Origin of the sequence: Streptomyces sp. NPDC046727 (assembly GCF_040645635.1) — a bacterium.
Classification (GTDB): Bacteria; Actinomycetota; Actinomycetes; order Streptomycetales; family Streptomycetaceae; genus Streptomyces.
The window spans coordinates 114,004-170,658 of record NZ_JBEYYR010000005.1 but is presented as its reverse complement, the minus strand read 5'-3'; the positions used below and the strand labels follow the sequence as shown (position 1 = coordinate 170,658).

The window sequence follows — 56,655 nt, the reverse complement described above, 5'->3', positions numbered from 1 at the left end:
AGCCAGGCACCGTTGCCCTCCCGGCCCGGACGGTTGGCCAGCGGTCCCAGCAGGGCGACGGCCGCGGCGTTCTGCACGATCACCGTGCCGAGCTCGTCGACAATCTGCGCGGGGGTGTCGGTGAGGGCGTCGACGATGTGCATCAGCCCGGGGTCGGCGTAGCCGTCGGCGGAGTGGTGTTGTGGGGGCTGGTAGCCGGCGACGGCGTAGAGGTGGTCGCGTTCGTCGGTGGACAGGCGCAGGGCGCGGGCGAGGGCGCCGATCAGAGCTTCGGAGGGGTTGACTCCGCGTGCCTGTTCGAGGCGCTCGTAGTAGTCGGTGGAGATGTTCGCCAGCATGGCCACTTCCTCGCGGCGCAGGCCGGGGGTGCGGCGCCGTCCGCCGGGGATGAGGCCGACGTCGGCGGGGCGCAGGGCCTCGCGGCGGGCGCGCAGGAAGCGGCCCAGCTCTCGGAGGTCGGTCATGTTCGGTGCTCCCTGGCGGTACGGCGGGCACTGCGAGCAGATCTGGGCGGGGCCGGCTTGCAGTCGCTGACATGACCAGCTTGGTACGTCCGCCTCCGGTTATCCACGTACTGCCGGACCGACGATAAACACACCGTGGATACCTCTTCGCGCCTGCAGCAGTCTGGAAGACAGCCGCTGGGAGCCTCCCTCCCGGCCCGGCGTTTTCGCACGTAGACGGCGCTTTGCAGCCGTCGAGCACTGCTGAGGAGCTTCATCCCATGACCAAATGGACCAGCGCCCGCATCCCCGACCAGAAGGGCCGGACGGCCGTCGTGACCGGGGCCAACAGCGGTCTGGGTTTCCAGACGGCCCGCGAGCTGGCCCGCCACGGCGCCCACGTGGTGATGACCGCCCGGGACCGTAGCCGCGGCACCGCCGCCATGGAGCGGCTCCTGGCCGAGCAGCCCAGGGCGAACGTCGAGCTGCGCCTGCTGGACCTGTCGGACCTGGACTCGGTGACCGCCTTCGCGCAGAAGATCCTCGACGACGGCCTGCAGGTGGACGTCCTGGTGAACAACGCGGGCGTCATGTGGCCCCCGCACCGGCTCACGCCGCAGGGCTACGAGCTGCAGTTCGCCACCAACCACCTCGGCCACTTCGCGCTCACCGGCCTGCTGCTGGGCCGTCTGGAGAAGTCCGCCGCCCAGGGCCGCGCCGCCCGTGTGGTGACGGTCAGCTCAGTCGAGCACCGCGGCGGCGCCATCTTCTTCGACGACCTGCACGGCGAACGCGGCTACGCCCCGCGCGCCTACTACTCCCAGTCCAAGCTCGCCAACACCCTGTTCGGCCTGGAACTCGACCGGCGGCTGCGCGCAGTCGGATCGACGGTGACCAGCGTCCTGGCCCATCCCGGGTACGCCAGCACCAACCTGCAGTCCAGCGGCCCGACCGGCTTCCTGCGGTTCTTCTTCTCCAAGATCGCCAATCCGCTGATGGCCCAGCCCGTCGAGAAGGGGGCCTGGAACCAGCTCTACGCGGCCACCGCACCCGGGGTGAAGGGCGGCCAGTTCATCGGCCCGGACGGCTTCGGCGAGTACCGGGGTCACCCCGCCGTCGTCCAGCCCGACAAGGCCGCCCAGGACCTGAACGTCGCCCGTCGACTGTGGTCGGTCTCCGAGCAGCTCACCCAGGTCCACTACCTCTCCCACTGACCTCGGCCCGACACCACCGTCACGTCAATCGACGAAGACATCCGGAAGGCACCACAGATGACCACGCACAAGCGCGTCCTGGGCCGCCAGGGCCTGACCACCTCCGCCCTGGGGCTGGGCACGATGGGGATGACGATGTTCTACGGCCCCAGCAACCGCGAGGAGAACATCACCACCATCCGCCACGCGTTCGACCTGGGGGTGACCCTGTTCGACACCGCCGAGGTCTACGGTGGCGGCACCGGATCGAACGAGCGGCTGCTCGGTGAGGCCGTCAAGGGCTTCCGCGACGAGGTGGTGCTGGCCACCAAGTTCGGCTACGACCTCGCCAACCCCGGCGGCCTCAACAGCCGGCCCGACAACATCCGCAAGGTCGCCGACAACAGCCTGCGCTACCTCGGCACCGATTACCTCGACGTTCTCTACCAGCACCGCGTCGACCCGGACGTGCCGATCGAGGAGGTCGCCGGGACGGTGAAGGAGCTGATCGAGGCGGGCAAGGTCCGCTACTTGGGGCTGTCCGAGGCCGGCCCCGAGACCATCCGCCGCGCCCACGCCGTGCAGCCGGTCTCGGTCCTGCAGACCGAGTACTCCGTCTTCGAGCGGCACGTCGAGGACACCGTCCTGCCGGTCGTGCGCGAGCTCGGGATCGGGTTTGTGCCTTATGCCCCGTTGGGGCGGGGGTTCCTCACCGGAGCGATGAAACCGGCCGACCAATACACCGCGGACGACTGGCGCCGCCTCGACCCGCGCTGGCAGGGCGAGAACTTCGACGCCAACGTCCAAGCCGTCGCCGCCCTCACCGAGCTGGCCGCCTCCGAGGGCATCACCACCGCCCAGCTCGCCCTTGCCTGGCTGCTCGCGCAGGGCGACGACATCGTCCCCATCCCCGGCACGCGCAGCCCCGAGCGCCTGGCGGAGAACATCAGCGCCACCAGCGTCACGCTCACCGGCCACGACCTCGCCCGGATCAAGGAGATCCTGCCGAACGGCGCCTTCGGCGACCGCTACGCGGCCCCCTTCATGCCCAAGGGCTGACACCGACCCGACCCGCCTACGGCGCGTCCGGTGGGTCATCCATGGCCCACCGGACAGCCCCTGAGCGCGGCGACGGTGACTGTGCCGTGAAAGACGAACGCTCTCTTCACGGTGCCGTCGCGCAGGGTGACGGCCACGTCCTGCTCGCAGAGGATGCCCGGGGCGGCCTCGCACGTGAGGGGATTGAAGGCGGGCAGTAGCCGAGTCAGCCGTTGCGGACGAAGGAGTCGTCGTCGCCCTCGCCCATGTCCGGCGGAATGGACGACCTCGATCTTCTCGCCGTCGAAGTCCTGGACGACGGGGTAATGGGTCGCGGCCGGGGCGGTTTCGTCATGGTGGTGCTCCTTGGCGAACCGGGATGGAGGAGGGCGAGAGGTCAGTCCGTCGGGTCCGTGGCGAGACGGCCGTCTCGCCAGACGCGGTCGACCTTGCCGATGGCGGTGATGTCATCGAGCGGATTGCCGTCCACGACCACCAGATCGGCGAGCTTTCCTGGCGTGACGGTGCCCACGCGATCGGAGATGCCGAGCAGTTCGGCGTTGACGCCCGTCGCCGCGGTGAGCGCGGTCAGAGCAGGGATGCCCTGGTCGTGCACGAGCATGACCAGCTCGTGGTACAGCTTCCAGCCGTGCAGTCCCGGGGAATGGGCGTCGGAACCGACTCCCAGCCGCACACCCGCGTCGAACGCCTGCTTCACCAGCTTGTTGCCGTAGGTCAGCGTTGTCGGGTCGACGTCCGCGCCGGCACGCTGGTGGGCGGTCATCGTGGGCACGAGGTACGTCCCGTTCGCGGCCATCTGCGAGAAGAGCTTCTCGAAGGTCCCGGAGTCGGAGAGGTCGGGTTCGCGCATCACCAGGTGCTCGATGTCGTCGACCCCGGCCAACACGGCCTTGAGCGCGTCGACGACGTTCTCCGCATGGGCGGCGACGCGCAACGCGTGCTCGTGCGCCGCCTTCACGATGGCCTCGGTGACGGCCCAGTCCATCTTCAGCTCGGGCTGCGGCGGACGCATGAACGCGTTGTCCGAGATGATGATCTTGATCAAGTCTACGCCGGCGTCCGCGAGCTCGGCGACCATGCGCGTCGCATCGGCCGGTGTCCCGGGCAGTCGAGCGCCCTCGGCGAGAGCAATCGGGTCGTTGCCCCAGACCGTTCCGTTGGGGTGCCCGCCCTCGACCTGGAAGCTGGGACCGCTGGTCACGATCCGCGCTCCGGGCAGGGCGCCCTTCTCGATGTCGTCGCGTACGGCGAGGGTGTCGGTGAGGAAGTCGCCCAGGCTGCGCTGCGTGGTGACGCCATGGCGCAGGGCATCGAGGCGGGGCCGGGCGTAGTCGTCGGTGGCCTTGCGCCCGCCGAAGGACGGCCGGACGCCGAACCCGAGTCCGCCGAGGTGCACATGGGCGTCGATCAGACCGGGCATGAGCGTCTTGCCGGTCAGGTCGACCACGTCCGCGCCGGCGGGCACGGTGACCTCGGGGCCGACGGCCGCGATGCGGTTGTCGTCCACGAGCACCGTGGCGTTCTGGATGGCACGGCCCGTGCCGTCGATGAGGAGCGCGCCGGTCAGGGCGAGAGTGTCAGTCATTGCAGGGGTTTCCTTGTGATGAGAGGGATGGGTCAGATGGTTCAGGGGGAGGGCGCGGTGCCGTCCTGGGCGCGGCGCTTCGCCTTCAGCCGCTTGATGAGGGCGTTGCCGACGGGGACGACGATCACGACGGCCATCGCGATCCCCGTGTACTGGGTGATGGCCGGACCGAGGGCGTAGCCACCGCCGATCAGGGCCGCCGCCCACAGGGCCGTGCCGAGCAGTCCCGCGGCGAGGAAGCGGGGGAAGGAGTAGCGGGCCGATCCCATCAGCAACGGCACGATCGGGCGCAACAGGGCCACCCAGCAGACGGCGACCATGGCGAGCGCGCCGCGCCGCCTCATCAGGGCTTCGCCCTTCTCCGCGCCCGCCCGGAGCTTCGAATGCGCCGGCCTGCGCTGGATCCGGCGGTGCACGGGCCGCCCGCTCCGGTAGGACAGGGAGAGGGAGAGTGCCGCGGCCGCGCAGACGACCACGAAGACCAGCGGAGCGGAGAGCTGCCCGTTGGCGGCGAGAATCCCCGCCACCGCGAGGAACAGTTCAGCGGGCAGCACCAGGCCGATGGGAAAGATGAACGTGGCGGCGCCGACGCATGCGAACACGGCGTAAGGCACCCAGCCGTCCAGGCCGTCGACGAACGAGGTGAGAGTGTCCATTTCAGGTCACCGCCCGGGAGTCGGGGGCAGGGGACAGGAGTGGCTGCATGGGGACTGACTCCTTGGCAGGAGGGGAACGAGCCGAGTCGGACGGCGCCTTCGCGCAACGAGGCCGGTGCGGGCGAGGCCGTGCTCACTCACCGGCACCACGCAGCCGTTCCTCGCGCGTGCACCACATCGCCGCGAGCCCGAGGAGGGCGATGGCGGTGGCACACACGTAGATGGTGTCGATGCCGGAAGTGATCGACTCCAGATAGCGGACGCGCAGGCTGTCGGTGAGTCCTGCGAGGTCCGACGTGCTGAGCTGGCCCGTGGCCGCACCGTGCATGCCGTTCGTGATGGCCCTGTTCAGCAGCGCACCGAAGACCGCGACGCCGAGGGATCCCCCGATGGTCCGGAACATGGTCACGGCCGCGGAGGACACGCCCAGGTCCTCGCGCCCCACACTGTTCTGCGCGACCAGCAGGGGCATCTGCATGAGGAGCCCCATGCCGCAGCCGAGCAGCGCCATGTACAGACTGCAGGTCAGCTGACTGGTGTCCGTCCCCATGGTGGACAGGCCGTACGTGGCCACCACCATCAGGCCGCATCCGACGAGCGCGCGCGATCGGTATGTCCCGGTCCTGGTGATCCGACGCCCGGCGATGGTCGACACCACCATCAGCGCGCCCATCATGGGCAGCAGCAGAAAGCCCGAGTTGGAGGCGGACACGCCGAGCACGGTCTGCTGGAAGAGCGGGAGGTAGGTGCTGGCGCCGAACATCATCGCGCCGAGCACCGCGGACAGTACCGCCGAAGTCGTCACGTTGCGCACCCGGAACAGCCGCAGCGGCAGGACGGGATCGCTCGCCCGCGTCTCCCACCACAGGAAGGCGCCGAGCGCCGCGACACCGGCGACGGCGAGGCCGACGATCTGCACGGAGCCCCAGGCGCACTTCTCTCCGCCCCACGTCGTCACCAGGGTGATCGCCGTGATCGCCACGCCGAGCAGCAACGCGCCCTGATAGTCGATGCGCACCCGCTCGGGTCGCTTGCGCGGCAGCTTCAGGCACAGCGCGCACCAGACGAAGGCGACGATGCCGATGGGCACGTTGATGTAGAAGACCCACCGCCAGCCGAGGCTGTCGGTGACGAAACCGCCGAGCAGCGGACCGCCGATGGTGCCGATCGCGACGACGGCGGCCGTCATGCTCTGGTACGTGCCGCGCTCCCTCGGCGGTACGAGATCACCGATGACGGCGAACGCGGTCACGGCCAGGCCGCCCGCTCCAATGCCCTGGACGATCCGGTAGGCGATCAGGACGGCCATGGAGTGCGCCGTGCCGGAGAGTGCCGAGCCCGCCAGGAACACCGCGATCGAGACCAGGAAGATCTGCCGGCGGCCGAGTGTGTCGCCGAGCTTGCCCCACACGGGTGTCGTGACGGCCGTGGCGAGCGTGTAGGCGGTCACCACCCATGACAGGTGGGACATGCCGCCGATCTCGCCGACGATGGTCGGCACAGCGGTGCCGACGACCGTGTTCTCGATCATCGCCAGGAGCAGCGCGAGCATCACGCCGATCATCGCGATCCGGACGGGCGGCTGCCGTGCGGCGTCCGGGGGAGCCGTACCGCCCCGGTGCGCAGAGCGCGCCCTTTCCCGAGCGGATTTCTGGGCCATGGCTTCACAACTTTCGGTTCACGGGCAGGTCAGGCAGGACGTCTGTTTCAGCGTGCCGCCCATGAGGTGATCTGTGAAATCAATGATTCCCATGGAGCCATCACCTGGAGCGATACCATGGGGCAGTGAATCGCCCCGACCTGAATCTGGTTGTCGCTCTCCACGCCCTCCTTGAGGAGCGTCACGTCACCCGTGCCGCTCAGCGCATCGGCGTGGGCCAGCCCGCCGCCAGTGCGATGCTGGCCCGCCTGCGCCGTCACTTCGACGACGAGCTGCTCACCCGTGTGGGAAACCGCTACGAGCTGACGCCGCTCGGCGCGTTCCTGCGCGACCGGGCCGCCGGTGTCCTGGAGATGAACGACCGGCTCTTCGCCATCAAGTCGCGCTTCGACCCGGCCCGCACCGAGAGGGAGTTCGTCATCGGAATCTCCGACTACGCCCTCGGCGTCCTCGGCCCGCGCCTCCTCGAACGATTCGAGGAGGAAGCCCCCGACGCGCGCCTGACGTTCCGGCTGCACGCCAGTCCTGACCACGACTCCGACGGTGACATCGCGCTCCGCTCGGTGGACGGCATGATCCTGCCGTACGGAAACCCCCACAAGCACCTGCCGCACAAGGAACTCCTGCGCGACGAGTGGGTGCTCCTCCTGGACGCGGCGAACGACCTGGCCGGAGGTGCCCCGTCCAGGGAGGTTCTGTCCGAGCTGCGCTGGGTCGTCGCGTACGGCGATCCGGCCCACCCGACGCCCGGCACCGGGCAGTTGGAGGCCGCCGGGGTGACCATGCGGCACCTCACGGTCGTGGACAGCTTTCGCATGGTGCCGCACTTCATCACTGGGAGCAGGCGCGTCGGCGTCGTGCAGCGGAGGCTCGCCGAGAGCCTGCCGGAGAATCTGGGACTGCGCGCGATTCCGGTGCCCTACCCGATGCCCGAACTCGTCCTCGCCTTCTGGTGGCATCCGATCAACACCGTTGATGCGGGCCACAGCTGGCTGCGCGAACTGCTCGGGCAGGTGGCGGCCGAGCTCGGCGCGGGGTGACCCGGTCTCCTGCAGCCCATGGAACGCGCTGCCGTGGAAGACCAACGGCGGGTGGACCGGACTGCTGTGCAGCTCTGTGCCACAGCCCCTTCCCAGCCGGGCCGCGTCACGATCCTGACGTCCGACGTCGAGACATAACCACGCTCGTCACTGATCCACGCGCGTGACCGCCGAGAAGGCTGCCACCTAAGGGCTTTCCAGTCAGGGTGAGGTTGTGGAGGCGGGCGATGCCGAGCATGGCGTGGTGGACGCCGTCGCCTTTTAGTCGGCAGTCGCGGAGGATCTTCCAGGTCTTCATGCGGGCGAAGGTGTGCTCGACTCGGGCGCGGACTTTGCGGTGGGAGGTGTTGTGGTCTTCCTTCCAGGCCGGTAGCTCGGTCTGGCCGGGGTCTCGGCGGTGCGGGATGATCAGGCCGGTGCCGCGGTAGCCGCCGTCCGCGATCACGGTAGTGTTGCCGACCGAGCTCTTGGCTCCGGACAGTTCCCATGCCTTGCAGTCGTTGCGGTTGCCGGGAACGGGCCGGCCGATGGAGACGACAAGGCGTGAGTCGGGAAGCGGCTCCGCGGCCGCAGCGCGAGCAGGGCCCGTGCTGGCTCACGATCCGGCCCGCGGCCGACTGCGAGATCCCGAACAAGGGAGCCAGCTGCCGCAAGGTCAGGTTCGTCCGCCAGTGCGCGGCAACCACCAGCACCCTGTCTTCCAGCGGCGGACTCCACGGACGGCCCCTGCGAACAAGGGGCGGGCCTCCGCGTCGCAGCACGGTGATCAGTTTCCCGAACTGCTTCGGACTCAGCCCGGAGTACAGCGCTGTCCATGACGGCTCCGACGCCGTGATCACAACCCCCATATGAAGATCATCTCAGTCGTGGGCCTGGCATCCCTGTACGGTCCAGATCCATGGGCCCTGGATCTGCCGGCCGAGGTCAGTCGAGCCAGCGGTCCAGGTGTGCCGGCCAGAAGAACCCCTCGTAGCCGTTGAAGGCCGCTGGGTCGATCTCCTTCAGTTCCTCGGCCAGCCGGTTCAGCTCGGTGAAAGCCCGCTCTTCCTCCTCAGAGACGTACTCCTCGGGGCCTTCCAGCACGCTGAGAAGCTCTGAGGCTTCGACACGACTGCCATAACATAACACCGCGGACATACAAGGAAGATGCCCAGCTCACAGCCTTGTGCAACACCCTTTAGTCACCCTGATTCCGCTCTTCGCCGATTGATGCATTCTGCCATCGATCGACCGAACGAGTGGTTAGTCGGGTGAGCCGTTCTTCCGAATGAATGCCGGGGTAGCTAGGACGTCGACCTGTCGTCCTAGATGAGGCGGAAATCATGCATGTACGGAGAGCCCTGACCATCGCGATTGCGACCCCCGTCCTGCTTGTCGCGGTCGGAATGGCTGGCGCATCCGCAGCCACCCTGCAACAGTCCACCAATCCGCAACCAATCGCCCAGTCCGAGCCGACCGGTAGCAAGGTACACAGGGATGCCGGAAAGCCCGCCGGGGACGAAATGGAGCCGGAAGAAGAGGGACTCCTCGACACGATCACGGGCCAGCTCCTGGGTGACGGTAAGTCGGGAGATGCGTCCTAGAAGGTCGTGATGTGATCCAAGCCGGCGCTCGCCTACGAGCCGAGCACGATCAAGGCCGGCTGACCGGCTGACAGCAGACATAACCACTCGACGGTCCGCCGCCCCCTCAGCGGTGGCGGACCGACCGTGCCGGTCGCACCGATCGCAAGTACCTCATGCCGTCGATTGCCGTCGATCGTGCCAGTGGTGACAGCCCGAACACCTTCGTAAAGCAACGCAACTGGCCCACCACTATGGGTCTTCTTCCAGTCACGCGGGAACCGGCTTGCCGGCCAGCGCGTACGCGACGCAGACGGTTTCAGTGAGACTGTCTTCGGCTGTGGCGGCCGAGTTCGGCGGTGCGGTCGGCATCGAACTCGGCGGTGTGGTCTGCGAGTACGGGGGCGCTGCAGGAGCAATGTGGGCGGAACCGGCGACGCTGCCGCAGGCCGACGCCGGGAGGAGGCGCCATCCGTGGTCGTCCGGGTGCCCGGGGCAAGGGGGCGCCGATCCACTTCGAGTGCGTCGTAGACCGGACCATTCCCGTCGGCGACGACGGGTCTGGGGCGCGGACGCATCGACACCGCCGCACTGCAGGCCGTCGGCCGCTCGACGGCGAGTAGCCCTTGGTCGACAACGTCTTCACCACACCGCGCGACGAAGAGCTGCTCACGGCACGGCACCGGCGCCGGATGGAGCACCTGGACGCGAGGCCGAGCGCTGGTCCCTGATCGAAACCAAGGAATGGGCCCCCTTGGGCTCAATGACCGCTCCGGCCGCTTCGGCCGCTCCCGGGCGGTGAGAGCGAGGACGAGGACCGAACGGGCCGGGAACAACGACGTGCGGTTCCGGCGCAGGAGCGACGGCGAACTCGCCTTGCTCTTCGTCACGGCTTCGGCTTCCTGGACGACCAGTACGCCTGGGACGGCATGATCTCGGCACTCACCGGCTCCGCAAGGTCTGGCGACGGCTGTGGGCGACGTTCCTGTACGGCATGGCTACCCACGCCGGGGAGCAGGACTTCTCCTGGGACGCCGAGGTGCTCGGCCGGGCGCCGGCCGTGCACTTCTGCAAGCGGCACATGTCCACCCATTGACGAGAAGGGCGCGGTCCTGCCGTAAGCGGTCCTCGTCACCATCGATCTCGCGGAGGTCTCCGTCGTCTGACCGCGTTGCCGCGCGTACTGATCGGCTGGTCGATCCGGTCACTCGGGGTCACCGACGTGCCGACGCAACGGGCACCACGTGATGCGGTGCCGCTGCGGATGCGAAACCCTGGGAGATGCGCGGCTTCCCCGGGAGGGGGACGGGCTTGCGGAGTGCAGAGAAAGGCTGCGAGGTGTCCGGGCATGGAGATCAAGGGGTCCGTCGGGGTGATGACGGGTGCCAACATGGGCATCGGGCTCGCCTTCACCCGCGCTCTCCTCGCCCAGGGCGCGGCCAAGGTGTACGCGGTCGTCCGCAGCCGCGGGGGTGACGGCGTCCGACGCGACCATCGTGATCGACAACGCCGGCATCCAGGCCGGCCCCGGCCTGCTGGAGGGATCCCTGGAGGCGCGCGCCGCGAGCTGGGGGTGAACAAGCGGTGGCCCAGCTATGCGGAGTCGAAGGCTGCCGAGTGGTCGCTGACCAATGCCCTGCGTGTGGGGGCTGCGCCAGCAGGGGACTCTGGTCGTCTGGGGTTTGTGGACACCGACGCGACTGTCGGCCTCGGAGGTGCCGGCGAAGACCCTCGGCGCGATCAGCTGCGACGAACCCGAGGTGCTGGTCGACGATGTCTCCCGGCGGGTGTGCGTGGCGTTGCCCGGCCCGTGGAACTTCTGGACCCGGCGCCGTGAACCGTGTCGGCGGAGAAGGGAGGAGAGGCGGAGATGGGCACTGACTTCGACGTCGTCGTCCTCGGGGCGGGCCCCGGCGGATACGTGGCCGCCATTCGCTCCGCGCAGCTCGGGCTTCGTACGGCCATTGTGGAGGGCCGCTTCTGGGGCGGCGTCTGTCTGAACATCGGCTGCATCCCGGCCAAGGCGCTGCTGCGCAACGCCGAGGTCGTCCAGCTGATCCTGCACGACGCGGACAAGTTCGGCGTGAAGATCAGCGGGGACGTGAGCCCGGACTACCGCAGCGCCCACGAGCGCAGCCGGACGGTGGCCGACGGCCGTGCGAAGGGCGTCGGCTATCTCATGCGCAAGAACAACATCGCCCAGTTCGAGGGCCAGGGCACCTTCATCGACCCGCACACGATGCAGGTGCGCCTGCGCGACGGCGAGACGACCCTGTCGTTCCGCTCGTGCGTCATCGCCACCGGCGCGACCGTGAAGCTGTTGCCGGGCACGAGGCTGGGCGAGCGTGTCGTGACGTTCGAGGAGCAGATCCTCTCCGACAGGCTTCCGTCGAGCATCGTCATCGCCGGAGCCGGCGCCATCGGCGTCGAGTTCGCCTACCTGCTGCGGGCCTACGGTGTCGAGGTGACGCTGGTCGAGTTCCTCGACCGGATCGCGCCTCTGGAGGACGAGGAGGTGTCGGCCGAGCTGGCGAAGCGGTTCAAGCGGCAGGGCATCGGCGTGCTGACCTCCACCCGCGTCGAGTCCATCGAGGAGGCCGCGGACCGGGTGCGTGTGGTGGTCCAGCAGGGCGACCGGCGACAGGTCCTGGAGGCCGAGAAGGTCCTGCAGGCCACGGGTTTCCAGCCGCGTACGGCCGGCTACGGGCTGGCCGCCGCCGGGGTACGGCTGACCGAACGCGGCGCGATCGATGTGGACGGCCGCTGCCGCACCAGTCAGCCGCACATCTACGCCATCGGCGATGTCACGGCGAAGCTGATGCTCGCCCATGCCGCCGAGGCGATGGGCGTGGTCGCCGCCGAGAGCATCGCCGGCGCGGAGACGATGGAGCTGGACTACCGCATGATCCCGCGCGCGACGTTCTGCCAGCCCCAGATCGCCAGTTTCGGCTGGACCGAGGCCGAGGCGCGCGGCGAAGGCTTCGACGTCCGGGTGGCGAAGTTCCCGTTCACGGCCAACGCCAAGGCACACGGGTTCGGCGACACCGCGGGTTTCGTGAAGCTGGTGAGCGACGGCCGCTACGGCGAACTGCTCGGCGCCCATCTGATCGGCCCGGACGTGACCGAACTGCTCCCCGAGCTGACCCTCGCTCAGAAGTGGGACCTCACGGTGACCGAACTCATCAGGAACGTCCACGCCCATCCCACCCTCAGCGAGGCGATCCAGGACGCCCTGCACGGCCTCGCCGGCCACATGATCAACCTCTGAGCCCGCCCCTCGCGGCAGCCGGTCCGCTCCAGGTGTGTTGTCCGGACAGGCATCAGGGCCTCGCGGGGGCGTCGTCCCAGGCCAGGGAGGACATCCTCCAGCCCGCGGGGGTGCGCAGGAACTGGGTGGTCTTGTGGCCGCGGCCCTCGAACCACTCGCCGTTGTGGAAACCGGACTTGCGGTACTCGCTGAACCGGTGGGCGATCGACCCGAAGACCTCGGTGCGCTCGGCCACCTCCCACTCGGAGAACTCCGTCAGGGTCCCGTCGGTGAGCATCTTCTGGCGTGGTGCGATGAACCCGTCGAGGTCGTAGATCACGGGTTCGTCGCCGACGTTCGCGATGATCCTCCCCTGCGGTACGAAGACGTCACGGATGACACCGAGGTCTGGCCGCCTACCGCCGGTGTTGGTGAAGGCGCCCACGAACACGCCCATCAGCCGGTCGAGTTCGGCGTGGACGGCGGCCTCGGACACGTCACCGGTGGTCGGCCACTCCTCGGCGAGGACCGACCACACCTCGATGTCGCGCCGTTCGCCCCGGTGGACGGAGTGCCGCCGCAGCACACCGTCGCGGCTCATGCCGAGCCGGCGGGCGACCGCGATGCTGCGGGCGTTGCCCGAGGCGGCCCACCATTCGACCCGGCTCATCCCGCGCTGCGCGAAGGCCCAGTCGATCAACACTCGGCAGGCCCGCGTGACCAGCCCCTGCCCCTCCCCCGCCCGCTCCAGCCAGCAGCCGACCTCGCACACCCCGGAGGCGCCGTCGAAGCGGGTGAACATGACGCCGCCGACCAGGGTGCCGTCCAGCCAGATGCCGTGGATCCGGGCGCCGTCCGTGGCCTGCCGGTCGGCGTAGCGCTGGAGGGTGGCCGTGGCGGAGGCGATGTCGGTGCTGAGGGAGGCCCAGGGTATCCACGGGTCGACGGTGGCCCGGGCCCGGTCGATGTGAGCCAGGAACTCCGGTGCCTGCCAGGGCTCCAGGGGACGGAGCTGAGCACGGTCGCCGAGCGGCAGGGTGAACATGGGGCCTCGCTCTCCAGGTGCGTAACAAGCGTTCGGTACGTAAGCTAGCAGCATGCCGCCCGCACCTGGAGACCGTGAAGCCCGCCGCAAGGACGTGTCCGAGGCGGTGTGGCGTGTCCTCGCCGACAAGGGGTTCGGCGGGCTGACCCTGCGCGCCGTCGCCACCGCGATGGGCGTCTCGACCGGGATGCTCATGCACTACTTCCCGACCAAACGGGCCCTCGTCACGCACGCCCTGGACCTGCTGGAGAAGGACACCGCGCAGCGACCCCGCAGAGCGCGCCCGGCGCCGGGGCTCGCCACGGTGCGCGCGATGCTCCTCGACATCCTGCCGCTGACCCCGGGCGATACCGCACGCAACCGCATCTGGGTCAGCTCCTGGGACCTCTCTCTCGCCGACGACGCCCTCGCCGCGGAGCAGGCCGACCGCTACACCCGGCTGCGCTCGACGATCCTCCCCCACCTGGAAGCCGCACGCGACGCAGGCGCACTCCCCGCGACCGCCGACCCGGAGCAACTCGCCGCCACCGCCGTCGCCTTCACCCACGGCCTCGTCGTCCAGGCTCTCTTCGACCCCGACCGCTTCCCCTTGGACGTGCAGACCGCGATGGTCGACTCCTTCCTCGCCTCACTCACCCGCCGCCAGGACCTGTCTGATAATTGATCTTGTGGTGGGACGTGGAGTGCTGCCGGATGCGGCGTGGGAGCGGACAGCGTCGTCACGCCCGGCAACGTCGACGACTCACCGTCCGACGTGGTCACTGCGGGCAGGGCGTATGCGTCGCGAGCCATTCGCCACCCGCTTCGACAAACTCGCCGACCGCTACAGGTCCTGGCCGGGGGTGGGGAGCCGTACCGGAGCGGTGTTGCTGACCTGCTGGAAGATGACCGACGTGCGGAATCCGGTGATCTCCCCCCGTTTGCTGAGCCGGTCGGTGAGGAAGGCGTGCAGGTGGTCGAGGTCCTGCACGGCGACGTGGAGGAGGAAGTCGTCTCCTCCGGAGAGCACGAAGACGTGGAGTACTTCGGGCAGGCCGCTGGCGAATGCTTTGAACGCGTCGATGATGCCCCGGCTCAGCGGGCGCACCTGAACCGACACTAGCGCCTGCACACCGCGGTTCAGGGCCGCCGGGTCGATGTCGGCGTGGTAGCCGCGGATGACTCCGCGCCGGGTCAGTGCCCGCACCCGCTCCAGGCAGGTGGACGGTGCGATGCCGAGCCGGCGGGCGAGTTCCCGGTTGGACTGCCGCGCATCTGACTGGAGGAGCCGGACAATCTCCGAATCAAGTTCGTCCATGGCCCAGGACCGTACCCCATCTTCAGTCAAACGTTCGGCCAGACAGCCAGCGAGCCAGACGTTCGCGCAGTATGGGCGTGTCATTCCGGACGATTGAAGGGACGGCAAGCTCATGCTCGATCACGAGCAGGTCGTGATCCGTACCGGTCGGCGTTCCCGGCTGCCGGTGATCGTGGCGGTTCACTCGACGGTGCTCGGTCCGGCGGCCGGCGGTCTGCGGCTCTGGCACTATCCCGACTGGCGGGACGGCCTCGACGACGCGTTGCGCCTGTCGGCGGCGATGACCTCCAAGTTCGCCGTGGCAGGGCTGCCCAGCGGCGGCGGGAAGGCGGTCGTGGCCCTGCCGGAGGGGATGGTGCTCGACGCGGATCGGCGCCGCGAGGTACTGCACGACGTGGCGGACGTCATCGTCGCTCTGGGCGGGACCTATGCCACCGGCCCGGATGTCGGGACCGGTCCCGACGACATGGCCTCGATCGGCGACATCACCCCTCATGTGTTCTGCCGACCGGCGCATCTGGGCGGTAGCGGCGACTCCTCCCCGCACACGGCGCAGGGCACGCTCGCCGCGCTGCGGGCCGTGAGCCGGCGGCTGTACGGCACATCGAGTCTGGCGGGCCGTACGCTCTCGGTGGTCGGTCTGGGCCGTGTCGGCGCCGCACTCGCCCGCCTGCTCGCGGCCGAGGGGGCTGCTCTGACGGTGACCGACGTCGATCCGGGCAAGCGGAAGGTCTGCGACGAGGTCGGCGCCGTCTGGCTCTCGCCCGACAAGATCCTCGCCGCAGAAGTGGACATCGTGGTCCCCGCGGCCCTCGGCTCCGTCCTGGACGAGCCGACCGTGCGGGGTCTGCGCTGCCGCGCCGTGGCCGGGCCGGCCAACAACCAGCTCGCCACGCCCGACGTAGCGGACCTGCTGCACCAGCGCGGGGTCATCTGGGTGCCGGACTATGTCGCGAGCGCGGGCGGAGTCATCCACGCCATCAGCGCCGAACTCCACCGCCTCCCGGCCGCCGAGGCCCGCGCACGCGTCGACGCCATCGAGGACACCGTCACCGACCTGCTGCGCACCGCGGAGTCCCGGGGCCAGACCCCGGCGCAGGCGGCAGACGAACTGGCCCGGCGCCGTCTGCGCGCCGCCCCCGGCCCCACGGGGCCGTGATCCCCGACACGGGTACCGCCGTCGATCTGCCGCCCGGCGGACGCGGGACGGCATCGTCCATGTCGAGAACCACCTGAACACGCGCGCACCGGGCGCCCGGGGAGCGCTGGGCGCCTGGTTCCGTGGCCGCGAACGGAACATGTCGGGCATCGGCCGGCCGCTCGAACTGACCTGCCCGTGAGGTGACCGCTCCCCCGGGCCCTCAGGAGATGTGTCTGAGTTCGCGCCAGCCTTGCGGTGACATCCCGTAGGCGGCCTTGAACGCGCGACTGAAGTGCGAAGGGGACTTGAATCCCCATCGGGGGGCCAGCGCGCTGATGGTCTCCGTGGTCGGTGGGACGCTTGCCGGCGAACACCTCGGGGTGGGCATGGGCCACGGTGTCCGGGTCGTCCGGCCAGCCGGGGGTGAGCGGGGCGAAGCCCTCCTCGGCGAAGACCGTCGTCCACCGGCCCCAGCTGCTGGGGAGCCGCCAGTGGCCGTGTACGAACACGATGGGTGTGCGGCCGCTCGCGTTGACGCGAGAGATGTGCTCGAGTTCTTCCGCTGTTGCCATGAGGGAGTCCTTCTCGGGAGGGTCGGCTCAGTGCTCGGTCAGGCTGCGCGCGGCCGGCCTGATCAGGTTGGTCACGGCGTCGGGGTGGCTGCGCAGGGGCAGGTGGGAGCTGGCGACCTCCACGGTCCGCGAGTCGGCCCGCTTCGCCTGGAACCGCTGGAGTCCGGGTGCGATGCCGCGGTCCCGTGTCGCCACGAGGTTCCAGGACGGAAGGGAGCGTCATGCGGCGGCGGAGACCTTGTCGTTGAACGCCGACGCGCTCAGCGGTCGCTGGACGGAGGCGGGCACGCGAGCCGTGGAGGCGGGCGCATCGGCGGCGAAGACACGCCGGAAGAGGTCCGTCTTGATGTAGAGGTCGAGGCCCTGGGACCCGTCCGGCGAGGTGACGCGGGCGGCCGAGCGACGCCCTTGTCGCGGCCTCGACCTCCGCGTGGCGCCGCCACTCCCGCGGGGTGAGTGCGTAGGCGGTGACGGAGACGAGCAGTGCGCGGACGAGGTCGACCGCACACATTTTGCGCCGGCTGAACGCGCTTTCGTTCGAAGGCCCGGCCTCCGCCACCGCTGAAAGCAGGAGAAGTCCGTGATAGAAACCCCGAGTTGGGTGGTGCCACACGTGCGGAGGTCTTCGTCCATGACCAGCGCTGATCGTTCGAGCCCCCGGGAATCCGGAGCACGCGTCGTCGGGCGGAGACGGTTCCTCGGGTACGTGCTGGCGGCGCCGACCCTGGTGGCCGCCGCCCAGCTCGGTACGGCGCCCGAGGCCGAAGCCGGCATTCCGTCACCGGAGCCCACCGAACTGCTCGACCTGAACGACGTGATGACCACGGCGGCGCTGCCGACCTCCAGCCTCATCACGGTCGAGGTCCACACGGACGGCGCTGTGTCGTTCGCTTTGCCGCGGGCCGAGGTCGGGCAGGGAATCACGACGTCCACGGCCATGCTGATCGCCGAGGAACTGGACGTCCCCCTGGACCGGATACGCGTGACTCTGGCCGACGCTCGGCCTGAGCTGCTGTTCAACCAGCTCACCGGCGCGTCGAACACGACCATCTCCACGTACCACCCGATCCGGGTCGCCGCCGCGGTGGCTCGGGGACGGCTGCTCCGGGCCGCCGCGGTCGAGCTGGGCGCGGCGGTCACCGACCTCACCCTGAAGGCCGGAGTCGTCACGGATCCGGTCGGCCGGAGCATCGGCATCGGCGCACTCGCCGAGAAGGCCGCGAGCATGTCGACGCGGCAGGTTCTGGTGGAGCTCAAGCCGCGTGCGGAGTTCACCGTCATCGGCACCCCGCGCGGCCGGGTCGACGCGCTGGCCGCCGTCACCGGGCGCAAGAAGTTCGCGATGGATCTCGACGTCCCGGACGCCAAGCCGACCATGGTGTGCCGGCCGCCGACCATCAACGGCAGGGTCGGCTCGGTGTCCAATCTCGCCGAGGTCCTCGCCATGCCCGGCGTCACCGACGCCGCCGTGATCTCCACCGGGGTGGCGGTGCGCGCGGAGACCTTCGGCCAGTGCATCGACGCGGTGCGCGCCCTGGACGTCGACTGGCGGCCAGGCACCGCCGAAGGGCAGTCCGACGAGACCGTGCTGAAGGAGCTGCGGGCCGCCGAGCCGCCCCTCGGGCTGCCGCCGCTCACCCCGAGCGTGGAAGGCAGGTTCACCTTTCACTTCCGCGGCAACAGCGCGCTGGAGCCCAACTGCGCGGTGGCCGACGTACGTTCCGGCCGCGCCGAGATCTGGGCGTCGCTCAAGTCACCGATCGTCGCCCAGGAGGCCATCGCCGCGAAGCTCGGGCTTCCGGTCCACGCGGTCACGGTGCACGTCACCGAAGGCGGCGGCTCCTTCGGACGCAAACTGTTCTTCGACGCCGCCCTGGAGGCCGCGGAGGCGTCCCAGAAGATGGGCAGACCCGTCAAGCTCATGTGGCACCGCGCCGACGACTGCCGCCAGGGCCGCGTCCATCCCATGGCCACGTCACGTGTGCGCATCGACTACCTCGGCAACACCGTGCTCGGCTACAAGCAGCGGCACACCAGTGTCTCCACCGATCTCAGCCACGGACTCGGCGAGATCTTCACCGCGCTGGCCGCGAAGCTGCCGGTGGGCGACCTCGGGTTCTCCCAGACCTTCTTCCACCTGTCCCAGTCGATGCCGTACGCGTTCGGTGCCAGCAGCCGGCTCCTCAGCGAGACGAACAAGGACTTCAACACCGGCAGCATGCGCAACGTCTACTCGCCCGACGTCACCTGCGCCCGCGAACTCGTCGTCGATCAGCTGGCGGCGAGGATGGGCAAGGACCCCTACCGGTTCCGGCACGACTTCCTGCACGACGACCGCTCCCGGGCGGTCCTGGACAAGGTCGCCGACGTGGGCGACTGGGGCCGGACCATGGAACCGGGCACCGCGCAGGGCATCGCGTTCCACTCCGAGTACCACTCCGTCAGCGCGGCGCTCGTGGAGATCGACTGCCGGCCGGAGACCGTTAACCGTCCCATCCGCGACGGCGTCGCCGGCCCGCGCGTCACCAAGGCCGTCTTCGCGGTGGACGTCGGTCTCGCCGTCAACCCGCGGGGGCTGGAAGCGCAGATGATGGGCTGCATCATGGACGGCATCGCGCTCGCCCTGACGTCCAGCCTGCATCTGCGCGACGGCCACTTCCTCGAAGCCAGCTGGGACAACTACTTCTACACCCGGCAGTGGAACACCCCGCCCGAGCTGCGGATCATCGTCATGCCGACCACCACCGGGGAACCCGGCGGTGCGGGTGAGCTGGGCGTCGCCGCGTCCATGGCCGCCGTCGCCTGTGCCTACGGCCGCGCCACCGGCACCATGCCCACCAGCTTCCCCATCAACCACGGCACCCTGTCCTTCACTCCCAAACCGACCGTCCCGCCGATCCCGCCCTCCCCGACCGACGGCCTGGACCACGCCCACTGACGCAAGGAGCCCCCGTGCCCGAGCACACATTCCGCCTGAACGGCGAGCAGGTCACCGTCGACGTCGCCGACGACGTGCGGCTGTTGTGGGTGCTGCGCGACGTCCTGGGTGTCACCGGCCCCAAGTACGGTTGCGGTATCAACGTCTGCAAGGCCTGCACCAGTCACCTCAACGGCAAGGCCGTCAACCCCTGCGCGATCCCGGTCAAGGACCTGACGCCGACCGACGAAGTCACCACGATCGAAGGGCTGCCGGCCACGGTGGGCGCGGACCTGCACCCCATGCAGCAGGCGTGGCTCGACCACGACGTAGCGCAGTGCGGCTACTGCCAGCCGGGGCAGATCATGACCGCCGTCGCGCTGGTCCGCCGGGCGGCGGAGGAGGGCCGCGAGATCACGGACGCCGACCTCGACGGCATCCGCAATGTCTGCCGCTGCGGCACCTACTTCCGTATCCGCGAGGCGATCCAGGCCGGCGCCCGGAACATGTGAGGCGAGCGCTGCCGGAGGATGCCTTCGGCGCGCTGGTCGAGGCGGGCCGCCGGGCGGCGGGTGCGCCCGGCGTGAGAGCGCACGCGGGCGATGACGGTCTGCTCCCGCGCCTCCCGGGCCCTCACCCGGACGGCGGAGTCACCAAGAGTGACGGCGATCTAGCCTCCAGTCACCGAGATCGTCACCTGCCCTGGAGGTATCCCCATGCCCAACGAGCCCCTTCTCTCCCAGCCCGTCGGCCCGACAGAGGTCGGCCCGGGCGATCCCCGCTACGAGGCACTCCGCCGGGGATTCAACCAGCGTTGGGTCGCGATGCCCGACTACGTCGTGGTGGCCACCAGCACCGCCGATGTCGTCGCCGCCCTCAACACCTACCTCGCCGGCACGTCCGACCTGGACTCGCCGCCGCGTCGCATCACGGTCCGCTCCGGCGGGCACTGCTACGAGAACTTCGTCTGCGGTGACGACGTGGCCGTCATCATCGACGTCAGCACCATGGACCGTGTCTACTACGACGCCGAGATGGAGGCGTACTGCGTCGAGGCGGGCGCCACCAACTGGCACACCGTCACCCAGCTGTACCGCCGGCACGGCCTGGCCCTGCCCGGGGGCTCGTGCTACTCCGTCGGAGCCGGCGGCCACATCTCGGGCGGTGGCTTCGGCCTGCTCTCCCGGTGGCACGGCCTCACGGTCGACTACCTGTATGCCGTGGAGGTGGTCACGGCGCGCAACCTCACGCACGCCGAGGTCACCGTGGCGCGGAAGGACTCTCCGGAACGCGCGCTCCAGGACCTGTGGTGGGCGCACACGGGGGGTGGCGGCGGCAACTTCGGCGTGGTCACCCGCTACTGGTTCCGTGACCTGCCCGAGCCGCCGGCCCAGGTGCTGACCAGGGCACTGGCCTGGGACTGGGACATCTTCAAAAGGTCCCCCGACAAGTTCAAGTCCCTGGTGCACCGTTACGGCGAGTTCTTCGTGGCCGAGCACACGGGCCAGGGCGGCCCGGACTTCCTCGGCGACCTGGATTACCGCGATCTGTTCACGCTGCTCAAGCTGACCAACCACGCCAAGGGCAAGGTCGGCCTGATCATCCAGCTCGACGGCACCCGGGACGACTCGATCGAGCGGCTCAACCGCTTCCTGAACTGGCTCGCACCCGAGGAGGTCTACCCACAGACCCTCTTCGACCTGCAGATGGGCGAACACCCGCCGCTCAACGACCAGTACATCCCCACCCGGCTGCCGTGGCTCACGGCGACACAGAACTTCAACGACTCCGGCCCGAGCCGGTGCGGGAAGTACAAGTCCGCCTATCACACGGGGAACTTCACCGACCGCCAGCTCGACGTGCTCTTCGACCACCTCACGTCGGACTACGACAACGAGGACGCCCTGCTCCAGGTCGACTCCTACGGCGGCCGGATCAATGACGTCGACCCGTTCGACACCGCTGTGCCCCAGCGCTCGTCCGTGCTGAAACTCCAGTACCAGACCTACTGGACCTGGGGAAAGGACGCCAACCACGACGGCGTCTGGGACTACCAGGACGCCCTGGCCGACGCCTCCATCGCCGCGCCGCACCTGAAGTGGATCCGCGACTTCTACCAGGACATGTACGTGGAGACCGGTGGCGTGCCCGTGATGCCCACCCCGGAGGTGCCCGCGAGCGTCAACACCGACGGCTGCTACATCAACTATCCCGACGTCGACCTCAACGACCCGGATTTCAACGACCCGTTCAAGGGCCAGCCCTGGCACCTCCTGTACTACGGGGCCAACTACGAGCGGCTGCAGCGGGCCAAGGCGCACTGGGACCCGCGGAACGTCTTCCGTCACGAGCAGTCGGTGCGTCTCCCGGGAGCGGATGACTGAGGGACCAGGGCCGGTCGGTCTCTCGGGGCGCTGCATGTTCACTTGGGCGATGTGCGCAACGCCCTGAGGGGCCTACGGCACCCGGCGTGCCATGAAGAGCGCTGTTTCACCTGCCGACTCCGTGCCGTCGTAGAGCGAGGTGTCCAGTCCGCAGAAGGCGAAGCCCATCCGGAGGTAGGCGCGGATGGCGGGAGCGTTGACGTTGCTGACCTCAAGCCACACGTGGACGGCGCCGTACTCCTTGGCGAAGTCGAAGGCGTGGTCCATCAGCGTGCGCCCGATCCCCTTGCCGCGCCAGGCCGGCGCGACCTCGATGTCGCTGATGGTCAGGCGCGCGTTCCACGGGTCGAAGGAGGTCTCCACGAACCCGCACAGCTCGTCCCCGTCGACCGCGACCACCGTCCGGCTCAGGTCGGGGTCGTCCTCGTCGTTGCTGTCGTCCGCAGCGGGGAAGACCTTGTGGAGGGGTGGGTCCACCGGTGTCTGACGGATCCTGAAACCCTCATCGGTCGTTTCCACTTCGAACGCGGCATCCGTCGTGAACGAACCGTCGAGCCGCGCAAGGGCCTCGCCGTCCTCGGGGCGCGCCAGCCGGTAGGCGACGGCCCCCACCGCACCCAGCGCCGTCGCATGGTCGGAAGTCTTCTCCATGGCACGACCGTACGTCCTCATGACGTCGGGTCAGCCCAGGGGCAGTACCAGGCAGGAGGCGCTGTCGGCGGGCGAGCTGATCGTCGTGGTGCTTCCGTCGGCGTTCGCGTCCGAGTTCGCGTCCGAGTAGAGCTGGTCCATGCTGTTGACGACCAGCATCAGCCGGTGGTCCGGGGCGAGGTCGTAGCCGGCGGCTTGCAGCTTCCAGGTGACGTTGCGGTCCTGACCGGGGGTCAGGTCGGTGAGCATGACGGGTTCGTGCGTGATGATGCGGGCCGTGTTGTCACCGCTGACGTCGAACAGGTAGGCCACGAGGGTCGTGGGCCCGGCCGAGTTGCGCACGGTCAGGGTGAGTTCGGGGACGCCGCGGATCCGGCGGGCCGCGCCGCCGTCGCCGCCCGCCGCCGGGATCGGAGCGCTGGTCCAGACAGCGAGGTTCTGACGGTCGAACTTGTCCGTGATGTAGGTCTTCGGGCTGCCCTTCCACTCGGCCTGGCCGGTCGTGATGATGGCGTCGACCGCGGTGGCCTCGGTCAGCTGCCCGGCGGTGAACTCCCGCTCCCAGCCCGTCTTCGGATCGGCCTGCAGGCCGCCGTCGATGCTGCCCGACGCGGTCTCGGTCAGGTACCAGCGTTCGGTGGAGGTGGTGACGTCGCCCCAGGACGGCCTGGGCTCGCGGACGGCCGGTTCGGTGATGACGTTGTCCCCGGTGTCGGGGTCGATCCGGGTCCGGTACGTGAACATGATCTGGCTGCTGACCGGGGACCAGGCCGGTGCGTCGTTGCCGACCCCGCGCACATGGTGGTCCAGCCAGGCGAATGCCTCGTCGACCGGCGGATTCGGCCCGCTGAACGGGATGGTCAGGCCGGCGCCCTCGGGCCCGGCGTGGTCGCCGATCCACAGGTTCAGCCGCTTGGGCACGGTCAGCCGCTCGAAGTGTTCGATGACCTGGTTGACCGGGAACAGCGTCTCGTGCCAGGTGTGGGAGAAGAACGTCGGAACGGCGCGCGCGTTGGTCTCGTCGACATAGGACGCCGGCGCCCGCTCCTTGCCCCAGGCCACGACGTCGTCCATGTTCCGGCCGGCCTGGAAGTCGGCGAGGATCTGCCGGGTGGCCGCGTCGAACTTCCGCTCGACCGGGCCGCCGGTGAAGTCGATCAGGGCGGTCACCGCTGCGAGATGCCGGGTGTCGTGCTGGTAGAGGCTCGTGGCCAGGTCGCCCCAGGTGCTCAGGGCCACGACCGCGTCCACGCGCCCCGCCGGATCGTTCGCGGCGACCAGCTGGCTGATGCCCGAGCCGTACGACTCGCCGAGGAAGGCGATCTTGCTTGGTTCGAAGTACTGCTGGGCGTAGTCGATGACGGTTGAGCCGTCGGCCCAGTCCGCGGGTCCGGCCACGTCGATGGTGCCACCCGAGGTGAACGGGGCGTCGATGTAGCCACCGCCCGGGATGGGGGTCGTGAGTCCCATTCCACGCGGGGTGTAGGCCAGGACGTGGTAGCCGCGCAGCGCCAGCTGGAGGTACGTGTACTCGAACAGGACCCAGCCGAACGGTGTCCAGCCCGCGGGGACGATCACCACGGGCCGGGGCTCGGCACTCCTGAGTTTGATCGTGTGGGCCGACAGCCGGACGCCGTCGTCGGTGGTGATCCGGGGAAAGCCGATGGTGGCCGCCTGCCGCACCTGCTCCGTGAGCCGCTGTAGATCCTGGGTCAGCACCGTCCTGTCCGCCGAGCCCCGCAGTGTGGCGACCAGCGCCTCGGCGGCGTTGACGGCTGCCGGGTCGAGGGAGGTCGCCGAGATGTGGATGCCGTGCTCGGCGACGCGGCTCAACTGTGCCTCGGTGACCGTGCTGATCTCGTGATCGTCCTGCGGGGTGCTCACGAAGTCTGTCCTCTCGCTACCGCCGGCCGAGCCGTGAAGCGGCCGACATGTGCTGTCTGCCGGAGATCCCGGCACACCTCCTGGATCCTTTCCTCCGCCACAGCACCGCGCCCAGGGCGCGCGGAAGCGCAGTCACCACCTGGGGGTGAAACGAGCGCCCCTGGAGTGCCGTGCGCACTCCACCGTCGGAGTGGCTCGGTTCGGGCCGTCTCACACGGCGGGCGGCCGGCCGATCGACTTCAGCGCGGCGGTCACCGTCCTGCGCAGCGCCTGGGCGTCGGCGCCGGCGCGGGAGCGCAGGTTCACGCCGTAGGCGAGCAGGACCAGCAGATCGGCCGATGCCGCCGGATCGGACCCCGCGGCCAAGTGGCCCTCGCCCTCGGCCCGGACGAGTGCCGCGTGCAGCGCGTCCCTCAGCTCCTGGTGGTGCTGGTCGAGAATGGTGCGTACGTCGGGCGCGTCGATCTCGGCGCCCGCGTGGGCGTTGGCGACCATGCAGCCCCAGCGGGCGTACTCGCCCGAACACCGGGTCGCGATCAGGCTGTCGAAGAACTCGGCGATGGCGGGAAGTCCGCGGTCGTCCTCCGCGAGCCGGCGGAACATGGGCTGGGAGCGCCGTTCCCGGTAGCGGCGCAGCGCGGCGAGATACAGCTCCTGCTTGCCGCCGAAGGTGGCGTACAGGCTGGAGCGGTTCAGGCCGGTCGCGGTCACGATGTCCTGGATCCCCGTCGTGGCCACGCCCTGCTTCCAGAACAGCCGGACCACGGTGTCCAGGGCCGTGTCCGGATCGAAGTGCTTGATGTCCGGCATGTCTTACCCCGCCATCTTGAAATATCGGTTCCAAGATACCCCGCTCACACCATCTCCTGGCGCGGGGTCGCGCCCTGCCACTATCTTGGAACGAGCGTTTCAAGTATCGGGCGGGGCATGGGCCCCGTGCCGCCGTCAACCGGGAGGAAGGGCAGCATGACCAGCCTCAACGCCGAACTCCGCGCCTTCTACGAAGCCCGCCGACAGCAGATCCCCGCCGAGGTACGGCAGGTCATGCAGCGGGCGGGCCAGGAGCTGGCCGACTCCGGGCAGGCCGACCGCGCGCTCACGGCCGGCGACCGGGCCCCGCGCTTCCGCCTCCCCTCGGCGACCGGCGCGACGGTGGCCCTGGACGACCTGCTCGCCACGGGCCCGGTGGCCCTGACCTTCTACCGCGGCGCCTGGTGCCCGTACTGCAACATCGCCCTGCGCGCCCTCCAGCGGCACCACGCCGACATCACCGCGCGCGGTGCCCGCCTGGTCGCCGTCTCCCCGCAGATCCCCGACGAGTCCCTGTCTCTGACGGAGAAGCACGACCTCGCCTTCGACGTCCTCAGCGACATCGGCTCGGACACCGCCAAGCAGTACGGCCTCGCCTTCGACCTCCCCGACGACCTCGCCGCCGTGTACGACAGGCTCGGCTTCGACCTCCAGCGCGTCAACGACGGCCACCCGCGCACCCTTCCGCTGCCGGCCACCTACGTGATCGACCGGGCGGGCACGATCCGCTGGGCCTTCGTCAACTCCGACTACACCGCCCGCGCCGAGCCGGCCGACATCCTCGCGGCGCTCGACGCACTCGGCTGAATCCGGAGCGCGAGGAAGCCCCGTCCAGGACCTGGGTGCGCGCGGAGGTGCCAGGGCCGTACGCCGGACAGGACGCGCGGGTCACTCCCCGGGCCTGGGCGGGTTCCCCGCGCCGGGGGCGCCCTGTGGGAGGGGCTCCACGCCGACCACGTGCCGTACCTTCGTCGGCTCGACGTACGCGATGACGCGTCGTTCGCCCGGGATCCCCCACTCGAACCGCTCGGTGCCGACGTACTTGGCCGCCAGCCGGTCCATGTTCCGGTCCGCTTCCGGGCCCTCGACGAACCGGACCACCCGGCCGCGTATCTGCACGCGGTCGTAAGGATCGGCCCGGTCCGCGTGGGACAGGCACACGCGCGGATCACGGCGGAGATTGCGTTCCTTGATGCGTCCGACGGCGGTGTTGAAGAAGACCAGGTCGCCTTCGAGGCCGACCCACATCGGGCTGACGTGCGGCGCCCCGTCGGCATCGACCGTGGCGACGTACCAGATGTCCGGGGCTTCGATCCGTTCGCGGATCTCCTTGGGAAGCTCAGTCATGGGGCCGTCCTGCCCCGCCGGGCCATCGACCAAGCACGCGAAGCAGCCGTAGGCGCATGAACGCCCAGCGTATTTCTACTCCAGCAGCTTTCGACCGGTGCAGTAGCTTTCCGACTCCGCCCGGAATCACCTGCTGTAACGCAGTAGAACAATGGAGGGTCGCCCATGCCCCGAGAGGCGCCGTACCTCGCAGTGGCCGAAGTGCTGCGCGCGCGGGTTCGCGCGGGAGAGTGGGAGATCGGGGAGCGTCTGCCGTCCCGTGCGCGGCTCGCCGAGGAGTACGGGGTCGGGCGCAACGTCGTGCAGCGGGCCGTGGACCGTTTGATCATCGACGGTCTCCTCGAAGGACGCGCCGGCTCAGGCACGTATGTCCGCCTGCCGCGTGAGCGCCTGCGGCTGGTCCGCTCGCGGCACCGCGATCGCCGCGGTGGCTCCCTCCCCGACCTGGGGGAACGGGGCAGGGCCAACGCCTGGGACGCGCACAGCCAGGTGCGCGTCCCCGCCCCCGGGGCGATCGCCGAGCGGCTCGCCATCAGCCCCGGGGATCCGTGCGTCCACACGCACTACGAGTTCCTCGCCGACGGCCGGCCCGTGCAGCTCTCCGAGTCCTGGGAGCCGATGGCCGTCACGGACGGAACGCCGATCGTGCTGCCCGAGAAGGGCCCCCTGGCGGGCAAGGGCGTGGTCGAGCGCATGCGCTCCATCGGCGTGGTCATCGAGTCCGTGGTGGAGGTGCCGCGCCCGGCCCGTGCCACCCAGGCGCAGGCGCATCTGCTGGGGATCGGCGTCGGGGACCTGGTGCTGCAGATCGAGCGGACCATCTACGACACGGACGGTCGTCCGGTCGAGACCGCCGACATGGTCATTCCGGACGCGCTGCGCGAAGTGGTCTACGAGTTCGGCGTCGACCGCCCCTAGCCATCGGCCGATCGAAGAGATCACCACGGCATTTCAGGACTGACAGTCAGGAGACGCGTGTGTCAAAAACCTCCCGGTACGGGCTCTTACGTGATCCGGACTTCAGGCGCTTGTCCGCCGCCACCGGGCTCGGCCAGCTGGGCGATCGCATCATCTTTCTCGCCTTGCCGATGGTCGCCATCGCCGCACTGGACGCTGACGAATTCCAGGTCGGACTGCTGGCCGCGACGACCACGGCGGGATCGCTCCTGGTCGGGCTGCCGGCAGGTGCGTGGGTGGACCGGATGCGGAAGCGATCGGTGCTGATCAGCACCGATCTTGTGCGGGCGCTGGTCCTGCTGACGGTACCGGTGGCCTGGTGGGCGGACCTGCTCACCCTCTCGTGGCTCTACACCGTCGCCCTGGTTCATGGAGTGCTCACCGTCTTCTTCGATGTCGCCTACGTCGCCTATCTCCCGCATGTGGTGGGGCGCGGCAATCTCGTGGAGGGCAACGCGAAGCTCTCCGCCATCCGCTCGGTGACCAGTATCAGCGGGCCGGCGGTGGCAGGGCCGCTGGTCGGCCTGGTCGGGGCCCCGGCGACCCTGTTGGCGAGTTCGGCCGGGATGGCGATGTCGGGGCTGCTGGCGCTCACCATCCGCGGACGCGAGCAGAAGCCGGCGCCGAGTGAGCGCCCTCATCTGGGCGGAGAGATCAAGGAAGGGCTGAAGTTCGTTCTCCGGCACCCCGCCCTGCGCGCCGTCATGCTGGGGGATGCGCTGTTCAACCTCTTCCTGGTCATGTATCAGACCATGCTGCTGGTGTTTCTGGAACGGGACATGGGACTTCGGTCCTTCGGTATCGGGCTCGTCCTGTCGGGAATGGGGTGCGGTGCGCTGCTGGGCGCCTTGTCGGCGACCGCCCTCTCGAAGCGGATCGGGCAGGGGCCGGTCATCTGGCTCGCGCCGCTGGTCACCTGTCCGCTGACCGTCCTGATGCCGTGGGCCCGGCCGGGTTGGAGCGTGTGCGTGGCCGCGATCGGCCTCTCGGCTCTTTCCCTGGGCGGAGTCGTCCGCGTGGTGGCCCAGTCGAGCTTGCAGCAGGCCCTCACCCCGGATCGGCTCCTTGGCCGGACGAGCGCGACGGCCCGATTCGTGTCCTGGGGCGGCATTCCCCTGGGAGGACTTCTCGGCGGAGCCTCGGGCTCGGTGTTCGAGGCCAAGGCCACCTTGTGCATCGGCGCGGCCGGAATGACGTTGAGCGTCCTCCCCGCCTTCCTGTCACCGCTGCGCGCCATGCGCACACTGCCCACGGAGAGGGCGACGGAGCCAGTGGGCTGAGCCGTCGCGGCAGGGCGGCTCTCACTCGGCCGACGGCATCCGCGCACCGCGTGTCGGTGTCAACGCCCGTGTGCGCAAGGCCAGCAGGGCCTCGAAGCGGAAGGCGGGGTCGCTCAGCCGGTCTCCGAACAGCTCCTCCAGCCGTCGTAGCCGCTTCCGTGCCGTCTGGGGATGGATGTCCAGCGCCCGTGCCACCTCGGGAGCCGTACGGCTCCACGACATCAGCAGGGCGTCGAGCGTCTCCGCCAGCCGTGCGGCCCGTCCCGGCGGGAGTTCCCGCAGGACACCCAGCACCCGGTCGCCCAGCAGTCGTCCGATGTGGATCCCGTGACGCAGATGTGCCTCCGCCAGCCCGTCGCCCGCGCTGACGAACGCGCCGGCGCCGGCCGACGCCACCCTGTTCGCGGAGGAGGCATGACCGGCCAGCATCAGGCGGGCGCAGTGCAGTGACACCCAGGCGTCCCGTGGTGGCACCGGGGGCCCGAGCGCCGCGGTCCGCCCGCGAACGGCCCTCCGCAGCCGCTCCACCGTCCCCTCGCTCTCCGGGTCCGGGACGATCAGGACGAGGTCGGCGCCGTGTGTCACGGCGAGGATCTCCGCGCCTCGCTCCTGCCCGAGCCCGGACAGCCGCCCGGCACCGGCGGCCTGACGCACCAGCAGGCACGCGACCGCGTCCGGCAGGGGCCATTCCGCCTGCCGGGCCAGGCTCTCCACCTTGTCCCGGTGTGCGGCGCGCTGTTGGTCCAGCAGGCAGGCGGCCAGTGTCCGCCGGCTGCGCTGGAGCCCGCCCTCCGCCATGGCCTGGGCGGCGGCGTAGCCCTTGACCGACTCGTTCGACAGGACGTTGATGTGGGTCAGCACCGCCTCGTGCAGGGGCATCACCACCTCCAGCGGCAGCGACGCGGACCGCGCGGTCTCGGCGTAGAGCCGCGCTCCGACGCGCGCGCCCACCCGGAAGGCGGCCTGCAGCGCGTCGGTGGTGCGCCCGTTGAGGAACTCCAGCCGGCCCAGCGTGCGGAAGTGGTGGACATGGTGCTCCTGCCGGCTGTGCGGTTCCTCGGTCAGCTCCACGAACTGACCGATCGCCCGGCGCACGGATCCGGCGAGGTCCCGACCCAGCGCGGAGTCGAGGGGGCGGCGGTAGGCGGGCACCTCGCCCCTGATGACGTCGATCATGTCCGTGGCTATGGCGTCGATCCGGGGACGGAGCACGACGGCGAACCCCGGCGGGAGTTCACGCCAGGGACGGCGGGTGAACACCTCGTCCGGCACCTGCATCGGCATCGCCTCCTTCGCCACGCCCGCCAGCGTGCCCGGCGGTGTCCCCCTGTTGCGTCGCCGTCACGCAGAAGTGTCATGCAGGTGACATCTTTTGCCCGGCGTGCGCGACATCCCTGGTGCCGGGCCCGGCCCGGAGTCCAGCGTGATCCCGATGCTACGCGCCGGTAATACCCGTGGCTCCGCCGTGCCGCGGACCGTGCCGGCGCCCTGGGACAAGGAGATCGAGCATGAACGGCAACGGGACCACACCCCTCCGTCCGCGCGACCGCCGGCACGCACGGCGCCGGCGCGGACTGACCGCGAGCGCGACGGGCCTGGCGGTGACCCTCGGCCTGGGCCTGGCCTCCCTGCCCGGCAGCCATGCCATGGCGTCGCCGGACCCGGCAGGCACCCGCACGTCATCGACCGCGGCGGACACCCACCAGCGGAGTACTGGTCCGGCCGATGCCGTCAGCGAACCGCAGGGGCCCGAGCAGACCGGCTTCTCGGCCGCGTTCCGGTACTCCCTCACGCACCCCACGGCCGTACCCGCCGGCGCGAACGACTGGTCGTGCCGTCCCGGACCGGCCCATCCGAACCCGGTCGTATTGGTGCACGGCACCTTCGAGAACCGCTATGCCAACTGGGCCGCGCTCGCCCCGAGACTGCAGCGGGCCGGGTACTGCGTCTACGCGCTCAACTACGGCGCCGCCGACGCCGCTCCGCTGAAGGCGACCGGTGACATGGTCGCCTCCGCCGGACAGCTCGCCTCCTTCGTCGACCGGGTGCGGACCGCGACCGGCGCGGCGAAGGTGGACCTCGTCGGTCACTCCCAGGGCGGGATGATGCCGCGCTACTACATCGACAGACTCGGGGGTGCGGCCAAGGTGGCCAGGCTCGTGGCACTGACCCCGCCCAACCACGGCACCACGTTCCAGGGACTGGGCCTCCTGGCGCGCGCGATACCGGGAGCCGACGTACTTCTCGGCGTGTCCTGCAGAGCCTGTGAGCAGCAGGTCGTCGGCTCCGACTTCCTCAAGGACCTCAACGCCGGCGGCGGCACCGTCCCGGACGTCGGCTACACCGTCATCGCCACCGTCCACGACCAGGTGGTCACGCCGTTCACCTCGTCGTACCTCACGCCGGCGGCCCACGTCAGCAACCAGACCGTACAGACGTACTGCCTCACCGACGACAGCGACCACATCGACATCAGCTACGACCCGGTCGCCACCCGTCTGGTCCTCAACGCCCTGGATCCGGCGGAGGCCGAGCGTCCCGCCTGCTGAGGCCGGGACCGTGAAGGCCGCGCCGACCACCGGTCACATCACTGTGGCCGTGGCCGGCGCGGCCGTGCTCTCCCCTAGGATCCGACTCCCAGCTCCGCCGCGGCGAGTCGGGTGCCTTCCACCCGAGCGCCGATCTTGGCGAACGCCGTCTCCCGCGAGGTGGAACGGTCATCGGCGAACGGTGCGAAACCGGCGTCGTCGCACGTGCCGAGCCGGTCCACCGGGATGTGGCGGGCAGCCTGCAGCACGCGATCGCGTACCTCCTCGGCCGTCTCCACGCGCGGGTCGATCGGGTCGGTCACTCCGACGAAGACACGTGTCCCGGGCGGCAGTTGGTCGGCGATGACGGCCAGGACCCGGTCCGGGTCGGGCTCACTGGCCAGTTGCAGATAGAAGTTGCCGACGGTGAGCCGGAACAGCTGCGGCAGCAGGCCGTCGTAGTCGACGTCGAGGCTGTGGCTGGAGTCCTGGTCGGCGCCGGGGCCGCTGTAGATCCCGATCCTGGCGCGCTCTGCCTCGGTGAAGCGGGACAGCACCTGGTTGTTCAGCTGGATGAAGTCCCGCAGTACCTGGCCGCTCGGGTCCAGCTTGAGCGCCAGGCGGCCCTCCTCGAAGTCCAGCTGCACGACGTGCGCGCCCGCGTCCAGGCAGCCGCGGATGTCCGCCTCGGCTTCGTTGACCAGGTCGTCGATGAACTGCTCGCGCGAGTAGCCGGGGATCCCGCTCGGCGGGTAGAGCAGGCTCAGCGCGGAGGGGGCGACGACGGCCTGCTTCACCGGGCCGGAGGCGTACCGCTGTGCGACCCGCAGGTACTCCTCCGCGTGGGTCTTGTAGCGGAACGGGCCGGACGTGAGGGCGGGCAGCTGCCGGTGGTGCCCGTCGGCGAACGGGATGACGATCCCATCGGCGGACAGGTTCGGCACCCCCTGGATCGGATAGGTGAGGAAGCTGGGCTTGGTCTGCTCCCCGTCGGTGACGACCGGGGAACCGGTCGCCTGCAGACGCTCGATGGTGTCGCGGACGGCCTCCGCGCCATCCAGGCCGTCGGAGCGCGGAATGCTGCCAATGGGTTCGGTGGGGATGGTCACAGCGGCAGCGTAGAAGCGCACATGGGGCGGATCCCGTACCCGAGACGATCATTCGCCCGTTCGGCTGACGGTCGGACAGGCGGCACGCGGAGCTTCCGACTGGTTCCTGAACCCTTTGCACCGTGCGGAATCGGCCATTCCCGAGCAGGAAAAGAGTCCGAAGGGAACGCTCCGCCCGGATTTGATCTCCTCTCATGCAGGCTGACGAGCCCTCACCGGAGAGGAAGGAACCCTGCCGTGAACCGTCGCCGCATCGCTGTCGCCGCCGCGCTCGCGTCACTGGCCGTGGCCGGCTGCTCGTCGGGCAGGGACGACGCCGGATCCGCTGTCTCACCGACTGACGGTGCACGCGAGGCCGTCACCGACTACATCTCCGCCCTCAATGCCCGCAGCGCGACCGGACTCATCCGGATCGGCGGAGTGAGGGACGAGCCGTGGTCGCGACGAGAAGCAGCACAGATCCTCGCCGACAAGGGCGGACGAAGCTGGAAGGTCAGCGACCTCGAAATCGACCAGGACATGGGACCCGACACCGGCAGCGCCCATCTCTCCGCCACCGACAAGGCGGGCAAACCCATGAACGACACCTTCACCGTGATCCGTGCCGAGGGCACGTGGCACGTCGTCGTCTTCAGCGGGCAGCCCGCCGCGCCCGGGAAGACGCCGGCCTCGACCGCCGCACCGACAGCCTCCTGAAGGGCGACCACGGACGGCGCGTCGTGCGACACGGCGAGCGGAGGCCGGCGCCGATTTGTCTTTGAGTGGACTCCAACCCCCACACTGATCACGACGGGGATCCGGGCCAAGGACAGAACGGCAGCAACACATGGCAACGACGAGCAGGGCCGGGCATCCTCTGCCGTACGGCACGTACCGTGAGGCGATCGAGCGGGAGACCCGGCGTTTCGCCGACACGGTGCGGGGCGCCGACCCCGCGGGCGCCGTGCCCTCCTGCCCCGACTGGACGCTGGCCGATCTCACCGAGCACGTGGGTACGGCACAGCGCTGGTTCTGCGCGCTGCTGACCCGGCGTGTGCAGGAGCCTCCGCGCAGCCGCGATGTGGAGCTGGGTCTGCCCGAACGCGCGCAGGACTATGCCGACTGGGTGGCGGGCGGGGCGCCCGGGGTGTCGGCCGTGCTGCGGGAGACGGATCCCCACGAGGCGATGTGGGCCTGGGGAGAGGACCAGCACGCGCGGTTCTGGGCCCGCCGGATGCTCTTCGAGACGCTGGTGCACCGAATGGACGCGGAGCATGCCCTCGGCCGCGCGTCGGACGTCGACCCCGTGCTGGCCGCGGACGGGGTGGACGAGTTCCTCGTCAATCTGCCGTACGCGGGGCTCTTCGCCCCCGAGGTGACGAAGCTGCGCGGCGACGGGGAGATCATCGCGTTCCGGTGCGCGGGGCCCGACGGCGCCATCGGCGAGGAGTGGCGGGTGCGGCTGGACGGGGACGGGTTCCGGTTGCTGCCGAACAGCGGGAGCGACACGGAAGCCGAGGCGAACACGGCGGCGGTGCGCGGGCAGGCCGCGGATCTCCTGCTGCTGCTCTACGGGCGTCGGTCGCACCGGGACCCCGCCTTCAGCGTCTCGGGGGATGTCACGGTCCTCGACCGCTGGTTCGCCCACACGGCGTTCTGATCCGACCGGGGCGGGCTTCACGACCCGTGCTCATCCGACCGGTGTCGGAGGCGGCACGGGCGGCTGGTCGGCGGGGAGGCGGACGGCGAGCGCGGCGATGTCGTCCGCCAGACGGTCGCCGCTGAAGTCCAGCAGGTCGTGGTGGAGTCGCTCCAGGAGTACCCAGGGCGGCAGGACGCCCCAGGAGCGCAGGCGCTGGAGCAGGGGGTAGAAGGCGCCGGTCGCGTCGCGTGTCTCCGTGATGCCGTCCGTGTACAGCAGGAGCTGGTCGCCGGGCAGGAACGAGTAGTCGTCCACGTGGTACGGCTCCCCCAGCAGCATGCCGAGGTTGAGCGGCGGAGCCGAGCGTCCTCGGTCCAGTTCGCGCACCTCGCCGGAGCGGATGCGGATCGGGGGCGGATGGCCGCAGTTGACGACGTGGATCAGCGGGGTGTCGGCGGGGATCTCGACGAAGACGGCGGTGACGAACCGCTCGGCCACCTCGCTTCCGCCCAGATGCGTCGCCCTGCGGGCCATGCTCGTCTCGACCCGGTCGGCCAGGGCGGGAAGGGCCCCTTCGTCATGGGCCGCCTCGCGGAACGCGCCGAGCAGGGCCGCGGCGGTCTCCACGGCCAGCAGCCCCTTGCCACGGACGTCACCGATGAGCAGCCGGACGCCGTACCGGGTGGGGACGGCCTCGAAGAGGTCCCCGCCGATGCGCGCCTCCGCGGCGGCCGACAGGTAGAGGCTCTCCAGGTGGAGGCTGCCGATCCGGTGGGGCACCGGTCTGAGCAGGACCCGCTGGGCGATGTCGGCCACGAAGCGCACGTCGGCCAGCGTGCGTTCACGGCGGATGCGGTGTGCGGCGACGATGGTGCCGAGGGCGCCCACCAGTGCGGTGCAGACGTAGGAGGCCACGTAGTGGCGGTCCCACAGATAGCCGACCGACCGGCCGGCACAGCACGCAGTGCCGGCCAGGATCCCTTCCATGAAGACGGCGAACGCGGCGGTGCCGGCCACGACGACGGGCCCGTGGGCGAAGGCGGTCACCAGCGGCAGGGCGATCAGCGCGAAGCTCACCGGCCACTGCACGGGCGTCACGGGCTCCAGCAGCAGAAGGACCACGACGTACAGGACCGGCAGCCACCGCATCCACGCCGGAGGTGCCGGCAATTGCGTCCGGGCTCCGGCACCGTCCTCCGGCTCTCGACCGGTATGACCGGGCTTCGGCATACGTGGTCTTCGCACACGGACTCCTGTCACAGGAACTCGACAAGACGTCCAGCCTGGTCCGCCGGGCCGCGGCACGCCGGTGATTGCTCCACTCAACGGCATGTTCCGCCACGGCCATTGACTCTCCCGGCAGCTATTGGTTGAGTGGCTCAGCCACTGAACCACTGCGTCGTTGGAGGGCCTGGGTGGAAGCACTGCCACGCGAGACGATCGTCGACGTACTGGAGCGGAAGCTGCGCGAGGACATCCTCGCCGGGCGTCACCCGGCCGGCAGCTATCTGCCTCCCGAGCGCGAACTCGCCGACGGGTTCGGGGTCACCCGCACCACGCTCAAGCACGCGTTCGGCCGGCTGGTGCAGTCCGGTCTGCTGGAGACGCGCCACGGTGTGGGGACGCGCGTACGGGACTTCCTGCGCCTGGGCGGGGCCGATCTGCTGCCCATGCTGGTGCGTCACAGCCCCGACTGGATCGGGGAGATCTTCGAAGTCCGGCGCGGCATCGGCGCGTTGATCGCGGAACGTGCCGCGGCCCGGGCCACCGCGGAACAGGTCACCGAGCTGCGCCGGCTGCTCACGGCCGTGGGGGACGCGGACGGCGGCGATCCGGCACAGCTGGCGGACGCCGAGGTGCACCGGGCCCTGGCCCGGGCCACGGGGAACCGCGTGTACGTGCTGCTCACCAACACCTTGTTCAACGCGTACATGCCGGTGCGTGCCGCGCTGGTCGGACCGTTCGAGGACGCCCGGGCCGCGCGCGACCGCCTGGCACCGGTCGTCGAGGCCGTGGCGGCCGGCGACCAGGACGCCGCACGCACCGCCGCGGGACACTATCTGTCGGCGACGGAACGCATCATGCTCGAAGGGCTCGCGCGCTCCGGCGGACGCCGGGGGGATGCCCGATGACCCCGCGCGGCACGACGTTCCGGGAGACGATGCTGGGCCGGGTCCGGCTGGCCGGCGAGGACGCCGACCGGCCGGTGCGGCTGGATCTGCTGGCCCGCGCCGACAGCCTGCTGCTGCCCCACCGTACGACCCGGGCGCGGCTGACGGGACGGATCCGGATAGCCGGCCGGGCCGACGACGCGGAGGCCGAGGGCGAGTTGGAGATCTCGCCGCTGGCGCGCCGCAGGATCCGCTACCGGCTCGGCTTCGACCTGGCGGGCCGGCGGCTGCTGCTGGACGGCTGGAAGTCGGTGTCGCTCACGCGTCCCGTCTCCTCGATGACCGTACTGCCGTACACCCTCTACGAGGACGGCGAACGCGTCGGCCAGGGCACCCTGCGCTTCCCCCTCGCCACCGGTCTGCTGCCCTTCCTCGCCGGCTTCCGGTTCCCCCGGGCGGCCGTGCCCGCCGGCGACCGTCACCTGGCGCCGCGCTGGGACGGTGCTCCGGGGCGGACCGAGGTCTGGTACACGACACTGACCGATCCGGCGACCGGCAGCGGAGTCTGGCTGCACCACGAGGTCGTCGCCCCGCGCGACGGCGCGCCCGCCTACGCGCACGGCTGGGTCGCCGTCTTCCCCAAGGACGGCCCGGCCGAGCACGCCCGCTTCGGCCCCGTCCCCTGGACGGGCGGGTCGCAGGGCTTCACCGCCGATGACATCAGCGCCACCCCAGGTCACCTCACCGGGTCGGCCGGACCATTCGCCTGGGCGCTCACCGAGGAGCCCCAGGGCCCGCCTCTGCACACCTTTCCGCGCTGGTCCTGGCGCCGCCCCTGGCTGCCGGCCTCGCACATGCTGCCCGCCGCCCGGGCCCGGTACAGCGGGACCGTCCGCAACGGCGCCGACGAGCTGCGGCTCTCGGACGCGCCCGGCGCGAGCGCCCGTATCTACGGCCACGGCAACGCCCGCCGCTGGGCCTGGCTCCATGCCGACCTGGGCGGCGGTGACGTCCTGGAGATCGTCGCGGCGGTGTCGATGCGGCGCGGACTCGACCGGCTGCCGCCGCTGGTGTTCCTGCGCCTGTACCGCGACGGCCGCGGCTGGCCCCGGCGGGTGGAACGGGCCGCCGTGGGCTGGGCGGGCGTCGGCCGGTTCCGCGCGGACATCGGTCTTCCGCGGTGGCGGGTCGAGGGCCGCGCGGGTCTGCGTCGTATCCGGGTGACGGTGACCCAGCCTCCGGAGGGGACACTCGCCCTCGACTACACCGACCCCGACGGTTCCGCCGCGGTGTGCCGCAACAGCGAGCGGGCGGACGCCGAGGTGCGCCTGGAGCGCTGGTGGGGCCGCTGGCGGCCGGAGGGGACATGGCGGCTGTCCGGCACCGCGCACGCGGAGGTCGGCGACCGATGAACCCGTCTCCCCAGGCCCTGACGGGACTTGTGGCCGCCGTCCTCGCCGACGACGGGACCGAGGAGTGGACCAGGGCCGTCCCTCGGCGCGTCGCCGCCCTCCTCGACGTCATGCCGGCTCCGGCACGCACCGCGGTACGCGGCGCGGCCACGGCGATCGACGCCTACGCCGTCGCCCGCACGGGCAGGCGGCTGGCCGCGCTCGGCCCGCGGGAACGGGAGCGTGTCATGGCGTCGCTCGCCGCGCGCCGGGCCCTGCTGCCGCTCCTGGACGCGGTCAAGGTGCCGTTGCTGCTGGCCGCCGGCACCGAACGGATGCTGCACCGCGGCCCCACGCCTTCGGTGCCGGCCCCCGAGGACCCGCCGCTCGACTGCACGCCCTCCCACGACTGGCCCACGCGTTCCACCGCCGACGCGGTCGTCGTCGGATCGGGCGCCGGCGGCGCGATGGCCGCCCGCACACTGGCCGCCGCCGGTATGCGCGTGGTGGTCCTGGAAGAGGGCGAGCACCACTCCACCGCGTCGTTCGGGCGGCGGGCCCCGCTCGACCGCTTCGTCGACCTGTACCGGGACGGCGGCGCGACCATCGCCGTGGGAAGCCCTCCGCTGGTCCTGCCCGTGGGCCGTGCCGTCGGCGGGACCACCGTCGTCAACTCCGGTACGTGTTACCGCACGCCGGACCACGTCGTCGTCCGCTGGCTCAGCCGGTACGGCTTCACGGCCGCCGAGGGCTTCGCCACCCATCTGGACGAGGTCGAACACGCCCTCCAGGTGGCACCGCAGCCGCTGGACGTCCTCGGCGACAACGGGCTCCTCGCGCTGGCCGGGGCCAGGCAGCTCGGCTGGGCCGCCACGCCGCTGCGGCGCAACGCCCCGGGCTGCCGGGGCTCCTGCCAGTGTGTCGTGGGCTGCCCGACGGGTGCCAAACAGAGCGTCCAGCTGTCCGTGCTTCCCGATGCCTGTGCGGCGGGCGCCCGCATCGTGACCGGCGCGCGGGTACGGCGGATCCTCACCGACCGCGACAGGCCGGGCGGGCCACGGGCCGCCGGGGTGCTGGCCCGCCGCCCCGACGGCAGCGAACTGGAGATCCTCAGCCCCCTGGTCGTGGTCGCCGCCGGGGCGCTGCACACACCACCGCTGCTGCGCCGCTCCGGCCTGGGCGGACACCCGCGGCTCGGCCGCAACCTCAGCGTGCACCCGGCCCTCAGCGTCGCGGGCCGCTTCAGCCGCCCGGTCACCGGCCGGGCCGGCGTCCTGCAGAGCGTCGGAGTCGACGAGCTGCGCGCCGACGGCATCCTGATCGAGGCCACCGCGGCACCTCCGGGCATGAGCTCCTTCGTCCTGCCCGGCATCGGCCGCGAGCTGCGCCGCGAACTGGAGCGGACGGAACGACTGGCGACCCTCGGCGCGATGATCGCCGACCGGCCCTCGGGCCGCGTCCTCGGCCGCGACCGCCCGCTGCCCCGCTACGACCTCGCGGCGCGTGACGCGGGCCGGCTGCTCCGGGCCCAGCGGGCCATGGGGCGCCTGCTGTTCGCCGCCGGCGCCGAGGAGGTGCTGACGGGCGTTCCGCATGCCCCGCGCGCACGCACCCCTGCCCAGTTGGAGGCGCTGCTCGACACGGTGACCGCGCGCCATCTCCATGTATCCGCGTTCCATCCCACGGGCACGGCGGCGGCCGGCGGCGACCCCGAGCGGTCACCGGCCGACCCCGAGGGGTGGTTGCGAGGTGTGCACGGCGTACTGATCGCCGACGGCTCCGTGCTGCCGAGCTGTCCGGAGGTGAATCCTCAGCTGAGCATCATGGCCGCGTCGCTCGCCGTCGCCCGGCGGTGCGTGGGCCGGGGTCGGTGACCCGGCGGCGGGCGGCGCGCCAGGCAGCGTGACACGGCGTCGGCGTTCGGTGTCGCCGGCGATCCGCGCCGGCAGGCCCAGGCCGGTCATGACGCCCTGACCACCCAGGTCTTTGGCCCGGACGCCGCGCACGCCGCAGCGGGCCGCGCGCGTCCTGCTGCGTGAGCGGACCTGAGAGACGGCGCGTGCCATGCGGGGGTGAGGGGGCCGCGCGGCTGTCCTGCGCAGCGCCGGTGTCCCCCGGGCGCCGCCATCCGAGGCATCCCGGTCGCCGATCACGGAGCTGCGGTGTTAGAAAGGGGAGATGCGCGGACGTTCCCGCCGAACACGGGCGAGAGCGGCTCCGCCGCCCGGCACAGGGTGGTCATCCGATCCGTCCCGTAGTCAAAGGCCCTGGCCGTCACGCGGACGCCGCCTTTCGCCGTCCCTCAGCGTCCGCACGCTCGCCATGCAGGTCTTTCTGCTGCAGGCGCTGATCATGCTGGTGCTGGTCGCGGTGGGGGCCTCCGCTCTCCTGGTGCAGGGGCGGTACGACGCCGAGCGCAGCGCCAGGGACCGCTCACTGGCCGCGGCGGAGTCGTTCGCGCACGCGCCCGGAACGGCCCTCGCCCTGCAGTCGCCTGACCCGACGGCCCGGCTGCAGCCGGCGGCGGAGCAGGCCCGGAAGGGTTCCTACGTCGACTTCATCAGCGTGCTGGACAAGCACGGGATCCGGCTCACCGACTCCGACCCCGCCCTGATCGGCACGAAGGCCCAGGGCGTCGGCCGAGCCGCCGCGGGCGAGACGTTCACCGAGACGTACCACGGCCGGCCCAGCGACGCCGTGCGCGCGGTCGTACCCGTGACGGATGCGAGCAGACGTGTCATCGGCATGGTCGCCGCCGGCATCCGGTACGCCAATGTGGGCCACGTGCTGAACCGGCAGCTGCCCCTGCTGCTCGGCGCGGCGGGGGGCACTCTCGTCCTGGCGACCGGCGGCGCCGCTCTGGTCAGCCGCCGGCTGCTGCGGCAGACCCACGGACTCGGCCCGGCCGAGATGACCCGGATGTACGAGCACCACGACGCCGTGCTGCACGCGGTACGCGAAGGGGTGCTGATCGTCGGCGGCGACGAGCGCGTCCTGCTCGCCAACGACGAGGCACGCCGGCTGCTGGACCTCCCCCAGGACGCCGATCGGCGGCTGGTGACGGAACTGGGGCTGGGAGCGGCTCTGACCCGGTTGCTGGGGAGGGGCGAGGCCGCCTCCGACGAGGTCATCCCGGCCGGGGACCGGCTGCTCGCGGTGAACGTCCGGCCCACCGCCCCGTACGGCGGCGCCCAGGGGCTGGTCGCCACCTTCCGTGACACCACGGAGCTGCGGGCCCTGTCCGGGCAGGCCGAGCTGGCGCGGGGCCGGCTGTCGTTCCTGTACGAGGCGGGCACGCGGATCGGCACCACCCTCGACGTACGGCGTACGGCAGAGGAGCTGGCCGAGGTGGCCGTCCCCCGTATGGCCGACTTCGTCACCGTGGAGCTGCTCGACTCCGTGCTGCGCGGCGAGGAGCCCACGAGCGCGGTGCACGAGATGCGGCGTACGGCGCTGCGCGCGTCGCAGGCCGGGCATCCCTTGCAGCCGGTGGGCGACGTGATCCGGTTCGTGATGGCCGACACTCCGATGGCGGCGGCCCTGCGCCGGGGCAAAGCCGTCCTGGTGCCGGACCTGAACACCGCCGAGGACTGGCGGGCGCAGGATCCCGAGGGGGCGCGGCGGGCCCTGGACTACGGCATCTGCTCACTGATCACGGTGCCGCTCCGGGCACGCGGGGTGATCCTCGGCATGGTCGACTTCTGGCGCCGTACGGGCTCCCCCCGCTTCGAGGAGGAGGACGTCGCCGTCGCCGAGGAGCTGGTGGCCCGGGCGGCCGTCGCGATCGACAACGCCCGCCGGTACTCCCGCGAGCACGCGATGGCGGTGACACTGCAGCGCAACCTGCTGCCGCTGGGCCTCCCGGAGCAGGACGTGCTGGAGATCGCGTCGCGCTATCTGCCGGCGCAGTCCGGTGTGGGCGGCGACTGGTTCGACGTCATCCCGCTGCCCGGGTTCCGGGTGGCACTCGTCGTCGGTGACATCGTGGGGCACGGGATGCAGGCCGCGGTGACCATGGGACGGCTGCGTACGGCCGTGCTGAACTTCTCCTCGCTGGACCTGGCCCCGGACGAGCTGCTCGGGCATCTCGACGAGATGGTGACGCGGCTGGACACGCAGGCCGCGACCGCCGCCGACGACGACCGTATGCCGCTCACCGGCGCGACCTGCCTCTACGCCATCTACGATCCGGTCTGCGGGCGCTGCACCCTCTCCCGCGCCGGGCACCTCGCGCCCGCCGTGGTGGATCCCCAGGGCAGGGTCACGTTTCCCGAGGTTCCCCTGTCGCCGCCCCTGGGCGTGGGCGGGCATCCCTTCGAGGCCGGCGAGCTGGACCTGCCCGAGGGCAGCCGTCTCGTCCTGTTCACGGACGGTCTGATCGAGAACCGCGGCCGGGACATCGACGAGGGCCTGGAACTGCTCGCCTCGACCATCGCCCACACGGACCGGACACCGGACGAGACCTGCCGCGCCCTCGTGCAGGCGATGCTTGCCGGGCATCCCACCGACGACGTGGCGCTGCTCGTCGCGCGGACCCGGCGGCTCAACCCCGCGTGCGTCGCGACCTGGGACGTCCCGTTCGATGTCACGGCCGTGCCCCAGGTGCGCGGCGAGGTGGGCCGGCAGCTCGCGGACTGGCAGCTGGAGGGGGTGGCGTTCGCCACGGAGCTGATCCTCAGCGAGCTCCTCACCAACGCGATCCGCTACGGCGCTCCGCCCGTACATGTCCGACTGCTGCTGGGCCGTACCCTGATCTGCGAGGTCTCGGACGGCAGCAACACCTCGCCCCGGCTGCGGCGCGCCGCCACCACCGACGAAGGAGGCCGAGGTCTGTTCCTCGTCTCCCAGTTCGCGGACATCTGGGGGACCCGCTACGCGGCGCGGGGAAAGGTCATCTGGGCCGAACAGACACTGGACCACGCCGCGGAACCCGACATGTCGGCCCTGTTCGACGTCATGGAACTCTGAAGGAGCACGATGACCGACACCGACGCGCTGCCGCACGCCTTCGCGCGCGCCGCGGACGGCACCCCGCTCGCGTACCAGCGTCAGGGCGCGGGCTTCCCGCTCGTGCTCCTCGCCGGGCAGGCCAACAACCACCACTGGTGGGACGGCATACGCGAGGACTTCCACGGCTCACACAGCACGATCACCCTGGACACCCGGGGCACGGGCGCCAGCGGAAGACCCCCGCAGGGCTATGCGACACAGCAGTTCGCGGACGACGTGATCGCCGTCCTGGACGGTCTGGGCATCGAGCGCGCCGACGTGTACGGCACCTCCATGGGCGGGCGGGTCGCCCAATGGGTCGCCGCCCGCCATCCGGGGCGGGTCCGGCGCCTGGTGCTCGGCTGCACCTCGCCCGGCGGACCGCACGCCGTCGAACGGGACGCCTCGGTACGGCGCGCGCTGGCCCAGCCCGACCCGGAGGCCGCCCGGCAGGCTCTGATCGACCTCATGTACTCCCCCGGCTGGCGCACCACCCACCCGGGCCCCTATCAGACCCTCGGCGACCCGGACATGCCGCCGCACGCCCGCCGGGGTCACCTGCTCGCCAGCAACCGGCACGACGCCTGGGACGCCCTGCCGAAAGTCACCGCGCCGACTCTGATCCTGCACGGTGACCAGGACCGGATGGCCCCGCCGGCCAACCTCTCCCTGCTCGCCGACCGTATCCCCGACGCCAGGACGCATCTCTTCCCCGGTGCGCGGCACGCGTACTTCGAGGAGTGCCGTGCCGAGGCGAGCGCACTGGTGTCCGCGTTCCTCACGGACTGAGGCCCCGGCTTCAGCGGCGGTCCCCCCCGGGGCCGTCCACCCCGGCAACGGACGTGTGGGCGGACTCGTCGACGTGGAGGGTGAAGACGTCGGGCCGGGCGTAGTGGCCCGTGGGGTCGAAGTCGAAGCGGGCGCGGGCGAGGTCGTCCAGGTCCAGTTCGGCGGTCAGGACGCCCTCGCCGTCGCGCAGCGGCCCGGCCAGGACCTCGCCGAGCGGGGAGACGATCACGGAGCCGCCCCCGATCAGCACGGTGTCGGGCGCGTCGCCCTGCACGGGGTGGAGGTCGGCGGGCAGGGCGTCACGGCGCAGGTACTGGCCGGCGCCGAGGACGAAGCAGCGGCCCTCCAGGGCGATGTGCCGCAGGGTTGCCTGCCAGGCGTCGCGGTCGTCCACGGTCGGCGCGCACCACAGGTCGACGCCCTTGGCGTACATCGCCGTACGGAACAGCGGCATGTAGTTCTCCCAGCAGATCGCGGCACCCAGGCGGGCGGTTCCGGTGTCGACGACGGGCAGGGTGGAGCCGTCGCCCTGACCCCACAGATAGCGTTCGGCGGCGGTCGGCATCAGCTTGCGGTGCAGGCCCAGGTAGCCGTCGGGGCCGAAGAAGAGCGCCACGCAGTACAGGGTGCCGCCCTGGCGTTCGACGGCTCCGACCACGGCGTGGCAGCCCAGTTCCCGGGTGAGGCCGGCCAGGGCGTGGACCTCGGGGCCGGGGACGTCGATGGCGGCGGCGTGGTAGCGCCGGAAGAGGTCGCGGCCGGCCGGGGTGCGGCTGCCGACCGTGATGCCGAAGTCCAGGCCCTTGGGGTAGCCGCCGAGGAACGCCTCGGGAAGGACGACGACCTCGGCGCGCCGGCCGAGGACCGCCTCACGGATCAGCTCCTGGGCACGTCCGAGCGCGGCGGGCGTGTCGAACAGCGGGGCGGCGGCCTGGACGACGGCCGCGGTCAGAGTCGTCATACCGGCGAGAGTAGAAACAGCCCTGCGTCCGAGCCAGGGCGCGACCAGTGCCACCCTCGGCCGGTTGCGGAAGCTCTTCGGCGCCCGCGAGGACCGGCCGGGACGGGATCGCCCTGGACGGCGCCGAACTCCACTGTCCGCTACCCGAGTTGACCGAGGAGCCGGCACCCTCGCCGTCACAGCCCTGACCCGTGACCGACCGCCGGCCGGCCCGATCCGCACCGCCCCTGGAGACAAGCATGCTGGTACGCGCTCTTTCCGCACGCGATGCGGCACGTGCTCTCGACTGCACGGTGAACGAACCGATCGACTGGGTCGGCCCCGACCAGTTCCACGACGGGCTGAAAACCCGGCGCTACCGGCCGGAGTGGACGTGGGTCGCGGAGGACGGCGAAAGGCTCCTCGCCCGCGCGGTGTGGTGGGGCCTTCCGGACGGCACCCACCCGCTGGTGCTGGACTGCCTGTACGTGCACGAGTCGGTCGGCGACCGCCGGCAGCTCGCCGCGCACCTGATCGCCTCGGCGCACCAGCGGTTTCACGAGCAGGGCATGACCACCGTGCCCGAGTTCCACCTCTTCTCGCGCAACGACGCGCCCGCCGAGGAGACGGCAGCCGCCGTCGGCTGGCGGATCGAGGCCGCCGCGGCGGCCGGCCTCACCGACGTCCTGCGCAGGCTGCGCTTCGAGTGGACGGCCGACCGGCGGCCGCCCGCGACCCCCGCGCGGCTGGTGTTCCGGCCCGAGCCCGACGACGAGGTGTTCGCCGACGCCTTCCAGCAGGTGGCCGAGGGGAGTCTCGACACCACGACCCGGCGCGCGGTCGCACGGCACGGCGTGGCGAAGGCGGCGCGGGACGACCTGGCGGGCTACCGGGCCATGCCCGGGCAACGGGACTGGTGGCGCCTGGCCCACACCCCGGACGGAGCACTCGCCGGCCTCGTCGTTCCGTCCCGCAACGCCAAGAACTTCGTGGTCGGCTATCTCGGTGTGGTCCCGTCCCTGCGCGGTCGGAGGTACGTGGACGAGCTGCTGGCGCAGACGACCCGGATCCTGCTCGACGCGGGGGCCCGCCGGGTGGCGGCGGACACCGACGCGACCAACCTTCCCATGGCGGCTGCTTTCGGCCGCGGCGGCTACCACAACTTCGCCTCCCGGACCGTGCTCTCCGCCCCTGCCGACAGCTGAACGGCCCGCCAACGTTTCAGCGGTCAGCGGGATTTCGTCATCACCGTTCCGGTGGCCGGCCGCTCCCGCGAGGAACTCAGCCCGACGATCGGCTTCCTCGTGAACACGCGCTACGGGATGGGGATGCCGTATTGCCGGCCCTGTCGACGCGGTGGCAGCCCCGGGAGCGTGGCGCGCGGGCACGGCGGCTCCTGCGCCGGCCCCGCGTGCCCGTGCAGGCCGGCCGCGGCGGCCACGTAGTCCTGCGCCGTGAGCAGGCCGGTCAGTCGTCCGTGCGGATCGGTGACCGGCAGTGCGTCCACCTGCTCCTCCGTCATCACGGCCGCCGCGCGCAGCGTCGACTCCTCGGGATGGACCGTGACCGTGCGGCGGCCGTGCACGAGGTCGCGCACCCTGCGGCGGGACAGTGTCACCGCCGGGTCCGCGCAGGCGACGGCGAGTTCGGCGCGGTCCAGCACACCGGCGCAGCAGCCGTCCTGGCGGACCACCGGCAGATGGCGCTGCCCGGACCGCTCGACCACCTCCCAGGCCATGAGCACGGTCTCGTCCTCGCTGATCGAGTACGGCGTCCCGTTCATCACGGCGCCGACCGATAGCCTCTCCTCCACGGCTGCCTCCTTCCGGTCAGCCCCGACCGAGCCGGGCCCGTCACCGGTGGTCTGCCCCGGGACGGCCGGGCGGCGGTGTACGCGTCCTCCTCCATCTCACTCTCATACGGACCGTTCGGCACGCGGTACGGAGGATGCCGACGCGCGCGGACGGGAGCGCCGGAAGAGGTTCATCCCGGCAGGGGGTGGTCCGGGCGTGCCATGAAGCCGCGCTCGGACAGTGCGGGCAGGCCCAGGCGCGCGCGGGTGTCGTCGTCGAAGTCGTCCAGGAAGCCGTGGAGGAGGTCCGCCAGGCGGGGCAGCGGGTCGACGGCGTACAGGACCGCCTGGTAGCCGGCGACCTGGTAGGGCAGGCGCAGCATGTCGGGGATGTCGAAGGGCCGGATGCTCGCACGGGGGAAGTAGCCGAGTTCGCCGTAGGACGAGAGCAGCGCGGCCCCGTACGCCTTGGGGCTGCCGTTCTCCCAGGCCACGCCGTACTCCAGGGTGAACCAGTACAGGCGGCTGATCAGGTCCAGGGCGTCGTGCGACTCCACGCGGGCGGCGGCGCGGCCGACGGTGCGGTACAGGTCGGCGAACCACGGGTCGCTCAGGTGGGTGCCGTGGCCGAACACGTCGTGCAGGACGTCCGGCTCGGGGGTGTACAGGGGCATCGCCTGATGGCGGACGTACTGCACCGCGTGGAAATAGCCGTCGGCCATGGCCCCCAGGAACCGCTTGTTCGGCACGATCCCGCCGGCCAGCGTGAAGCGGAAGCCGGTCAGCGCCTCAAGGTGGTCCGAGACCTCCTCGTGCTGCGGAACCCGGTCCGCCGGGATCGGCGCCATGTCCCGGGCCCGCAGGACCTCCTGGCAGGCCCGCCGCTGCTGCGCGTCGACCAGCGCCGCGTGGACCGTGCGCCAGGTGGCGTGCTCGGCGTCGGTGTACTCCACGCTCGGGGACGGGGCGCCGACCGGGTGCCCCTCGGCCGCGGCGGCCACTTCGTCCCGGCGGCGACGGTAGGCGGTGTCGGCGAAGCCGGGATGCTCCTCGGCGGGGCCCAGCCGGCTGTCGTGCGGGTCCAGTGGGGTACGGCGCAGCCAGTCGATCACCGAATTCCTCCGTACGCTCGACCATTCCCTGAGGCGGTGCGGCAGGGCACGGGGCTCATCCTGGCAACTGCCCGGCCGCCCCACTCGCGACGCGCCAGGCGAGGCGGCCGGGGCCACCGGTGCGGCCGTTGCCGATGGGCCGCCAGGTGCCGACGGTGCCGAACCCGGGCACGGCGCGTGCTGCGCGCACACGCCGGGGCCGAAGGACCCCCGGCCGGGCCCGAGTGGCCCGTGGTGAGCCGGGCCGGACGCGGCCAGGCTGGCAGCACAACCCCTGAAGGGAGCCGGTGCGATGACCTCCGCCACCACCCTGTCCATGGCTCTTGAGCCGGTGCAACGCGAACGGTTGATGCGCCTTCCCCGCGAGGCCTCCTTCGCGGCCGGGGCCCGCCTGTTCGAGGAAGGCCGGCGCGCCGACCACTTCTGGATCGTCCGCACCGGCACCGTCGCCCTCGACCTGCGGGTGCCCGGCCGCCGGCCCGCCGTCATCGAGACCCTCGGGCAAGGCGAACTGGTCGGCTGGTCGTGGCACTTCCCGCCGTACCTCTGGCACCTGGGCGCCGAGGCGATGAGCCCGGTGCGGGCCTGGGAGTTCGACGCCGGGACCGTCCGGGCGATGTGCGCCGAGGACCCCGGGTTCGGCCGGGCCATCGCCGTGTGGGTCGGGCGCGTGGTCGCTCAGCGGCTGCACGCCTCGCGGGTGCGGCTGCTCGATCTCTACGCCCCGTACGGCAGCGGCGGTCAGGTCTGACCGCCGTGCCCGGCACCGCCGACCGTGGCCGGTGCGCCGTGGGGCGCGGCACGACGTCTCCGGTGTCTCTCGGCGGATGAATCGTGCCGGTGGGGACGTTGGGTGGGGTGGCGGGGCAGGCCGGTGGCCGTCCCGCCACCACGAAACCGTCACCGAAAGGTCTCCCGATGTCCCTGTTACGCCTCGGTGTCTCCCTTCAGCCGCGCTGGCCGCTCGACGACGGAACCGCCGTGCTCCGTGCCGCGAGGCACGCCGAGGACCTGGGCTTCGATCATGTCGCGGTCGGCAACCGCCTGTTGGACAGCGGTTTCGGTCTCGACACCGATCCCCTCGTGCTGCTGTCGGCCGTCGCCGGTGCGACCAGGCGCCTGCGGCTGCTGACGTCCGTGCTCGTCGCCCCGTACTATCCGGCGCTGGTGCTGGCCAACCAGGCGGCCACGTTGGACGTCGTATCCGGGGGCCGGCTGGTGCTGGGGGTCGGCACCGGATGGAATCCGGACGAGTTCGACGCCGTCGGCGTGCCCTTGCGTGAGCGCGGCGCGCGCACCGACGATCATCTCGCGGCGGCATGGGCGCTGTGGCGGCAGCGGCCCGCCGATTTCGAGGGGCCGTTCACGACAGTGCGCGCCGCGCGTCTGGGAGTTCCCCCGGTCACCCCCGGCGGCCCTCCGGTGTGGGTCGGCGGCCACAGCGACGTCGCCCTGCGCCGTGCGCTGCGGTTCGGCGACGGCTGGTACGGCTCCGGCGCCGACGCCACGGAGGTCACCGGCGTGCGCCGCCGACTGCGCGAACTGGCCGCGGACACGGCGGACGCCGACCGCCTCACGCTCGCCTCGGCCGCCTTCCTCACCCCGCCCGGCATCCCCTCGGAGGTGCCGTCACCGGGTCGGGCTCTCGGGGGCGCCGCGCCCAGCGCCGCGAGCGTGGCCGACGACCTCGGACGGCTCGCCGAGGCAGGGCTCACCGCCGCCACCCTCTGGCTGCCCGTCGCGGCGGACCACCTGGAGAAGGCGATGGAGTGGATCGCGGCCGAGGTCATGCCACAGCTCGCCTGAGGCCGCGGGTTCCCGGGACGCGGCTCCCCGTACAAGGGCCCGGCACGCTGCCGCGCGGGCCGGCCCGTCGTACTCCCTCCGCTACTCGGCGGGCAGCGGGACGCGCCACTCCAGCGTGGTGCCGCCGCCGTCGGGGCTGGTCACCTCCAGCCGTCCGCCGAGCTTCGCCGCCCGCTCGGCCATGTTGCGCAGGCCGCTGCGGCGGCCGTCGGGCGCGAGGCCCACACCGTCGTCGGAGACCTTCAGCGACACCTCATGGCCGTCCGTCGTCAGGACGACCTGGGCCCGGCCGGCGTGGGCGTGCCGGGCGACGTTGGTGAGGGCCTCGGAGAGCACGGCCATGATGTGGTCGGCGATCTCGGCGGGCACGTCGGTGTCGAGCAGGCCCTCCATGCGCACGCTGGGCGCGAAGCCCAGCACGGGGGCGGCCTCCCCGGCCGCGCGGACGGCTCTCGAGCGCAGCCCGCTTCCGGCGGCGCCCGACCGCGCCCGCAGCCCGAAGATCGTCGACCTGATGATCTTGATGGTCTCGTCGAGGTCGTCCACGGCCCGCAGCACCCGCTCGGAGGCCTCGGGATGCTCGATGAAGCGGCCCGCGCTCTGCAGGGTCATGCCCGTGGCGAACAGCCGCTGGATGGCCAGGTCGTGCAGGTCCCGGGCGATGCGGTCGCGGTCCTCCAGCAGCGCGATCTGCTGGACGTCCTGCCTGCGCTCGGCCAGCTCCATCGCGATCGCGGCCTGGGCGGCGAAGCCCTGCAGCATCTCGGTCTCCCTCTGGAGGAAGACCGGCCGGCCCGCTTCCCGGGCCACCATGACCACCCCTCGCACCCCGCCCGCGCCGGTGCCGATCGGGACGGCCACTGCGGGGCCGAGTCCGCCGAAGCGCGGGGGCTCTTGCGAGATCCGTGGGTCGTGGACGACGTCGTCGCTGGTGACGGGGGCGGTCGCGGTGTACGCCAGCCCGATCAGGGTCTCGTGCACGGGCAGCACCAGTCCCCGGTGAGCGTCCGCGTCCACTCCGACGGCGATCTCCACGGTGAGCGACTTCGCGTCCTCCATGGGCAGGGCCACCGCCGCCAGGGCCGAGCCGGAGATGTCCCGGGCCCGCTCGGCGATCAGGCCGAGGGACTCTGCGCGGTCGCTGCCGGACATCAGACTGTGGCTGATCTCCGCGTTCGCCAGCAGCCAGCGCTCCCGCAGCCGGGAGTCCTCGTACAGGCGGGCGTTGTCGATGGCCACGCCGGCGGCCACGGCCAGCGTGGAGAGGACCGACTCGTCCTCCTCGTCGAACTCCAGCCCGCCGCGCTTCTCGGTGAGGTACAGATTGCCGAAGACCTCGTCCCGGACCCGGATCGGGACGCCGAGGAAGCTGCTCATCGGCGGGTGGCCGGGCGGGAAGCCGTACGAGGCGGGGTGTCCGGAGATCTTCGCGAGCCGGAGCGGCTGCGGGTGCCGGATCAGCTCGCCGAGGATGCCGTGGCCTTCCGGGTAGGGGCCGATCGCGGCGATCTGCTCCTCGCCGACGCCCACCGTGTGGAAGCCGGACAGGCGCTTGCCGTCCGGTCCGATGACGCCGAGCGCCGCGTACTCGGCGTCCACGAGCACCGCGGCCGCCTCCACGATGCGGTGGAGGGCCTGCTCCAGGTCCAGTTCCCGGCCGACGGCGAGGACCGCCTCCAGCAGACTGTGCACCCGGTCCTGCGTGCTGCGGGCCGCGTCGATCCGGGCCTGCAGCTCCTCCAGCAGCTCGTCGAGCTTCAGCTGCGGCAGGCGTACGCGGGGCTCCTCGGGGCTTGTCACCACATCTCTCCAGGTCCCGTAGGCAGGCGGACCCGGCACGACGGGTCGTCTCCACCGTATCCGTCGCCCGCCGGGGCCGATACGCCGGGTCGCCGGCCGGCGGCCCACCGGTGGGGGTGAGCGCGGCACAGGACGTCCGACCCTCGACGGGGGCCGAACGGCACTGGGGAAGCGCGCGACCGTGGACGAGAGTGGAGCCAGGAGCGGCACCGGTCCTCCCCCGTTCGGTGCCGCTCCGCCCGCACGGCGCCGTGGCGGGCACCGGGCGCCGCATCCGAGGAACCCAGAGCCCCCGCACGCGCGAAGAAGCCGGCCATGACCCGTCCGTACGATCCCCCGCACCGCAGTGTCGACCTGGACCGGGCCGAGGCACTGCGCCTGCTCGGCAGCGTGCCGCTGGGCCGGGTCGTCTTCACCCGGCGGGCACTGCCGACCGTCCGCCCGGTCAACCACATCCTGGACGGCGGTGACATCGTGATCCGTACGCACGAGGGCGCGGCCCTGACCTCGCACGCCCGTCAGGGCGACACCGGCGGCGTGGTCGTCGCCTACGAGGCCGACGCCATCGACCCCGACACCCTTCTCGGCTGGAGCGTGGTGGTCACCGGCTACGCGCACCTGGTCACCGATCCCGCCGAACTGACCCGTATCCGGGGGCTGCTGGAGCCCTGGGTGCCGCAGCAGGGGACGGACCACGCGGTCCGCATCCGCCCCGAACTGGTCACGGGTGTGCTGCTGACCGGGGCGGACGAGGCGCCGGAACCGACGGCGCAGAACCACTGAGGGCGTGTGGGCCGGGGATCCGGTACGAGGCCGTGTGGTGCGCCGTACGAACCGAGGAGGGGCCGAACGGCCCTTCCGCCGGGACCGGCGCCCGCGATTGGCTCTCCCCATGCCCAAGAACGACACGGCCCGCGTGTCAGAGCGCCACTCCGCGGAGGATGTGGTCGTGGCGGCCCACTGTGTGCCGGGCGGAGCGACCGTCGTGTCCCTGCGCGGTGAGATCGACGTGCTGACCGTGCCCGCGCTGACGGAACGGCTCGACGCGCTCACGGCACGGCAGCACCCCGATCTGGTGCTGGACCTGCGGCCGGTCACGTTCATCGACTGCGCCGGGCTCGGGATCCTGTGCCGCACGCGCAACCGGACCCTGGCCCGGCAGGGCCGGCTGCGGCTGGTCACCGACAGTCCGCGCTTTCGGCGGGTGCTGCGGGCCACGGGACTGACGGGCGTCTTCGAGATGTGCACGCGCCTGCCGCAGCCGCTGCCGGCCCCCAGCGGCTCCTCGTAGCCCGCGTGGTGTCACCGTGCCGTGCATTTCCGGCGCGGTACTTCGGGGCCGTTCGGCCCTAGTCCGTGCGGCCCCGGGGGACGGATGATCAGCCCCGTGGACAGCCCGTAGCCTGTCCTTCCCCGGGGAACGAGAGGTCGTCATGGCCGAGACGCGCAGCTTCACGGAGCAGGACCCGATCCGGGTGTTCCTGCTGGACGACCACGAGGTGGTACGGCGCGGCCTGGCCGATCTGCTCGACGCCGAACCGGACATCTCCGTGGTCGGGGACGCGGACACCGCCGAGCACGCCCTGGTCCGCGGCCCTGCTCTGCGCCCGCACGTGGCCGTGCTGGACGTCCGTCTCCCCGACGGCGACGGCATCTCGGTCTGCCGTGAGCTGCGCAGCCGGATGCCGGAGCTGGCGTGTCTGATGCTGACCTCGTTCGACGACGAGGACGCCCTGCTGGACGCCATCATGGCCGGCGCCTCCGGCTATGTCCTGAAGCAGATCAAGGGCTCCGACCTGGTCTCCGCGGTACGCACGGTCGCCGCGGGGCAGTCGATGCTCGACCCCGCCACCACGGCCCGCCTCATGCGCTCCCTGCGGGCCGACCCGGCCGAGACCCCGTCGGTGCCGCCCGAGCTGGCGGGCCTGTCGCCGCGTGAGCGGGACATCCTCGCCCTGATCGGCGACGGCCTGACCAACCGTGAGATCGGCAAGAGGCTGTACCTGTCGGAGAAGACCGTCAAGAACCACATCTCGCGGATGCTGGCCAAGCTCGGTGTGCAACGCCGGGTCCAGGCGGCGGTGCTCGCGTCCCAGCTGGAGCCGCTGGTGTCCCGGGAGCGCCAGGACCGCTGAGGGCACCGACTGCCGCTCAGTCCTCCTCGGAACGCACGATCACCACAGGGCAGCTCGCGTGGTGCGACACGTGCTGGCTGACCGAGCCGAGCAGGGCGCGCGCGAACCCGCCCCTGCCCCGGCTGCCGACCACCACGGCCTCGGCTCCCTCCGCGGCCCGCAACAGCACGTCGGCGGGGTTGCCGTGCACCACGTGGGTCCGGACCGAGCCGGCCGCGTCCGCGCCGAGCACGTCGGTCAGCTCCTTCCGCATCCGCTGCCGGGTCTCGTCCTCGTCGACATCCATGTCCACGGCGGGGGCCGACCAGCCGTACAGGCCCGGCAGTTCCCACACCGCGACCGCGTCCACGACGCCGCCGACGAGGCCCGCGTACCGCACGGCCCAGCGCAGCGCCGCGTACGAGGCCGCCGAGCCGTCGATGCCGACGATCACCCGGGGTTCGGAGCCATCCTTGTCCATGCGTCCCACCTCTCCGATCGGCCCCCGTTCACTTCCACGCTGCATGCGGTGCCGCGATCTCGCCACGGCAGCGCCTGCGCGGCGCTGCGGGCGGCGCAGGACGTGGTCTCGCTCGCACGTGGTCCGCGGGGGATCCCGCGCAGCCGCCGCACGTCTCAGGTCGCGGGCACGCGTGGCCGCTGTGGCACGATCGCCACGGGGCACTGGGCGTGATGCAGCAGCGTGTGGCCCACCCGGCCGAGCTGGAGGCCGAAGTGGCCCGTCCTGTGGTGCGCGCCGATGACCACGAGATCGGCGGCGGCCGACCGGTTCAGGAGGACCTTGCTCGCCGGCCCCTCAAGCGCCGATCGGCGGGCGTCCACGCGCGGATACTCGGCGCTGAGGCTGCCCAGTGACGCGTCGAGCAGTGCCGAGGCCCGCGCGTCGGCCGCCGGTTCGCCCGCCCGCGCCCGATCGCCGCTCGCCTCGTGGGCGGGGCGTCGCCAGGCGCGTACGGCGTCCAGGGTGCAGTGCCGGACGTCGGCCTCGCGGAAGGCGAACCGCAGGGCATCCGTGCCGGTGTCGGCCTCCCCGACGCCGAGCAGGATCCGCCCATGCGTGCCGGCCAGGCCCGCCTGATCACCTCGCACGACCACCACGGGGCAGTGCGCCCGGGCCGCGACGGCCAGACTCACCGAGCCGAGCAGCAGCTCCTTGAGCCGACCACGTCCGCGCGACCCGGTCACCAGCGCGAACGCGCCGTTGCTCTCGTGCACGAGGGCGACCACGGCATCGTCCGGGAGGATGTCGGTGGTGACCTTGACATCGGGGTTGCGCCGCTGGGCGCGCTCGGCCGCGGAGGCCACGATCTGCTCTTCCAGCATCTGCTCGGAGGGGAGCTCGCCTTCGGTCACCGGCAGGGCGCGTTCGTACCGTTCCCAGCGGGAGGCGTAGACGAGCCGCAGTGAAACACCGTGCCGGATGGCCTCGTCGACGGCCCAGTCGACCGCGAGCAGACACGCATGCGATCCGTCGACGCCCACGACAAGAGGGAGTGTCATCGTCCCCACCGCCTTTCACGGTGCTGCCACGCGGTGCCGCACAGGGGGGTGATTCCACAATCGCACTGATTTCACCGTCGCGTCGGCTCCGGGCATGGGGTGAGGGCTCAGTGACGGCAGCACCACCGCCTACAGCGACATCCGCGTCGCCGTGCAAGGCCGACCGGCGGAACGGTTCGTCCGGCAGTCAGCGCGATCGTTCCGGGAGGACGCTCGTGGCCTCGGGGGTGTGGTCGCCGTGCGCGATCCGGGTCAGGTCGGTCATGAGCGCGTCCAGCCATGCCACGATCGCGTAGTACGCCCGTGGAGCGCCCGGCGGCTCGTCGGCGAAACCGGCGAAGGCCGGATCGATCAGCGGGAGCGCAGCGGGCGGGGTGTCGTCTCCCGGGTCCAGTGCCGCCGACACCAGCAGCATCCGCCCCGCCACCCGGTCCCCCAGCCGACAGGCCGACTCGGCCGCCGCCGGGCTCAGCTCGGTGAGCGGCGGCTCCAGCAACCGAGCCGATCCCCACAGCGTGTGATGCCCGGCGATCAGCGTCGCCTGCCAGTCCACCACGGGCCGTCGGGGCCGGTGCCCCCATGCCCCGAGCGGCTGCGGCTCGCTCTGCAACTGCGCGTACGCCGACTCCGCAAGGATGACGGCGCGCTGCAACGACCGGTGACCGGACATCCCCGGCCGCATGGCCGCCGTCGCGCCGGCCGCCATCGAGGCGCTGGTCGCCACCACGATCTCCGCCGCCCTGCGCAAGAGGTCGGCCGCCGCCTGGCGCAGCTCGTCATGGGCACCCCGGGGCCAGGCCAGCACCCCGAACACGACGCCGATCGCGCTGCCGACCAGCACGTCCAGCACCCTGACCTCCGCCAGCCGCCACGTCGGCTGCGCCAGCTGTGCGAAGACCAGCGCCACGAGCACGGTGAACAGTCCCTGCGCCCAGCCCATGCCCTTGACCGGCCCCACCGTGAACCCGAACAGCATCCACACCGGGAGCAGGACGGCGTACACGGTGGTGTCGGAGCCCACCAGGATCAGTGTTCCGGCGCTGACCAGGGCCCCGGCCAGCGTGCCCGCGAGCGCCAGGCGGATGGTGCTCCAGGTCTCGCCCAGCGTGGTCCGGGTGAGGGTGAGGGTCGCCAGCATCGCCCAGAAGCCGTGCGGCAGGGTGTCCACCCCGGCCACGAGCCGGACCGCCGTCAGGGCCAGGGCCATGCGCACCGCGTTCTGGAAGAACACCGAGCGACGCCCGGCATGGCCGCACAGCCGGTGCCACCACAGGACGGGGGCCCGGCTCGTGGCGTACCAGAAGCGGCCCGCCGGCAACGCCACCGCGGCGTGCCGTCCCCGTACCGCGAGGTCGGCCGCCGCGCCCATCGCCAGCGCCGCGTCGGCGACCTCCAGGAGGGCGGCGTGGCGGCGCAGGACGGCGGGCGGGAAGCCGGGCGCGGTCCCGCCGAGCCGGGCGCGCTCCGCGGTGGGAGGAGGTCCCGCCGATGCCGCGGACAGGTGTGCGCGGGCCGTGAGCAGGTCCTCCTGCTGAGCCGCGGGCGGCGTTCCCGTCCGCAGACAGGTAGCGGTCGCCGCGGCCAGTCCCGCTACCGCCCGCAGCAGGGCGGTCTCGTCGGGCGCCGTGTCCTCCCCCGGTACGAGGCGCAGCTGCGCCAGTCTGCTGAGCAGGGTGCGGGTGGCGAGGCCGGTGTGGGTGAGGGCGCGGTCGTGCACCCCCGGCCCCGCCGGACGCTCGGCTTCCGGCACGTTGAGCGGCCGCAGTGCCTGGCTCGCCTCCAGAGCGGCCCGGATGTCCGTGTCCGTCAGGGCACCAGGGGGTACGGCGAGCTTCGCCGCACACTCCTCGGCGATCAGCGCCGCCCGGGCGGCCCGCTCCCGGTACGACAGCGGGCGGGGCTCACGGAAGAGCAGCGCCTCGGCGGCGACGAACAGGACCACGCCGCTGGTCGTTCCGACCAGCCGCTCACCGAGCGAGCCGGGCTCGTACGGCGGGAACGACGGCAGGATGTAGAGGAGTTGAAGTCCCGGTGCCGCCCCCGCCGGGCGCGGTCCGCCCACGGCGGCGAAGGCCAGCGTGAAGCCGACCACCAGCATGCCGAGGACCGCGCTCCAGGTGCGGACCGACAGATAGGTGCCGGCGATCACCAGCACCCAGCACACCGGCAGCAGGCGCAACAGCACCGACGCGCGCTGCTCCCCGGTACCGGGGATCCTGGACAGTCCGCCCAGGGCCACGACGCCGAACAGTGCGTAGGTCGCCGCGACCGGACGGTCCAGGCCGTAGAGGAAGAGGTAGAA

General features: G+C 71.4%; 48 protein-coding genes and 2 pseudogenes (2 of these 50 cut by a window edge). 26 read left to right on the top strand and 24 right to left on the bottom strand.

Annotated elements, in window-relative coordinates; all coding sequences use genetic code 11:
* Positions 1-464, bottom strand: the 5' portion of a protein-coding gene (locus ABZ937_RS08165; RefSeq protein ID WP_361687357.1) for a helix-turn-helix transcriptional regulator. The gene continues 379 nt to the left of window position 1, outside the view; the window shows 464 of its 843 coding nt (coding positions 1-464); it begins with the start codon at positions 462-464; its stop codon lies off the left edge, out of view.
* A 260-nt stretch (positions 465-724) separates the two neighbouring features.
* Between ABZ937_RS08165 and ABZ937_RS08160 the strand changes: the two genes are divergently transcribed.
* Complete coding sequence (locus tag ABZ937_RS08160) at positions 725-1,657, top strand: oxidoreductase (RefSeq protein ID WP_361687354.1); 933 nt, start codon at positions 725-727, stop codon at positions 1,655-1,657.
* Positions 1,658-1,714: 57 nt separating this feature from the next.
* The gene (locus ABZ937_RS08155; protein WP_361687351.1) at positions 1,715-2,695 is read left to right on the top strand and encodes an aldo/keto reductase; all 981 of its coding nucleotides are present in this window, start codon (positions 1,715-1,717) and stop codon (positions 2,693-2,695) included.
* 376 nt (positions 2,696-3,071) lie between these two features.
* Here ABZ937_RS08155 and ABZ937_RS08150 read toward each other — a convergent pair whose 3' ends face one another.
* The 3 genes from ABZ937_RS08150 to ABZ937_RS08140 all read right to left on the bottom strand — a co-directional run bounded on the left by ABZ937_RS08150 (position 3,072) and on the right by ABZ937_RS08140 (position 6,596).
* Positions 3,072-4,280: an amidohydrolase family protein gene (locus ABZ937_RS08150; protein ID WP_361687348.1), complete on the bottom strand. Its 1,209-nt coding sequence runs from the start codon at positions 4,278-4,280 to the stop codon at positions 3,072-3,074.
* 41 nt (positions 4,281-4,321) lie between these two features.
* Complete coding sequence (locus ABZ937_RS08145) at positions 4,322-4,936, bottom strand: VTT domain-containing protein (protein WP_361687345.1); 615 nt, start codon at positions 4,934-4,936, stop codon at positions 4,322-4,324.
* 133 nt (positions 4,937-5,069) lie between these two features.
* Positions 5,070-6,596, bottom strand: a complete 1,527-nt coding sequence (locus tag ABZ937_RS08140; RefSeq protein WP_361687342.1) for an MDR family MFS transporter — start codon at positions 6,594-6,596, stop codon at positions 5,070-5,072.
* A gap of 125 nt (positions 6,597-6,721) precedes the next feature.
* On the opposite strand from ABZ937_RS08140, the gene ABZ937_RS08135 reads away from it, so the two are divergent.
* On the top strand, positions 6,722-7,636 hold the full coding sequence (locus ABZ937_RS08135) for a LysR family transcriptional regulator (protein WP_361687339.1): 915 nt from the start codon (positions 6,722-6,724) through the stop codon (positions 7,634-7,636).
* 106 nt (positions 7,637-7,742) lie between these two features.
* On the opposite strand, the pseudogene ABZ937_RS08130 reads toward ABZ937_RS08135, so the two are convergent.
* Together ABZ937_RS08130 and ABZ937_RS08125 are read right to left on the bottom strand one after the other, a co-directional pair.
* Positions 7,743-8,484: pseudogene (locus ABZ937_RS08130) on the bottom strand (transposase).
* A 76-nt stretch (positions 8,485-8,560) separates the two neighbouring features.
* The gene (locus ABZ937_RS08125) at positions 8,561-8,719 is read right to left on the bottom strand and encodes a hypothetical protein (RefSeq protein ID WP_361687336.1); all 159 of its coding nucleotides are present in this window, start codon (positions 8,717-8,719) and stop codon (positions 8,561-8,563) included.
* Between the two features lie 2,349 nt (positions 8,720-11,068).
* On the opposite strand from ABZ937_RS08125, the gene lpdA reads away from it, so the two are divergent.
* On the top strand, positions 11,069-12,466 hold the full coding sequence (gene lpdA / locus ABZ937_RS08120; protein WP_361687333.1) for a dihydrolipoyl dehydrogenase: 1,398 nt from the start codon (positions 11,069-11,071) through the stop codon (positions 12,464-12,466).
* 52 nt (positions 12,467-12,518) lie between these two features.
* Here lpdA and ABZ937_RS08115 read toward each other — a convergent pair whose 3' ends face one another.
* Complete coding sequence (locus ABZ937_RS08115) at positions 12,519-13,490, bottom strand: GNAT family protein (protein ID WP_361687330.1); 972 nt, start codon at positions 13,488-13,490, stop codon at positions 12,519-12,521.
* A 52-nt stretch (positions 13,491-13,542) separates the two neighbouring features.
* Between ABZ937_RS08115 and ABZ937_RS08110 the strand changes: the two genes are divergently transcribed.
* The gene (locus tag ABZ937_RS08110; RefSeq protein WP_361687327.1) at positions 13,543-14,154 is read left to right on the top strand and encodes a TetR/AcrR family transcriptional regulator; all 612 of its coding nucleotides are present in this window, start codon (positions 13,543-13,545) and stop codon (positions 14,152-14,154) included.
* A gap of 159 nt (positions 14,155-14,313) precedes the next feature.
* On the opposite strand, the gene ABZ937_RS08105 is transcribed toward ABZ937_RS08110, so the two are convergent.
* The gene (locus ABZ937_RS08105; protein WP_361687324.1) at positions 14,314-14,787 is read right to left on the bottom strand and encodes an Lrp/AsnC family transcriptional regulator; all 474 of its coding nucleotides are present in this window, start codon (positions 14,785-14,787) and stop codon (positions 14,314-14,316) included.
* Positions 14,788-14,899: 112 nt separating this feature from the next.
* Here ABZ937_RS08105 and ABZ937_RS08100 point away from each other — a divergent pair, with 112 nt between their 5' ends.
* Positions 14,900-15,946, top strand: coding sequence for a Glu/Leu/Phe/Val dehydrogenase dimerization domain-containing protein (locus tag ABZ937_RS08100; RefSeq protein WP_361687321.1), 1,047 nt, complete (start codon positions 14,900-14,902; stop codon positions 15,944-15,946).
* A 202-nt stretch (positions 15,947-16,148) separates the two neighbouring features.
* Here the strand turns inward: ABZ937_RS08100 and ABZ937_RS08095 are convergent.
* Together ABZ937_RS08095 and ABZ937_RS08090 are read right to left on the bottom strand one after the other, a co-directional pair.
* A pseudogene (locus tag ABZ937_RS08095) lies at positions 16,149-16,268 on the bottom strand (AraC family transcriptional regulator); the annotation flags it as partial.
* A 259-nt stretch (positions 16,269-16,527) separates the two neighbouring features.
* Entirely contained in the window at positions 16,528-16,695 is a 168-nt protein-coding gene (locus ABZ937_RS08090) for a hypothetical protein (protein ID WP_361687318.1), read from the bottom strand.
* A 436-nt stretch (positions 16,696-17,131) separates the two neighbouring features.
* On the opposite strand from ABZ937_RS08090, the gene ABZ937_RS08085 reads away from it, so the two are divergent.
* The 3 genes from ABZ937_RS08085 to ABZ937_RS08075 all read left to right on the top strand — a co-directional run bounded on the left by ABZ937_RS08085 (position 17,132) and on the right by ABZ937_RS08075 (position 21,801).
* Positions 17,132-19,438 carry a molybdopterin cofactor-binding domain-containing protein gene (locus ABZ937_RS08085; protein ID WP_361687315.1) on the top strand — a complete coding sequence of 769 codons (2,307 nt, stop codon included), beginning with the start codon at positions 17,132-17,134 and terminating at the stop codon, positions 19,436-19,438.
* A gap of 14 nt (positions 19,439-19,452) precedes the next feature.
* Positions 19,453-19,929, top strand: coding sequence for a (2Fe-2S)-binding protein (locus ABZ937_RS08080; RefSeq protein WP_361687312.1), 477 nt, complete (start codon positions 19,453-19,455; stop codon positions 19,927-19,929).
* A 204-nt stretch (positions 19,930-20,133) separates the two neighbouring features.
* On the top strand, positions 20,134-21,801 hold the full coding sequence (locus tag ABZ937_RS08075; RefSeq protein ID WP_361687309.1) for a BBE domain-containing protein: 1,668 nt from the start codon (positions 20,134-20,136) through the stop codon (positions 21,799-21,801).
* A gap of 72 nt (positions 21,802-21,873) precedes the next feature.
* Here ABZ937_RS08075 and ABZ937_RS08070 read toward each other — a convergent pair whose 3' ends face one another.
* The 3 genes from ABZ937_RS08070 to ABZ937_RS08060 form a co-directional block, all read right to left on the bottom strand.
* Positions 21,874-22,452 carry a GNAT family N-acetyltransferase gene (locus ABZ937_RS08070; RefSeq protein ID WP_361687306.1) on the bottom strand — a complete coding sequence of 193 codons (579 nt, stop codon included), beginning with the start codon at positions 22,450-22,452 and terminating at the stop codon, positions 21,874-21,876.
* 30 nt (positions 22,453-22,482) lie between these two features.
* Positions 22,483-24,336: an alpha/beta fold hydrolase gene (locus ABZ937_RS08065; RefSeq protein WP_361687303.1), complete on the bottom strand. Its 1,854-nt coding sequence runs from the start codon at positions 24,334-24,336 to the stop codon at positions 22,483-22,485.
* 210 nt (positions 24,337-24,546) lie between these two features.
* On the bottom strand, positions 24,547-25,146 hold the full coding sequence (locus ABZ937_RS08060; protein WP_361687300.1) for a TetR/AcrR family transcriptional regulator: 600 nt from the start codon (positions 25,144-25,146) through the stop codon (positions 24,547-24,549).
* Positions 25,147-25,302: 156 nt separating this feature from the next.
* Here ABZ937_RS08060 and ABZ937_RS08055 point away from each other — a divergent pair, with 156 nt between their 5' ends.
* Positions 25,303-25,953: a peroxiredoxin-like family protein gene (locus ABZ937_RS08055; protein WP_361687297.1), complete on the top strand. Its 651-nt coding sequence runs from the start codon at positions 25,303-25,305 to the stop codon at positions 25,951-25,953.
* 81 nt (positions 25,954-26,034) lie between these two features.
* Here the strand turns inward: ABZ937_RS08055 and ABZ937_RS08050 are convergent, their stop codons facing one another.
* Entirely contained in the window at positions 26,035-26,493 is a 459-nt protein-coding gene (locus ABZ937_RS08050; RefSeq protein WP_361687294.1) for a PPOX class F420-dependent oxidoreductase, read from the bottom strand.
* A gap of 165 nt (positions 26,494-26,658) precedes the next feature.
* Between ABZ937_RS08050 and ABZ937_RS08045 the strand changes: the two genes are divergently transcribed.
* Both ABZ937_RS08045 and ABZ937_RS08040 read left to right on the top strand, forming a co-directional pair.
* Positions 26,659-27,411 (top strand): GntR family transcriptional regulator, encoded by a 753-nt coding sequence (locus ABZ937_RS08045; protein ID WP_361687291.1) that lies wholly within the window; start codon positions 26,659-26,661, stop codon positions 27,409-27,411.
* Between the two features lie 59 nt (positions 27,412-27,470).
* Positions 27,471-28,730: an MFS transporter gene (locus ABZ937_RS08040; protein WP_361687288.1), complete on the top strand. Its 1,260-nt coding sequence runs from the start codon at positions 27,471-27,473 to the stop codon at positions 28,728-28,730.
* A gap of 21 nt (positions 28,731-28,751) precedes the next feature.
* Here ABZ937_RS08040 and ABZ937_RS08035 read toward each other — a convergent pair whose 3' ends face one another.
* Complete coding sequence (locus ABZ937_RS08035) at positions 28,752-30,029, bottom strand: helix-turn-helix domain-containing protein (RefSeq protein WP_361687286.1); 1,278 nt, start codon at positions 30,027-30,029, stop codon at positions 28,752-28,754.
* 209 nt (positions 30,030-30,238) lie between these two features.
* On the opposite strand from ABZ937_RS08035, the gene ABZ937_RS08030 reads away from it, so the two are divergent.
* Positions 30,239-31,279: an alpha/beta fold hydrolase gene (locus ABZ937_RS08030; protein WP_361687283.1), complete on the top strand. Its 1,041-nt coding sequence runs from the start codon at positions 30,239-30,241 to the stop codon at positions 31,277-31,279.
* 74 nt (positions 31,280-31,353) lie between these two features.
* Here the strand turns inward: ABZ937_RS08030 and ABZ937_RS08025 are convergent, their stop codons facing one another.
* A complete protein-coding gene (locus tag ABZ937_RS08025) occupies positions 31,354-32,367 on the bottom strand; it encodes a 5-methyltetrahydropteroyltriglutamate--homocysteine methyltransferase (RefSeq protein ID WP_361687280.1) in 1,014 nt (337 codons plus the stop codon).
* A 237-nt stretch (positions 32,368-32,604) separates the two neighbouring features.
* Between ABZ937_RS08025 and ABZ937_RS08020 the strand changes: the two genes are divergently transcribed.
* Both ABZ937_RS08020 and ABZ937_RS08015 read left to right on the top strand, forming a co-directional pair.
* Positions 32,605-33,063 (top strand): hypothetical protein, encoded by a 459-nt coding sequence (locus ABZ937_RS08020; protein ID WP_361687277.1) that lies wholly within the window; start codon positions 32,605-32,607, stop codon positions 33,061-33,063.
* A gap of 130 nt (positions 33,064-33,193) precedes the next feature.
* A complete protein-coding gene (locus tag ABZ937_RS08015) occupies positions 33,194-34,006 on the top strand; it encodes a maleylpyruvate isomerase family mycothiol-dependent enzyme (RefSeq protein ID WP_361687274.1) in 813 nt (270 codons plus the stop codon).
* Positions 34,007-34,036: 30 nt separating this feature from the next.
* Here the strand turns inward: ABZ937_RS08015 and ABZ937_RS08010 are convergent, their stop codons facing one another.
* Positions 34,037-35,137: a PP2C family protein-serine/threonine phosphatase gene (locus ABZ937_RS08010; RefSeq protein WP_361687271.1), complete on the bottom strand. Its 1,101-nt coding sequence runs from the start codon at positions 35,135-35,137 to the stop codon at positions 34,037-34,039.
* A gap of 266 nt (positions 35,138-35,403) precedes the next feature.
* On the opposite strand from ABZ937_RS08010, the gene ABZ937_RS08005 reads away from it, so the two are divergent.
* From ABZ937_RS08005 to ABZ937_RS07985, 5 genes are all read left to right on the top strand, one after another.
* Positions 35,404-36,120: an FCD domain-containing protein gene (locus tag ABZ937_RS08005; RefSeq protein ID WP_361687268.1), complete on the top strand. Its 717-nt coding sequence runs from the start codon at positions 35,404-35,406 to the stop codon at positions 36,118-36,120.
* A complete protein-coding gene (locus ABZ937_RS08000) occupies positions 36,117-37,511 on the top strand; it encodes a hypothetical protein (protein WP_361687265.1) in 1,395 nt (464 codons plus the stop codon). The genes ABZ937_RS08005 and ABZ937_RS08000 overlap by 4 nt, the downstream gene beginning before the upstream one ends.
* Positions 37,508-39,364, top strand: a complete 1,857-nt coding sequence (locus ABZ937_RS07995) for a GMC family oxidoreductase (protein WP_361687262.1) — start codon at positions 37,508-37,510, stop codon at positions 39,362-39,364. The genes ABZ937_RS08000 and ABZ937_RS07995 overlap by 4 nt, the downstream gene beginning before the upstream one ends.
* A gap of 448 nt (positions 39,365-39,812) precedes the next feature.
* Entirely contained in the window at positions 39,813-42,458 is a 2,646-nt protein-coding gene (locus ABZ937_RS07990) for a SpoIIE family protein phosphatase (protein ID WP_361687259.1), read from the top strand.
* A 9-nt stretch (positions 42,459-42,467) separates the two neighbouring features.
* Positions 42,468-43,268, top strand: a complete 801-nt coding sequence (locus ABZ937_RS07985) for an alpha/beta fold hydrolase (RefSeq protein ID WP_361687256.1) — start codon at positions 42,468-42,470, stop codon at positions 43,266-43,268.
* 10 nt (positions 43,269-43,278) lie between these two features.
* Here the strand turns inward: ABZ937_RS07985 and ABZ937_RS07980 are convergent, their stop codons facing one another.
* A complete protein-coding gene (locus ABZ937_RS07980; protein ID WP_361687253.1) occupies positions 43,279-44,229 on the bottom strand; it encodes a nitrilase-related carbon-nitrogen hydrolase in 951 nt (316 codons plus the stop codon).
* Positions 44,230-44,522: 293 nt separating this feature from the next.
* On the opposite strand from ABZ937_RS07980, the gene ABZ937_RS07975 reads away from it, so the two are divergent.
* A complete protein-coding gene (locus ABZ937_RS07975; protein WP_361687250.1) occupies positions 44,523-45,413 on the top strand; it encodes a GNAT family N-acetyltransferase in 891 nt (296 codons plus the stop codon).
* A 110-nt stretch (positions 45,414-45,523) separates the two neighbouring features.
* Here ABZ937_RS07975 and ABZ937_RS07970 read toward each other — a convergent pair whose 3' ends face one another.
* Positions 45,524-46,021: a CBS domain-containing protein gene (locus ABZ937_RS07970; RefSeq protein WP_361687247.1), complete on the bottom strand. Its 498-nt coding sequence runs from the start codon at positions 46,019-46,021 to the stop codon at positions 45,524-45,526.
* Positions 46,022-46,191: 170 nt separating this feature from the next.
* The gene (locus ABZ937_RS07965; protein WP_361687244.1) at positions 46,192-47,112 is read right to left on the bottom strand and encodes a phenylalanine 4-monooxygenase; all 921 of its coding nucleotides are present in this window, start codon (positions 47,110-47,112) and stop codon (positions 46,192-46,194) included.
* Between the two features lie 292 nt (positions 47,113-47,404).
* Here ABZ937_RS07965 and ABZ937_RS07960 point away from each other — a divergent pair, with 292 nt between their 5' ends.
* Both ABZ937_RS07960 and ABZ937_RS07955 read left to right on the top strand, forming a co-directional pair.
* The gene (locus ABZ937_RS07960) at positions 47,405-47,863 is read left to right on the top strand and encodes a cyclic nucleotide-binding domain-containing protein (protein ID WP_361687241.1); all 459 of its coding nucleotides are present in this window, start codon (positions 47,405-47,407) and stop codon (positions 47,861-47,863) included.
* Between the two features lie 167 nt (positions 47,864-48,030).
* Complete coding sequence (locus ABZ937_RS07955; RefSeq protein ID WP_361687238.1) at positions 48,031-48,918, top strand: TIGR03619 family F420-dependent LLM class oxidoreductase; 888 nt, start codon at positions 48,031-48,033, stop codon at positions 48,916-48,918.
* 81 nt (positions 48,919-48,999) lie between these two features.
* On the opposite strand, the gene ABZ937_RS07950 is transcribed toward ABZ937_RS07955, so the two are convergent.
* Positions 49,000-50,718: a GAF domain-containing sensor histidine kinase gene (locus ABZ937_RS07950; protein WP_361687235.1), complete on the bottom strand. Its 1,719-nt coding sequence runs from the start codon at positions 50,716-50,718 to the stop codon at positions 49,000-49,002.
* Positions 50,719-51,033: 315 nt separating this feature from the next.
* Between ABZ937_RS07950 and ABZ937_RS07945 the strand changes: the two genes are divergently transcribed.
* The 3 genes from ABZ937_RS07945 (at position 51,034) to ABZ937_RS07935 (ending at position 52,853) form a co-directional block, all read left to right on the top strand.
* Positions 51,034-51,501: a pyridoxamine 5'-phosphate oxidase family protein gene (locus ABZ937_RS07945; protein ID WP_361687232.1), complete on the top strand. Its 468-nt coding sequence runs from the start codon at positions 51,034-51,036 to the stop codon at positions 51,499-51,501.
* Between the two features lie 109 nt (positions 51,502-51,610).
* On the top strand, positions 51,611-52,009 hold the full coding sequence (locus ABZ937_RS07940) for an STAS domain-containing protein (RefSeq protein ID WP_361687229.1): 399 nt from the start codon (positions 51,611-51,613) through the stop codon (positions 52,007-52,009).
* Positions 52,010-52,151: 142 nt separating this feature from the next.
* The gene (locus tag ABZ937_RS07935) at positions 52,152-52,853 is read left to right on the top strand and encodes a response regulator transcription factor (protein WP_361687226.1); all 702 of its coding nucleotides are present in this window, start codon (positions 52,152-52,154) and stop codon (positions 52,851-52,853) included.
* A gap of 16 nt (positions 52,854-52,869) precedes the next feature.
* On the opposite strand, the gene ABZ937_RS07930 is transcribed toward ABZ937_RS07935, so the two are convergent.
* The 3 genes from ABZ937_RS07930 to ABZ937_RS07920 form a co-directional block, all read right to left on the bottom strand.
* On the bottom strand, positions 52,870-53,313 hold the full coding sequence (locus ABZ937_RS07930; RefSeq protein WP_361687223.1) for a universal stress protein: 444 nt from the start codon (positions 53,311-53,313) through the stop codon (positions 52,870-52,872).
* A 155-nt stretch (positions 53,314-53,468) separates the two neighbouring features.
* Entirely contained in the window at positions 53,469-54,353 is an 885-nt protein-coding gene (locus tag ABZ937_RS07925; protein ID WP_361687220.1) for a universal stress protein, read from the bottom strand.
* 187 nt (positions 54,354-54,540) lie between these two features.
* Positions 54,541-56,655: the 3' portion of an FUSC family protein gene (locus ABZ937_RS07920; protein ID WP_361687217.1), read on the bottom strand. It continues 90 nt past the right edge of the window; 2,115 of the gene's 2,205 nt are visible here — the last part of the coding sequence; the start codon falls outside the window, past its right edge; its stop codon occupies positions 54,541-54,543.

What these genes read in the sequence shown, in the direction of transcription:
- ABZ937_RS08160 (WP_361687354.1), top strand. Translation starts at nt 725, where the DNA reads ATGACCAAATGGACCAGCGCCCGCATCCCCGACCAGAAGGGCCGGACG.
- ABZ937_RS08155 (WP_361687351.1), top strand. Translation starts at nt 1,715, where the DNA reads ATGACCACGCACAAGCGCGTCCTGGGCCGCCAGGGCCTGACCACCTCC.
- ABZ937_RS08150 (WP_361687348.1), bottom strand. Translation starts at nt 4,280, where the DNA reads ATGACTGACACTCTCGCCCTGACCGGCGCGCTCCTCATCGACGGCACG.
- ABZ937_RS08145 (WP_361687345.1), bottom strand. Translation starts at nt 4,936, where the DNA reads ATGGACACTCTCACCTCGTTCGTCGACGGCCTGGACGGCTGGGTGCCT.
- ABZ937_RS08140 (WP_361687342.1), bottom strand. Translation starts at nt 6,596, where the DNA reads ATGGCCCAGAAATCCGCTCGGGAAAGGGCGCGCTCTGCGCACCGGGGC.
- lpdA (WP_361687333.1), top strand. Translation starts at nt 11,069, where the DNA reads ATGGGCACTGACTTCGACGTCGTCGTCCTCGGGGCGGGCCCCGGCGGA.
- ABZ937_RS08115 (WP_361687330.1), bottom strand. Translation starts at nt 13,490, where the DNA reads ATGTTCACCCTGCCGCTCGGCGACCGTGCTCAGCTCCGTCCCCTGGAG.
- ABZ937_RS08110 (WP_361687327.1), top strand. Translation starts at nt 13,543, where the DNA reads ATGCCGCCCGCACCTGGAGACCGTGAAGCCCGCCGCAAGGACGTGTCC.
- ABZ937_RS08105 (WP_361687324.1), bottom strand. Translation starts at nt 14,787, where the DNA reads ATGGACGAACTTGATTCGGAGATTGTCCGGCTCCTCCAGTCAGATGCG.
- ABZ937_RS08100 (WP_361687321.1), top strand. Translation starts at nt 14,900, where the DNA reads ATGCTCGATCACGAGCAGGTCGTGATCCGTACCGGTCGGCGTTCCCGG.
- ABZ937_RS08085 (WP_361687315.1), top strand. Translation starts at nt 17,132, where the DNA reads ATGACCAGCGCTGATCGTTCGAGCCCCCGGGAATCCGGAGCACGCGTC.
- ABZ937_RS08075 (WP_361687309.1), top strand. Translation starts at nt 20,134, where the DNA reads ATGCCCAACGAGCCCCTTCTCTCCCAGCCCGTCGGCCCGACAGAGGTC.
- ABZ937_RS08070 (WP_361687306.1), bottom strand. Translation starts at nt 22,452, where the DNA reads ATGGAGAAGACTTCCGACCATGCGACGGCGCTGGGTGCGGTGGGGGCC.
- ABZ937_RS08060 (WP_361687300.1), bottom strand. Translation starts at nt 25,146, where the DNA reads ATGCCGGACATCAAGCACTTCGATCCGGACACGGCCCTGGACACCGTG.
- ABZ937_RS08055 (WP_361687297.1), top strand. Translation starts at nt 25,303, where the DNA reads ATGACCAGCCTCAACGCCGAACTCCGCGCCTTCTACGAAGCCCGCCGA.
- ABZ937_RS08050 (WP_361687294.1), bottom strand. Translation starts at nt 26,493, where the DNA reads ATGACTGAGCTTCCCAAGGAGATCCGCGAACGGATCGAAGCCCCGGAC.
- ABZ937_RS08045 (WP_361687291.1), top strand. Translation starts at nt 26,659, where the DNA reads ATGCCCCGAGAGGCGCCGTACCTCGCAGTGGCCGAAGTGCTGCGCGCG.
- ABZ937_RS08030 (WP_361687283.1), top strand. Translation starts at nt 30,239, where the DNA reads ATGAACGGCAACGGGACCACACCCCTCCGTCCGCGCGACCGCCGGCAC.
- ABZ937_RS08015 (WP_361687274.1), top strand. Translation starts at nt 33,194, where the DNA reads ATGGCAACGACGAGCAGGGCCGGGCATCCTCTGCCGTACGGCACGTAC.
- ABZ937_RS08010 (WP_361687271.1), bottom strand. Translation starts at nt 35,137, where the DNA reads ATGCGGTGGCTGCCGGTCCTGTACGTCGTGGTCCTTCTGCTGCTGGAG.
- ABZ937_RS08000 (WP_361687265.1), top strand. Translation starts at nt 36,117, where the DNA reads ATGACCCCGCGCGGCACGACGTTCCGGGAGACGATGCTGGGCCGGGTC.
- ABZ937_RS07995 (WP_361687262.1), top strand. Translation starts at nt 37,508, where the DNA reads ATGAACCCGTCTCCCCAGGCCCTGACGGGACTTGTGGCCGCCGTCCTC.
- ABZ937_RS07990 (WP_361687259.1), top strand. Translation starts at nt 39,813, where the DNA reads ATGCAGGTCTTTCTGCTGCAGGCGCTGATCATGCTGGTGCTGGTCGCG.
- ABZ937_RS07985 (WP_361687256.1), top strand. Translation starts at nt 42,468, where the DNA reads ATGACCGACACCGACGCGCTGCCGCACGCCTTCGCGCGCGCCGCGGAC.
- ABZ937_RS07980 (WP_361687253.1), bottom strand. Translation starts at nt 44,229, where the DNA reads ATGACGACTCTGACCGCGGCCGTCGTCCAGGCCGCCGCCCCGCTGTTC.
- ABZ937_RS07960 (WP_361687241.1), top strand. Translation starts at nt 47,405, where the DNA reads ATGACCTCCGCCACCACCCTGTCCATGGCTCTTGAGCCGGTGCAACGC.
- ABZ937_RS07955 (WP_361687238.1), top strand. Translation starts at nt 48,031, where the DNA reads ATGTCCCTGTTACGCCTCGGTGTCTCCCTTCAGCCGCGCTGGCCGCTC.
- ABZ937_RS07945 (WP_361687232.1), top strand. Translation starts at nt 51,034, where the DNA reads ATGACCCGTCCGTACGATCCCCCGCACCGCAGTGTCGACCTGGACCGG.
- ABZ937_RS07940 (WP_361687229.1), top strand. Translation starts at nt 51,611, where the DNA reads ATGCCCAAGAACGACACGGCCCGCGTGTCAGAGCGCCACTCCGCGGAG.
- ABZ937_RS07935 (WP_361687226.1), top strand. Translation starts at nt 52,152, where the DNA reads ATGGCCGAGACGCGCAGCTTCACGGAGCAGGACCCGATCCGGGTGTTC.
- ABZ937_RS07930 (WP_361687223.1), bottom strand. Translation starts at nt 53,313, where the DNA reads ATGGACAAGGATGGCTCCGAACCCCGGGTGATCGTCGGCATCGACGGC.
- ABZ937_RS07925 (WP_361687220.1), bottom strand. Translation starts at nt 54,353, where the DNA reads ATGACACTCCCTCTTGTCGTGGGCGTCGACGGATCGCATGCGTGTCTG.